Raw genomic sequence first — 57,671 nt, 5'->3', positions numbered from 1 at the left:
GAAGGTACTGCTTCTGAGGAAGTACAGGCAGAAACACCTGCTGCTGCTCCGGATGCTGAAACATTAAAAACGATTGAGCAGCCTTTACAAACTACAATTGCTGCAAACGTTGAATTCTCAGGAGATCTGTATCTGTCTCCACTTGTAAAATCAATTGCACAACAGGAAAATATTTCTGAAACTGAACTGAAATCTATCAAAGGAAGCGGTTTGGAAGGAAGAATTACCAAAGAAGATATTCTGGCGTATGTAGCCAACAGAGGAACGCAGCCGGCTCCACAAGCAGCTCCGGTACAGGCGGCCTCTACTCCACAACCGGCAGTATCTGCTCCGGCAGCTACGATCCCGGTAAGTGCAGGTGATGAGATCATTCCAATGGACAGAATGAGAAAGATCATCGCTGAAAATATGGTGAAAGCAAAACAAATTGCTCCACACGTTACTTCTTTCATTGAAACAGACGTTACCAACGTTGTAAAATGGAGAAACAAAAACAAGGCGATCTTCGAAAAACGTGAAGGTGAAAAACTTACTTTCATGCCTATTTTCGTAAAAGCTGTTGTAAAAGCAATCCAGGATTTCCCAATGATCAATGTTTCTGTAAATGGTGAAAACATCATTAAAAAGAAAAACATCAATATCGGTATGGCAACTGCTCTGCCAGACGGAAATCTTATTGTTCCTGTCATCAAAAATGCTGATCAGCTATCTCTTTCAGGTCTTGCAAAAGCCATCAACGATTTAGCTTACAGAGCAAGAAACAAGAAATTAAGACCTGAAGATACTCAGGGAGCAACTTATACTATTTCTAACGTGGGAAGCTTTGGAAACCTTATGGGAACTCCGATCATTCCTCAGCCTCAGGTTGCTATTTTAGCTATTGGAGCCATCGTTAAGAAACCTGCGGTTCTTGAAACAGCAGACGGAGATGTGATCGCCATCAGAAACCTGATGTTTATGTCTCACTCTTACGATCATAGGGTAGTAGACGGTTCTTTAGGAGGAATGATGCTGAAACATGTTCATGATTACCTTGAAAACTGGGATCTGAATACAGAAATATAACCTTTTTTTCAGGAAATATCTTAAAAAACAGAAGTTAAAAACCATCACTCAATAAAATAGACATAATATATGAAAGGCGCAACTTTACTGGCAGTAATTTCACTGAGCATTATTATCCTTGTTGATCTTATCCAGCTTATTCTGGGCTTCACAGGAACTTATTCTATGGAGTTGTACAGCGCCTTTGGTATTATCAATCTTCTTTGTTTTGTGGGAATTCTGCAGTTTTTTGTTAAATTATACAACAAGCAGAAAGAATGAATCCTGAACTTAGAGATCTTTTTGAGATCAAACAGAATGAAGAGAAAAGCAGGCAGCCTTCTCAACAAAATGTCTGGAGGCATATTATAATACGGCTTGCAGTAATTGTTCCGGGGACTATTGTATTCTTCATTATAATGAGTAAAGCCAGCGGCTGGGGAGCATTTGGTTTTGCGTTGTATATGTTGATTTTTCATGTACTGTGGTTTCTCTTTATTTTTATTGAAGCTATCGTTCTTCAGAGTAATGAAAAGTATAAACTCAGGAATGTGAATTTCATTTTCATGGCAATTCTTCTGTTACTGTATGGTATCGTATTTGCCCTCCTTGGGCTTTAAAAAATATCAACAAAAAGCTTTCCGGTTGGAAAGCTTTTTTGTTTTTATCGGAGGTCACACTCCAATTTTATTCATTTAGCTATTGCGTTTCTGTGCATCCTTTGGCTGTTTTTATTTTCGTATATTATAAATTTTATCAAATAGTTCTATCTTTAAAAAAACATTTCACCCATGGAATTAGATTTCAGAAAGCTGCTTGTCACTAAATTATTTGGTTTTTCAAAGAAAGACGAAGAATTAATTATTGAAGTTTATGACCAGTTATTTGAGCGCTATGACATTTCAGTAATAGATATTAAGGACTCTCCTTATCATGAGTTTAAAACGGATGAACCCAATCTTTTAAAAACTCCGGAAATCTGCTACTACATTACCAATAAGGAAAAAACCAACCTATTCTACCTTTTCATCACGAATGTAATCGGAACCTCTGCGAGAGGAGCCCGTATGACGGACCATAAAGACACGTTGGAAATCTGGGGATTAAAAAAACTGGATGATGATTTTGGTTTTATTTCTGTCAATAAGAAAAATTTTGCTGATAAAATTGCAGGAATCTTCAGCCGCTTCAATGTGAATTTTAAAGAAAATCAAGACTTTAAAGATTTCTATGTTCTGGGAAGTGATCCTTATAAAACAATGACATTTTTAAATCCGCACAGAAAGGAAATCATCAAAGCAATTCCCGATGAAGATTTTAAAATTGAAGTAAAAAACAATTTACTGAGTTTCGGATTGCCAAAGGTATTAAGCGTAGAGAATGCATTAACAACCGCTGATTTTATGGAGAACATATAATTAACTTCTCGGAATTTTACCGTAAATTCATCCCACAAACCAAACAAATGCTGAAAATCTTTACCTTCATACGGGATTCCCTTAAAAATTCTTTTGACAACATTCGGAATGAGCAGCTGAAACATAATCTGCTCCAGGCTATTCCGTTCTGGATCGGATCTGTGATCACCGGATTTTTTGCTGTACTCTATGCTCAGGTATTTGCATGGGGCGAAAATCTCATGAATTTTATTTTTGACTGGCATGCCTGGATGATCTTCATTATTGCACCTGTAGGCTTTGTATTATCCTGGTGGCTGGTAAAAGAATTTGCGCCCAATGCCAAAGGAAGCGGTATTCCACAGGTGATGGCCGCTGTAGAACTCGCTAATCCGAAAGAACATAAAAAGATCAGAAGCCTTTTAAGCATTAAGATTATTTTCTTCAAAATCCTTTCTTCGGTTATTCTCGTGATTGGTGGTGGTGCTGTTGGCCGTGAGGGCCCTACTATCCAGATTGCCGGCTCCGTATTCAGAAAAGTTAATGAATATCTTCCGGAATGGTGGCCTAAGATCTCCAAGAAAAACATGATCATGACAGGAGCTGCAGCCGGGCTTGCGGCAGCTTTCAATACCCCGTTGGGAGGAATTGTTTTTGCCGTGGAAGAGCTTTCGAAAACACATATCAATTATTTCAAAACAGCCCTGTTTACAGCGGTTATTATTGCAGGTTTAACAGCTCAGACCTTAGCCGGATCTTATCTGTATTTAGGATATCCCAAAACGAATGATGTTTCCTTAATGGTAATGTTTCCGATTATCCTCGTTGCTGCTGTTGCCGGCATTCTCGCAAGCCAGTTGTCCGTTATTATGCTCAGGATCAATGGATGGAAAAAGAAAACCCTGAAAACCGATCAGGCCAATGTAATATTTCTGATCATCTGTGCTCTGATTATTGCTTCCATAGCTTATTTCATCAACAGGGAAATTCTCGGTTCCGGAAAAGAGATCATGGAAAGAGTCCTTTTTACCAAAGATAAACATGAAGACTGGTATGTTCCTGTTTTAAGAATGCTTGGCCCTGCCCTTTCTTTTACTTCAGGAGGTGCAGGCGGTATTTTTGCCCCGGCCCTGACTGCAGGTGCCAGCATTGGTTCTGTAATTTCAGGAGCGATTCATCTGACGCCTAATGAAACCAATGTGGTAGTTCTTGCCGGAATGGTGGCTTTCCTTACAGGAATTACCAGAGCACCATTTACTTCAGCCATTATCGTTCTGGAAATGACAGACAGGCATTCACTGATATTCCATCTGATGCTTGCCGGGATGGTTTCTTCCATTGCCTCTATTCTTGTAAGCAGGCATTCATTGTATGATGTTTTAAAAATAAATTTCTTAACAGAAATAAGAAAATATTAAAAAAATTAATAAAAACAGTCATAATTAATTAAATATAAAACATTAAATATTTGGTTTTTAGCATAATTTTAATTATATTTGGAATACAACCAAAAAAATATTACTGTTATGCGAAAAATTTTACTATTAGCAACATTCGTTGCTGTTCCCGTATTGGGGTACAGTCAAATATTTCAAGAAGATTTTGATGGAACCGGACCCGGCATTGCCGCCTGGACGACAATTGACGCTGATGGGCTAACTCCGGCTTCCGGTGTAAGCTTTATTACCAATGGATGGAACCGTATTGACCGGGATGGTACGGACGGCAGCTTTGGAGGCCCCGCAGGTAATTATGCAGCCATGAGCACTTCATGGTATACTCCTGCAGGAACTTCAAATGACTGGCTGATCTCACCGCAGATAGCTGTATCAGGAGCTTCTCCTACATTATATTGGGATGCTAAAGCGCAGGACCCTGATTATCCGGATGGCTATAAAATAATGCTTTCTCCCACCGGAGGAAATACCGTAGCTGATTTTACGGTAGAACTATACAATACAACAGGGGAAAACTCGTGGTGGACAAGCCGTGCCTTAAGTCTTACTCCTTATATCGGACAAAATGTAAGAATTGCTTTTGTGAATAACAATAATGACAAATTCATGCTGATTGTTGATAATATAAAAGTTGATTACACTTATGTAGAACCTCCTATAACCTACTGCGGCCCTGTAAGCTTTATTGACATATTCGGTGATCCTGCCGATGAACCTATTACATTGGTAAATTTTGCAGGAATCAACAACGTAACAAACAATGCTCTTGGTACCGGAACTTCTCATGAATATTTCCTGAGCCAAACCGCTACCGTCACTCAGGGACAAACCTATGATATCACACTGAAAGGGAATACAGGCGGTAACTGGGAAAACAGCTTTGCAGTATTTATAGACTGGAATCAGAACGGAACTTTAGATGATCCCGGTGAAGTATATGAAGTGACCCAGACTATTCAAAACTCTACCGGTATAGACGCTATCCAGGCAGTACATTCTATAGCTGTTCCTGCCAATGCGTTACCGGGAAATACCAGAATGAGAGTAAAAAAACTATACGGAACCATTGATGATGATCCTAGCCTCATAGTTCCTTGTGCAGGGGGAGCGTATGGACAGGTAGAAGATTATACCGTAAATGTTCTTGCTTCTTCTCTGGCAACAAATGAAGTAACGAAGAAAGACACTTCATTCAGGGTATATCCGAATCCTGTAGCTCATACTTTAAATATTGATTCACAAAATAAAGTAAAAACAGTAAGCGTATTTGATGCTACAGGCAGAAATGTATTACACTCTGAAATCAATCAGGCGAAATTTACGGTAGATGTATCCAAACTAACTTCAGGAACATACATTGTTACTGTACAAACAGAAAACGGATCACAATCTGTAAAAGTGATTAAGAAATAATAGTATTGCAAAATAGAAGTGAAGAAGGCCTGTTCATTTACAGGTCTTCTTTGCATTAGATTCAAATCTTTAAAAGCTCCGGAATGGCAACAGGTTCTACTTTATAAGCTGGCGTTTTTTTAATCACAGGCTTGTTGTATTCCATTTGGAATTACCGTATTTTACAGATTACAATATTCAGAAATGAGATCTTCCGAGGTATATATTCACATTCAGTACTCAACTATTTCACCTCTACTCTTGCATATACAAAATATATTTTCTACTTTTGCACCTCGAAATAATTAACAAATTTATTTAACATTATGAACAATTACGAAACTGTTTTCATTTTAACTCCCGTTCTATCTGAGTCACAGGTAGAGGAAGCAGTGAACAAGTATGTAGATCTTATCAAAGAAAAGAACTGCGAAATCGTTGCTAAAGAAAACTGGGGATTAAAAAAATTAGCTTATCCGATCCAATTGAAAAAGAACGGGTTCTATACTTTAATCGAATTTAAAGGAGAGGGTTCTGTAGTAGCTGACTTAGAATTGGCATTCAAGCGTGACGAGAGAGTAATCCGTTACCTTACTACAAAACTTGACAAGCATGCTGTAGAGTACGCTGTAACTAGAAGAGCTAAAGTAAAAGCGGCTAAAGCTTAATTATTAACCCTATTTTTTAAAAAAGACAAGACATGGCAATAGATGAAATGGCTAAACAAGCCTCAGCAGGAGGAGAATCAGAAGTAAAATTCCTTACTCCGCTTGATATCAATACAAAATCTGAAAAGAAATATTGTAGATTCAAAAAATACGGAATTAAGCACGTTGATTACAAAGATGCTGATTTCTTATTACAGTTCGTGAACGAGCAAGGTAAAATTTTACCAAGAAGATACACTGGAACTTCTTTAAAATACCAAAGAAAAGTTTCTGCTGCTATCAAAAGAGCAAGACACCTTGCATTACTACCATACGTAGCTGACTTATTAAAATAAGACAAAAAATAAATAAAAGAAGAGAGCAATCTCTTCTTTTGTTGCTGAATACATCATTAATTCTAACTTGATTTTAGACTATACACTAAAATCTAAAAAAGGACAACAACAATGGAAATTATCCTAAAAAAAGACGTAGAAAACTTAGGACTTGAGTTTGATACAGTAAACGTAAAGCCAGGTTATGCTAGAAACTTCTTAATCCCTCAAGGATTTGCACTTTTAGCTACCCCTAAAAACAAAGCTGCTTTAGAAGCTACATTAGAAGCTAGAAAAGAAGAAGAAGCTAAATTGATCGCTGCTGCAAACGCTGTAGTAGAGCAATTGAAGAAAACTTCTATCACTATTCCTGCAAAAGTAGGTGCTGGTGATAAATTATTCGGATCTATCAACAATGCTGATCTATCTGCTGCTTTAGAAAAAGCTGGTGTTTCTGTAGAGAAAAAATATATCAAAATTCCTGGTAACACTATCAAGAGAACTGGTAAATTTGCTGCTCTTATCAGACTTCACAGAAATGTTGAGTACAACTACGAATTCGACATCGTTTCTGACGCTCCGGTTGAAGCTGCTCCTGCTAAAAAGGAAGAGGCTAAATCTGAAGAAGCTTAATAAGCGACTGAGAATTTCTCACCATACAAGACCACTTCATTTTTTGGAGTGGTTTTTTTGTGTAGTTCGGAAAGGATTATGTATATGACTACCCCGTCTTTTTGCTTGGCAAAAATCCACCCCTTCAGGGAAGGGGAATGTAGGAAATCTTAACAGCTATTACTCGTTAAATTAACTTTTTCACAACCTTACAGTAAGAACAAGCAAGAAAACCCTATCCCGCACTATAAAACCCGTTAACACGTAACACGCACCACAAATCTCAAACGCTCAAACGACTCCTACTCACTACTTATCCCCTCTCAATTTATGCTGATACTCCGTAGGGGCAATACCGATTACCTTTTTGAAAATATTACTGAAAGACGACAGGCTGTTGTACCCTACCATCATGGCAATTTCGTACATATTGTATTTTCCTTCCAGCATCAGCTCAAGAGAGCGGGTAATTCTCAACGCCCTTAGAAAACGAATGTAATTCATACCCAGAATCTCTTTAAATTTCCTGGAAAGGGTTCTTGTACTCATTCCAAATTCTTTTGCCGTAGATTCGATCGTAAGAGGCTTCTCAAGGTTGGCATGGATGTATCTTGCAATCTTCAGTAAAGTTTCATCTTTGGGAAATGGATGCTGTATGGGAAAAGCAAGATGTTTGTGTTTTTTCTCCTGCAAAACCCCTTTAAGTGCTTTGAGGAAAAAGTATTTAGACATATCATTTTTTGTGATTTTCCCATCCCATTCTTTAGTATACAAAATCATCTCCCGAAGTAAATTATTGACGGAATAAATGTTGATTTCATCAAAAAAGCCACTTTCATTTTCTTCTTTTTTAAAGTAAAAATTATATAAATCAACCTTTGGACTGGTAGAAAAAATATAGTGAGGAGTTCCGGCTGGAATCCACATAAAACATCTTGCAGGAAGATACCAGTGTTTCTGATCTGTAAAAACATGCACAATACCGCCTTCTGCATAAACTAACTGAGCAGAACTGTGATAATGAATCTCCGTGGTTACATTTCCGGTAAGGACATGATAAACGTAAAATTCCGTATCATCTTCTTCTACTTCTTTAAAATGGCTGTTGTTCATAGGATAAAGGTAAGAAGAATTTCTAAATTGGCGTAAATGAGCAAATCTTTTTCTGTTTTCACAAATAGGGTCTGTAGCTTCTCATCGTAAATTTGCAGTATCAAAATCATTTTAGCAAAAATCCTTTAATTAATTTATGAATATGATATTGAACGCATGCCGGTATCAGTGCATTGCGTTGTGCTTATTATTGAGCAGTTTTTTACCCGCACAGATGATAGATTACCGGTATCTCGGCTTACAGCAGGCAATAGAGATCGGCTTAAAGAACAACAAAAATATACAGATCAGCCATCTGAAACAGGAAATGTCCGCTACCAAAGAGAAAGATCTCAAAATGGAAAAACTTCCGGACATCGGATTTCATACCAGCTATACGCAGGTAACCAATCTTTATCAGCATCAGGATGGTGTTTTCAATAAAGCAACAAAATACGATGCCATCAACGGCATGTATGATTTTACCCTATCGGCCTCCATTCCTGTATATATGGGGGGAAAAATCAGAAACACAGAAAAAAAAGCAGCGATTGATACCGAAATTTCAGCATTGAGAACCCACCTGGATGAAAGACAGCTTAAAATGGAGATCATTACTGCATTTTTACAGATCCATCATTTAAAAGAGCAGCAAAACCTTATCAATGATAAAATGAAAGAGGATTCTGTAAATATCAGACAGGTGAAAACCCTTAAAGCCAATGGTGTAGTTACTGTAAATGAAGTACTGAGAACGTCATTACAGCTTTCGAATCATAAAATGAGCTGGACAGAACTTGATAATGATATACAGATTGCAGAGCATAAGCTGAAAACTATCCTTTCACTCCCTGAAAATCAGGAAATGCACGTCAATACGGAGGATCTTATCTCTGATCAGACAGCCATACCTTATATTGATGAATTAACGGAAACTGCTTTAAGTAAAAACGAATCTGTTGGAATCACCCATAAAAATCTTTCTTTAAAAGAACTGGATCAGAAAATCACAAAGGCTAATTATCTTCCTAAAATCACTGCAGGGGGCGAGTATTTTTTAAAGTACCCGAATATGATGTTCTTCCCTCCCGAGCCCTATGCTTACCGTCTTGGAATGATCGGAATGAACCTGACCTACCCCATTGAAAACCTGTACAAAAACAAATACAGAATGCAGGAAGCCAGGGAAAATATAAATCTGGCCCAGCTTCAGATCGAGGAAAATGAAGAAAAGATCAGACATAACGTATATGAAGCTTACAAAAAGTTTGAAGAAACCGATCAGAAAGTAAAAATTGCTGAAGAAGCGATAAACCAGGCCAAAGAAAACTATCGTATTGTAAAAACAAAATATGCCAATAAACTAAGCCTGATCACAGAACTGATTGACGCAGACAATACTTATCTGGAAGCAGAATCCAATCTTATCTCCGTAAAAATTAACAGACAACTTAAATATTATCAACTCCAATATACGATTGGAAACTTATAAAAACTATGGCAAAAAAACAATTGACACAAAAGGAAAAAAGAATCAACAAAAGCATCACGGTACTGGCCTGGGTTCTCATTATCAGCGGAATTACGGGGATGATCAGCTTTTATCTTTTTTCGAGAAAAAATGTCACAACGAATGATGCACAGATCGAACAATATATTACTCCTGTATCCAGCAAGGTTTCAGGGTTTATCCGAACGATAAAGTTTAACGAAAATCAGTTTGTTCACAAAGGCGATACTTTAATCATCATCGACAACAGAGAGTTTGTGAATCAGGTACAGATGGCAGAAGCCGGCCTTCATGCCAATGCAGCAACAATCACCTCTATTGAAAGCGGCGTCAGCACCAAAGAAAGTGATACCAAAATCATTGATGCCAAAATAGCTTCAGCTAAAATAGACATCTGGAAAACCGAACAGGATTTTAAAAGATATAAAAACCTTCTTGCAGAAGATGCTGCTACAGAACAGGAATTTGAGAATGTAAAAGCTTCTTATGAACAGTCAAAAGCCAATCTTTTGGCCTTGGAACAGCAGAAAAACGCTGTAAGAGCCGGAGCGAGTGAGCAACAGACAAAAGTAGCGCCTGTAAAAAGCCAGATTCAGCAAAGTTCAGCTAACCTGAATAATGCCCGGCTTTTCCTTTCCTATACTGTCATTACAGCTCCTTACGATGGCTGGGTAGGTAAAAAGACCATTCAGGAAGGACAGCTGATCAAAGAAGGACAGGCATTGGTCCAGATCGTGAGCAAAGAAAAATGGATCATTGCCAATTATAAAGAAACACAGCTTGGGCAAATAGATCAGAAGCAGGAAGTCATTATTACCGCAGATGCTTATCCGGATATTGAATTCAAGGGTAAAATCCTTTCCGTTTCCCCGGCGTCTGGATCTCAGTTCTCATTGGTAAAACCGGATAATGCTACAGGAAACTTCGTGAAAATTGAACAGAGATTTCCTGTAAAGATCATTCTCGACCATAATAAAGACAACGAAAAACTGCTTTCCGGAATGAATGTTCTGGTAAGTGCGAAGAAGATATAAGTTTGAGCCTGGAAGGGTTTGAAAGTATAAAACTATTTTCACTCAAATTCTTTCAAATTTTTACAATTAAATTATTTTTTTTGCGAAAAGGCAAAACCGCACAATAGCGAATCTGCAAATTTTTTCTTAAGCATATTTGCCATTTTACCTTTTACTCTTTTTTACACCTTTGCCCTTTTGTCTTTTCGCATTTTTTAAGTCCGAAAGGCCTGTACAATTATCATAATTAAAGAAAACATTCCGGTCTGTCCGGTTTATCAGATTGATAAGCTCTTTGTTTTCCACCTTTAAAAACATGCAACACAATACAGTTTATCATCAATGGGTACCACAATGGCTGAAACTGCCGCTTCTTACTCTGGCATTGTTTCCCCATCTGATGCTGTTGTCACTGTTACATTCCAACAGTGCCTTCACATCTTCTTTTATGGATGTAGATTCAGACGACATCCAATATTTAATGATCTTGATGTATGGAACATTTGTAGTTACCCTTTTAGTTTTACAGCGGTTTATGGCCTATTTCAGTGTGAAATATTATGTGCTGCTGATGTCTTCAGTTTCCGTGATCATTCTCTATGTACTGTCTGTCACCAATGACTATCATGTTATTTTAGTCATCCGGTTTCTGGAAGGAATTTTCGGGTTGCTTGAAGGAGCCATTTTCCTTCCTTTGATTGTCGCTGAATTGAAAACAAAACATGCCAAGGTTTTTTCCTATCTTTTAATGTATGCCATAATGCTGACAGGAGGTACTGTAACAACTTCTCTATTAAAATCAAGCATAGAAAATTACGATTTCCGGCATATGGTCCTGATGATGATTTACTTCCATGTATTTGTCCTGATCATCGGGATTGCCATCTTTAATAAAAACAGATTTTTCCCTAAAAAGCCTTTGTATCAACTGGATATCGCAAGCTGGTTCCTCCTTTGGGTCTGTTTACAGGCGGGTGGTTATGCGATTATTTACGGCAAAAGGCTGATGTGGTTTGAGTCAGATACCATTATTATGTGTCTGTTTATATTTTTAATCTCCGGAGGCCTGTTTATGCTTAAACAGCGAAATTCGAAGCGTCCTTTGTTTCATTTTGAAGTTTTCGGTTCACAAAATGTCATTGCAGGAATGATCCTTTTCTTTATTTTCTACCTGATAAGATCCGGGCTGAACAATGTATACAGCATTATGGCAACGGTATGGAAGTGGCCATGGGATTATATTGTGAATATCCAGTACTGGAATGTTGCCGGAACTCTTCTGGGAGTATTTCTGTCAGGGATCTGCCTGGTAAAAGGAATTTCTTCAAGAATTGTTTTCTTTACGGGATTTCTGTTGCTGGCCGTAGACTGTGCCTGGTTTACCTACACATTTTATCCGGACACTACCCTTTCTACCATATGCCCGCCCTTATTCCTTCAGGGAGTAGCCCAAGGATTGTTATTTACTCCTCTTGTCTTTTTCCTGATTTCAGGAATGCCCGAAGAATATGTTGCCAATGCCACGGCTTTAGGAACAACTACCCGTTTCTGGACTACTGCAATCGGGTATGCTTTAATGCAGAACCTGATGCTTTTTTTAACCTTAAAACATTCAGACACACTGAGTTTTAACCTTACAGACACGAATCCTGTCTTCTACAGCCAATGGAATCAGCTTTTCGGGGCTCATCTTTCAAAACTTCCTGTAAATGAATCTCTGTCATTGACAGCCGGAGCTTTTAAAGCCAAAATAACAGCGCAGGCAATCCTGCTTTCCAATATGGAAATTTTCACAGGCTTATTCTGGCTGGCATTCATAACGGCACTTCTTCTACTCCTTTATCATCCGGTAAAAATAGTGGTGAGGAATATAATGTAGTGGTGAAAGGAAAAAAAGAAATGTAAGAAGCTGGGAGAACTCTTTAACTGATATTTAAAATTTAATCATACATTCCGGTTTTTTACTTAAATACTCTTACTTTCTTTAAACGGCCACCAACCACTTTGGCCAACTTATTGTTGCTTGTTTTCCGTTATACTATCACATGAATACTTACGTTTAACAGAAAAGCCTTCATATGGAAATTGAAAAAATTTTACAGAGCCAGAGAGATTTTTTTGCAACACATCAGACCAAAAGTCCGGCATTCCGGAAAATGTATCTTGAAAAACTGAAAAATCTGATTGTATCCAATGAAAACATGCTGTATGAAGCTATCTACAAAGATTTTGGTAAATCCAGGTTTGATACATTCACTACAGAGCTTTCTTTTGTTCTGAAGGATATTGATTATTATCTGAAAAACTTAAAATCGCTTACCAGACCTGAAAAAGTAAGCACCAATCTTGTCAATCAGCTTGGAAACAGCAGGATTTATGCTGATCCTTTAGGCTGTATTCTCGTTATCGGAGCCTGGAACTATCCTTATCAGCTTTCATTATCTCCTGTTATTGCCGCCATGGCTGCCGGGAACTGTTGTATTCTGAAACCCAGTGAAATTGCAGAAAACACCATGAAGGCTATGGCTCAGATCATCAATGAAAATTTTCCATCGGAATATCTCTACGTATATGAAGGCGGTGTTGAAGAAACTACGGAGCTTTTAAAACTGAAATTTCATAAAATATTCTTTACCGGCAGTACAAGGGTAGGAAAAATAGTTTACAAAGCAGCTGCAGAGCACCTTACCCCGGTTGTCCTTGAGCTGGGTGGAAAATCTCCTGCCATTGTTACCAAAGAAGCCAATCTTGATATTGCAGCAAAAAGAATTGTATGGGGCAAGTTTCTGAACGCAGGACAAACCTGTGTGGCACCTGATTATTTATTGGTGGAAGAAACCGTTCAGGAACAGTTTTTGGAAATGCTGAGAAAATATATTAAAGAATTTCAGTATGGACCGGATTCGGAACAGTATACAAGAATCATCAATCTTAAAAATTTTCAAAGGCTTACCCAATTTATTGATAATGAAAAGCTCTATTTCGGAGGGAATTTTAATGAGCAGCATCTTTACATTGAACCTACGATTCTTCATCATATCAGCTGGAAAGATGAAATCATGCAGGAAGAAATTTTTGGTCCTCTGCTCCCTGTCATTGGTTTTAAAAATTATAATGCTGCTTTAAATGATATTTTAGAGCTTGAAAAACCGCTTGCTGCTTATCTGTTCACCAATAATTCAGAAGAAAAAGAAGCATTTACCCGGAAACTTTCTTTCGGTGGCGGCTGCATCAATGATACGGTGATGCATTTGAGCAATGATCATCTTCCGTTTGGCGGTGTGGGGAATTCCGGGATCGGCAGTTATCACGGGAAATTTGGTTTTAAAGCGTTTTCCCATCAGAAAGCTGTTCTCGAACGTGTAACCTGGGGTGAACCTAATATTAAATATCCACCATATTCTGAGAAAAAATTAAGCTGGATTAAAAGATTTTTATAATTCTGCAGATTTCCAGATTTTAATACAGAAAATAAAAAAGGTTGCTTCTATTTGAAACAACCTTTTATTTTTATCCTTTAGGAGACCAGGTAGTAAAGAAATCTTTTACTTTTTCTAACCCGTATCCTTTTCCTTCTTCAAGCACTGAGCTGTCTTTCAGAATATGAAGAACTTTTCCATTCTTGTCTAAAACGATGAAAAACGGATAAGCCTGTTTTTCCTTCACATCAACATATTTGGAAAAAGCCTTTTCATTTTTATTATCCGGAGAATAATTCATGTGATAGTATACATAGTTTTTGTCTACCAATTCCTTCAGTTCAGGAGTAGTCTGCACAAAGTTATTGAATCGCAGACACCAGATACACCAGTTACCGCCAGCCTGTATTATGATATTCTTGCCTTCTTTCTTAGCCTGGGCAATTGCTTTAGCGATATCTTTCTGAGCATCTGCTTTCGGATCGTAAGGCTTTGGGAGTTTTGCCTTTTCTTCTGCAGACTTTTTCTTTGCATCCAGCTCTGCATGATCAGTTTTTACCAGAAGCGTATTATCCGGTTTTTTTGTTTCCTGTGGTATATTGGTATTCTGTGAAAAAGCCAATGCACTCAATCCAAGAAAAGCTATAGTTGCTAATTTTTTCATAACATAAAAGTAAAAAAATAATATTTATCCCTCTGCAAAAATAGAACCATAATTTTATTATCACTAAATTTGCGTGTTTTATGAATTTTCTAATCAAAATATTATATCTGATCTCCAAGCTTCCGCTGAAAATATTATACATTTTTTCGGATGTTATCTTTTTCCTAAACTATTATTTTGTAGGATACAGAAAAGAGGTCATCACCCAAAACCTGAAAAAATCCTTTCCTGATAAGTCAGAGGAAGAAATTAAAGAAATCAGAAAAAAATTCTATCTCAATTTTTCCGATTATCTTGTTGAAACCATAAAGTCTTTCAGTATTTCTGAGACCGAATCCAGAGTGAGAATGCAGCACATCAACCAACACCTTTTTCACGAAGCGAAAGAGGATGGGAAAAATATCATCTTATTGGCGGGGCATGTTTTTAACTGGGAATGGATCAATGCACTGGCAAGAATTATTCCTCAGGCTCACTGTCATCCTGTCTACAGAAAGGTAAACAATGACTTCTGGGAAAACCAGATGAAAAAGGTCAGAAATAAGTTCGGGAATGAAGCACTGGAAGCCAATGAAGTAATTCTGAACATTTTCCGTTCTAAAAATAATGGTGATTCTGCTTATATGTTTGTAGCAGACCAGACACCTCATTTTGCTCATGTCACCTACGGATTGGAATTCCTGAATCAGAGAACGCCGGCTTTCATAGGATATGATAAACTGGCCACACGGATGGACCTTGTTTTCATCTATTGCGAAATGAAAAAGGTTAAACGTGGTTATTATCAGGTCAATTATCACAGAATATACCCTGACGGCGAAAAGTTTGTTGAAAATGAAGTGGTAAGAAAGTTTCATAAGCTATTGGAAAATACTTTACACAAGTACCCTGACAACTATCTGTGGTCACACAGGAAATGGAAATATCAGGATTCGATCAAAAATTTTGATTCTGAAAAAAAATAGATTGACATGCAGAAAAAACTGGCCATTGCCATCTTAAACTGGAATGGGAAAAACTGGCTTGAGAAATTTCTTCCGGGTGTAGTTCAATTTTCTCAAAATGCGGATATTTATGTTATCGACAATCTTTCTACGGATGATTCAATAGCATTTCTGAATGCTAGTTTTCCGACTGTAAAAGTGATCAGAAACAATAATAATCATGGATTTGCAGGCGGATATAACGAAGGGTTAAAAGAAATTCCCCATGAATATTACTGCCTTCTCAATTCTGATGTAGAAGTTACGGAACACTGGATAGATCCTGTTTTGGAACTTTTCGGGAAGGATATGTCAATTTCAGCAATTCAGCCCAAAATATTATCTTATAACCATAAAAATTATTTTGAATTTGCCGGAGCAGCCGGAGGACTTATTGATAATCTGGGGTATCCGTACTGTAGAGGGAGAATTTTTGATGATCTTGAAGAAGATAAGGGGCAATATGATGATGAAGCGGAAATATTCTGGGCATCAGGATGCTGCTTCTTTATCCGCTCGAAGGACTTTTGGGCGCAAAATGGTTTCGATGAGAGATTTTTTGCCCACCAGGAAGAAATTGACTTATGTTGGAGGCTCATTAATTCAGGAAAAAAGATCTTTTATACCGGAAAATCAAAGGTATATCATGTAGGCGGCGGAACGCTGAACAAACAAAGTGCTCAGAAAACCTATTTAAACATCCGGAATAATCTCTCGATGATGCTTAAAAATCTTCCTTTTCCTAAATTAATATGGCTGATCTTTTTCAGATTATGTCTGGATGGTGTTGCCGGAATTTATTTTGGTTTAAAACAGGGTTTCCCTCACCTTTGGGCAGTTGTAAGGGCTCATTTCGGCTTTTACGGGCAAGCTTCGGGAACGTGGAAACTTCGTCAGAAACATCAAAAAAGTCAGTTTTATCAATCAAAATGGCTTATTTTTAAACACTTTTTGGGAGGAAGATAACAGGTTGCAGATAATAGGTTGCAGGGATTAGTTGAAAATTATGACTTTCTTACTTATCATTCAATAGAGTAAAATTTCATAATTTCAAATAATCTTAAACTTTAAACCCAAAACTTTGAATATTAAATACAAAAGAACCAGTAACCAGCAACAAAAACAACCAAGCAACGATCAACAACTTATACTTTAAAAACAATGGATTTCTGCGCAATAGATTTTGAAACGGCAACTCACGAGAAAAGCTCTGCGTGTGAGATGGGGATTTGTGTGGTACAGGATTCTAAAATTGTAGAGACAAAAACCTGGCTGATCAAACCGCCAAGCTTCCCTTATTTCAGTAAATTTAATATTGCCGTGCATGGGATACAGCCTGAAGATGTACAGGACGCTCCCACTTTCGATGAGATCTGGTATGAAGCTCAGGATATGATGTATGGCAGCCTAATGATCGCTCACAATGCGGGATTTGATGCTTCTGTTCTGAGAGGGTGCTTTGAACATTACGGAATGTTTGCTCCTAATCTTAACTATCTGTGCAGTATACAGCTCGCAAAAAAATCATGGAATTATCTGCCCAAATATGGTCTGAAGCCCTTGGCCGACTACCATCAGATTCAGTTCAATCACCACAGGGCAGGTGCTGATGCAGAAGTTTGTGCCAAGATATCTTTACTGGCTTTTGAGAAACTTTTCATCACAAGAAATGAAGAAATAACTGATTCGGTTTTAAAGAAATACATCAAAAAACTGTAACTTTAAACAAAACTTTTACTATTGATTACCGCAATTACCGGTAGTTTTTTGCAACATTGCCTTTTACAATCAATATATTGTTTATTTTTCCAAAAAATTATTTTGATTACACTTATTTATTAACCTACCCCGGTAAAAGAAGGTTTCGTTTACCTTAAAAATGGGAGTCGGATCGAATGGATAAAAATATATAACGCAGAAGGAAAACTAATTCTTCAGGATCATTCTTCGGATTCTAAAATTAATGTCTCTAACCTGCTGAAAGGGGGCTACTTTATGGAAGTAAAATCTCAAAGTGGTATTAGCTAGACATAAATTAATTAAAGAATAATTTTAGTTACTTAAAACTTCAGACAACAGGTTGAATTTCGGGATATCAATCTCGAAGGTTTCCTGTGTTTCAAGGTTTTTAACCAGGTATTTTCCGCTCATGTTTCCTACACCGGAACGCAGCATTACATTGGAAAAATAGGCGAAATTTTCACCTGTTCCTATTTCAGGAGTCAGGCCGATTACGCCATCACCTATAATCTCTGTATATCCGAATCCTACATCGAAGATGAGCCATTTTCTTTTCAATACTTTAATAGGAAAGCTTCCGTCATTTTCTATGGTTATATTGTATTTAAAAACATAACGGTTTTCGGATGGATAACTGTTTTTACTATCATATTCAGGTATTACTGAAACTTTGATATTGGAAGTCATTTTTGAAAACATCATTGTAGTATTTTCTTAATAGATACAAAAATCTCGCCTTTTTTAAGGCGAGATTGTATATTTATATTATAATTTTATTAAAACTATAATCCAAGGCCTTTTCTTTCGTCACCTCCCATTAAGATTCCAACAGGATTGTCGATTGCTTCTTTTACCGCTACAAGGAATCCTACAGATTCTTTTCCGTCGATAATTCTGTGGTCATAAGACATGGCAACGTACATCATTGGTCTGATTACTACCTGCCCGTCAACAGCAACCGGTCTCTGGATAATGTTGTGCATTCCAAGGATTGCAGATTGCGGAGGGTTGATAATTGGTGTAGACATCATAGAACCGAAAGTACCACCGTTTGTAATTGTGAAAGTACCACCAGTCATTTCGTCAACAGTAATTTTACCGTCTCTTACTTTTGTAGCAAGATCTTTGATGTTTGCTTCAACACTTGCAAAAGACATGTTTTCTGCATTTCTCAATACAGGAACCATTAATCCTTTAGGACCTGAAACGGCAATTGAAATATCACAGAAGTCATAGTTTACTTTGAAGTCTCCGTCGATAGATGCATTTACATCCGGATACATTTGTAATGCTCTTGTTACAGCTTTTGTAAAGAAAGACATGAAACCAAGTCCTACTCCGTGCTTTTGAGCAAATTCTTCTTTATATAGCTTTCTTAATCTGAAGATTTCAGACATGTCAACTTCGTTGAACGTTGTTAACATTGCTGTTTCATTCTTCACAGAAACTAATCTCTGAGCGATTTTTCTTCTTAAAACTGAAAGTTTCGTTGTTGTTGTAGATCTTGAACCTGTAGCGCTAAGAGGGCTTCCTCCTAAAGCTGGAACTGCAGCTAATTCAGCATCAGTCTTCGTGATTCTTCCATCTCTTCCTGTTCCTGAAACCTGAGCAGCATCCATCCCTTTTTCGTCAAGGATTTTCTTAGCAGCCGGAGACGGAGCTCCTGTAGCGTACGTTTGTGGAGCAGCAGCCGGAGCAGCTGGTTTTGGAGCTTCTTGTTTAGCAGGTTCAGCAGCTTTCGGAGCTTCTTCCTGTTTTGGAGCTTCAGCAGCAGGTGCAGCACCTTCTGGTTTTGCAGCATCCATATCAATTAAACAAACTACCTGACCTACTTGTACCACATCACCTTCTTCTGCTTTCAAAGTGATCACACCACTTTGTTCTGCCGGCAATTCAAGAGTTGCTTTGTCTGAGTCTACTTCAGCGATAGGTTGATCTTTTTCTACATAATCACCATCTTTTACAAGCCAAGTTGCAATTTCAACTTCTGTAATTGATTCGCCCGGTGAAGGAACTTTCATTTCTAAAACTGACATATCGAGTATTTTTTATTTTTTAATTGATTATTATTTAAATTAAGCTGTTACGGGTCTTTTTGCAGGAGCATCATCTCTGTCGAAAACTCTGTTGATCACTGCATTCTGGTTTTTCTCAAACATTTTGTGGCTACCTGGAGCCGGTGCACCGCTTGGTACCGGAGCTACCACCTGGATTCCTGTATCTCTGAAGTTTCTCAGGATATAAGACCAGGCTCCCATGTTTTCAGGTTCTTCCTGAGCCCACACTAATTGTTTTCTGTTTTCATATTTGTTGAAGATGGCTTCAATAGCATCTGTCTGAAGCGGATATAACTGCTCGAATCTTACTAAAGCAATATTTTCACAGTTCAGTTCTTCTTTCTTCGCCAATAATTCAAAGTACAGTTTACCTGAACAAAGAACTACTTTTTCTACTTTTTTAGGATCTGCAGTAGGATCGTCTAAGATTGGCTGGAATGAACCTGTTGCAAAATCTTCAAGTGGAGAAACTACTTTAGGGTGTCTCAATAAAGATTTAGGGCTCATTACGATCAATGGTTTTCTGAACGCCCATTTCAACTGTCTTCTCAATAAGTGGAAGTAGTTGGCAGGTGAAGTAATATTGGCTACTACCATATTTTCGTTAGCACAAAGAGTAAGGAATCTCTCCAATCTTGCTGAAGAGTGCTCTGCTCCCTGTCCTTCTGAACCGTGAGGCAATAACATTACCAATCCGTCCTGAATTTTCCATTTTTCTTCTGCAGCAGCTAGATATTGGTCAACGATGATTTGAGCACCGTTCACGAAATCTCCGAACTGAGCTTCCCAGATGGTTAATGTATTCGGAGAAGCCATTGCATATCCGTAGTCAAAACCTAACACCCCATATTCTGAAAGGTGAGAGTTGTATACATCAAATCTATTTTCAGAAACGTGTCTTAACGGGATGTATTCTTCTTCTGTATCTTCAGTTTTTACCACAGCATGTCTATGAGAGAACGTACCTCTTTCCACATCTTCTCCGGAAATTCTTACGTTATGTCCTTCTACAAGAAGTGTTGCATAAGCTAACCACTCTCCTAACGCCCAGTCTAATGAATTGGCTTCAATAGCTTTGATACGGTTGTCGAAAAGTCTTGTAATTTTATTGATAAACTTTTTGTCTGCCGGAAGTGTTGACATTTTAAGCGCCAGCTCTTTCAGTTTCGCTAAGTCATATTTTGTATCTACCGGTAACTGAACTGCTCCTCTCTTACCAATTGGATAGTTTACCCAATCTTCAGCCATGAACACATCCATTACGTTTTTCTCGATTTCTTTTGAAGCATCAAAGTCTTTATCTAAAAGTGCTTTGAATTCCGTTTCCATCTTAGCAATTACGTCATTTGAAGTAACGCTGTCTTTAAGCAATTTATCTTTATAAATTTCTCTTGGATTCGGGTGTTTTGAAATAGTCTTATAAAGGTTAGGCTGAGTAAATCTTGGCTCATCCCCTTCGTTGTGACCATATTTTCTGTATCCTAGAAGGTCGATATAAACATCTTTTCCGAATTTTGCTCTGAAGTCAGCAGCAAAGTGGATAGCATGAACTACCGCTTCAGCATCGTCAGCATTTACGTGCATTACAGGAGATTCTGTAACTTTTGCAATGTCTGTACAGTATGTTGAAGATCTTGCATCCATATAGTTCGTTGTAAATGAAACCTGGTTATTCACAACGATATGAACTGTACCTCCTGTTCTGTATCCTTCCAAAGTCATCATCTGAGCAACCTCGTAAGCAATACCCTGTCCGGCAATAGCTCCGTCACCGTGGATAATGATTGGCAATACTTTAGAATAATCTTTGTATTTGTCGTCTACTTTTGCACGGCAGATCCCTTCTACCAAAGCAGCAACTGTTTCAAGGTGAGATGGGTTTGGCGTAAGATTGATACAAACTTCTTCTCCTGAAGCCGTTTTGATCTTTTTAGATGATCCCAAGTGATATTTAACGTCACCGGAGAATACATCTTCTTCAAATTCTTTTCCTTCAAATTCTGAGAAGATCTGCTTGTAAGATTTTCCGAAAATGTTGGTAAGAACATTCAGTCTACCTCTGTGAGCCATTCCTAATACTACTTCATCTACTCCTAACTGAGAAGATCTTGAGATCAATTGATCTAAAGCAGGGATTAATGTTTCACCACCTTCTAACGAGAATCTTTTTTGCCCTACAAATTTTGTGTGAAGATAGTTTTCAAAAGCAACTGCCTGGTTTAATTTTAATAAGATTTCTGTTTTTTCGTTCGCAGAAAGGCTTGGGTGGTTTTCGTTTACCTGAAGCCATCTTTTGATGAAATCTTTTTCTTCAACGTTGTTGATGTGCATGTATTCTACCCCGATAGAATCACAGTAGATGTTTTCAAGGTGCTTGATAAGGTCTGCCAAAGTAGCAGGCTCCTTCATTCCTGTTTCAACCGCACAGTTGAACTTTGTATTTAAATCTTCTTTAGAAAGACCGAAGTTTTCGATATCTAAAGTAGGGGTATAGTGTCTTCTTTCTCTAACCGGGTTAGTCTTTGTAAAAAGATGCCCTCTTGTTCTGTAAGCCTCAATAAGGTTTACTACCTTAAATTCTTTTTTGATATGCTCAGGAACTTCTCCGTTTGATACTGCCTGAGAAATCTGTTGTTGAACTGCCGGGGCAGCGCTGGCCGAAGCCTGAATAAATTGAATGTTATCGTCATCTCCGTAGTTCTCCAAAGCAAAATCGAAGCCTTGAAAGAAAGCTTTCCATGATGGTTCTAAGGAATCCGGGAATTTTAAGTACTGTTGGTATAAATCCTCAATTAACTGAGAATGAGCTGCGTTTAGGAATGAAAATCTGTCCATTATTACAGTTTATCTATTTATTAAAATTTATTTGTAGAATTAATCTTCAAATTTAATAAAAAAAACCGAGTTAGAACAGTCTGAAACCGTTAAAAAAAATTAAGAAAAAAATTCCTGAAAAAAAATCACTTATACACTGATAATGAGAGCTTCATGTTCACCATCTGCCCTTCCATCGGACGTTCTATAAAGGTCTGGCGGATGTCTCCGAAGCGCATCTCGTCTTTTTTGGCTTTCTGAATCAGCTGCTGAATGGCCTTAATTCTGCCTTCATAGCTTCCTTTGTAGTACATCACGTAGTTTTGAGACGGGTTTACGGACCTGAAATTGAAATTATTGTCAGACACCCCAATTTTCTTGGAAAGCGGAATTCCGAGGAAGTAAGAAACCTCTTTGTCTTTGTAATTGTCGGCATCGGTCATCAGCATCGGATATCCGAATTCATCATCTCTTTTTCCAAGGTCCATCGTAACGAAATTATACACTTTGTTATAGTTCATCACAATATTTTTATAAAGAGCATCTTTCTTATTGGAAGTACTTACATTGATTCCCAGCAGGAGTTTGTCTTCTTCATTTTCTACCATCAGGCTGTCATATTTGATGGCTGCCATCTGATTGTCTTTTTCAACCTTATTTCCCAGTGAATTTTTAAGATTGACCATACTTTTGTTGATATTCTCGGCAAAACGGTCCTCTGTCCAGAAATTTTCCACTCTTCTCCACACCGAAAGTTTCGGAGTATGCACATACCACGTTATTTTGGTTTTTTCTGCGGAAAGCGGTTTAAATTTAACATCAACCAGGGTCGGATTTTCATTCTCATCTTCGAAAAGCTGGTATTTCAACGTCTTATTAGGGTTCTCATACCTGATGAACATTTCCCCGTCGGTATCATTTTTAGGATCTACATAGCTTATCGAACTTCCCTGTCCTTCATAAGGTGTATAATAATCGATATCTATAGATTGCGAACTGGTAAAAAAGTTATTCCATCTTGTAAAATTCTGCAGGTTATTAAACTGGGCAAAAACTTTATCCACGGGATAGTCAATCTCTTTTTCGATCGTAAAGTTCTTGCTTTCATCTACAAGATAATACATGGAAGCAGCATAAACTCCTCCCAACAGAATAATAATTACCGTTAATATTTTAAAAATCCGCATCGCACAAAAGTAATACAAATAAAAAAAGTGACCAATATGCTGATCACTCTTGTTGTATGTTTAACAATAATTAACCTGATTGAGGGCGGGAAGCTAGATGCTGGATGCTGGAAGATACTGTTAGGTCGAAATCATTCGTGAACTTCTGATTGAAAATTATTAAAATAATTGCATGAACCGGAATTTTTATATAAAATTTTTTATCTCTACTCCGGCTTTCACAACCTCTATCTTCCAGCATCCATCTTCCTTTCTCTTACCCAATATGTGTTCCCGGTGCCAGTACAGCTCCTTTCTTCACTACTACAATTCCATCCTGTACAGAATAGGTTCCGTAGTCACCATCCGGAATATGTTTACCGCCGATAATTTTTACGTTATCCCCGATATAGCAGTTCTTATCAAGGATCGCTTTTTCAATGTAACAGTATTTCCCGATGCCCATGTTGGGACGTCCAGCCCTGTCATTCATTACGATTTCTGTAGTATTCTGGTAAAAGTCAGCACCCATTACATAGGAATTGACAATGGTACTTCCCTTATCGATTCTCGTTCTGTTTCCGATCACTGAATTTTCAATTTTATCTGCCATGATGATACATCCATCCCCGAAAACGGCTTTGCTTACATATGAACCGTTGATTTTGGACGGGGGCAGCATCCTTGCTCTTGTATAGATAGGTGAAGAAGAGAACAGGTTGAACTGCGGAAGATCCAGACAAAGATCAAGATTGGCTTCGTAGAAAGATTCTATAGTCCCTATATCCGTCCAATAGCCTTCATACTGATAACTTAATATGTTGTATTTTCCGATCGAACTCGGAATGATATCTTTTCCAAAATCGTCTCCGGCTCCCTCATCAAACATCTTTTTAAGAATCGTCTTCGTGAAGATGTAGATTCCCATAGAAGCCAGATATTCTTTTCCTTTACGTTTATTTTCGTCTGAAACTTCAGATTGCAGGCCATCCAGCATATCATAATCCGGTTTTTCGTAGAAAGACGTGATGTTTCCTTCATCATCAGATTTCAGGATTCCAAAGCCGGTTGCATCTTTGGCATTTACGGGAATGGTTGCAATGGTAAGATCTCCGCCATTTTCGATGTGAAAATCAAGCATTTCCCTGAAATCCATCTGATAGAGCTGATCTCCGGAAAGAATTAAGATATAGTCATAATCGTATTTTTCAAGGTGCTTCATCGATTGGCGCACGGCATCTGCAGTCCCCTGATACCAGCTGTCATTTTCTACGTTTTGTTCAGCAGCCAGAATATCAACAAAGCCTTTGCTGAAAATATCAAAGTGATAGGAATTCTTAATATGAGAATTCAGGGATGCAGAATTAAACTGCGTTAAAACCAAGATCTTATTCAGTCCTGAATTCAGGCAGTTTGAAATAGGAATATCTACCAGTCTGTATTTTCCTGCGATAGGTACAGCCGGTTTCGACCTTGAATACGTTAACGGGAATAATCTTGTTCCTCTGCCTCCTCCCAATACAATAGAGATTACATTTCTATTCATAAATATCTTGCGTTTTTATTTTATTATGTTTACAATTTTATTCTTAGTATCAGCTATTATATAAAGCTATGTATTTTTCTGCAGATTTCTCCCATGCAAAATCAAAATTCATATTTGCATGGATAAGATCTTCCATTACTCCTTTCTGGTTATAGATTCCCAATGCCCTGTTCATCGCATGTACAACATCATCCACTCCTGCATAGGTAAAGTTGACCCCTGCTCCTCCGGTCGAAATATCTTCCACGGTATCTCTGAGGCCTCCGGTATATCTCACTATCGGAACCGTTCCGTATCTCATGGAATACATTTGGTTCAGCCCGCATGGCTCTACCCTGGACGGCATCAGAAGAAAATCTGCCGATGCATAGATCTTATGGGAAAGATGTTCTTTATAACCCAGGTCCAGCGCAAAATTGGAGTAGGTATAATCATATTCCTTGAGTTTGTTCTCAATATAGGTATTTCCGGATCCTAAAATCATAATATTCAAAGCGCCGTAGCTCTGCTTGATACTTCGCCATACAACGTCCGGAAGCAGATCTGCTCCTTTTTCCGTTGCAAATCTTCCAATGAAGGCAAATAACGGCAATTCTGGTTTCAGACCATATTCTTTACAGAGTTTTTCTTTGTTCTTTTTCTTTTGGGCAACGGCATTTTTAATCGTAAAGTTAAAATCCAGCATCGGATCGGTTTCCGGGTTCCAGACTTCCGTATCAATCCCGTTGATAATTCCATACGCTTTCCCGAACTCCTGACGCACCAGACTTTCAAGCCCACGGAAACTTATAAACAGTTCTTCCAGATATCCTTCGGAAACGGTGGTAAATGCATGGGAACATTTAATCATGCTGGCCAGTGGATTCATCAAACCGTTCCAGTCCATCAGTCCCCATTTGTAAGCATCGAAAGAAGGCATATAATTCGCCATATTCCAGCTCATCATTCCCTGATATTCTCCGTTATGGATGGTTCCTATCGTTTTCACTCCTTTCAGGAACTCAAATTCAGGGCAGTGTTCTACCATAAAAGGTACTAATCCTGTGTGATAATCGTGACAGTGCAGAACATCCGGACGAATCTCCATAGCACACATCCAATGCAGAATCCCCTGCTGAAAGGCAAGAAACTGGAAACTTTCATCCTGATAACCGTAAGGATTATCCCTGTCCAGCAATCCGGGAATCTTCACCATATACAGCTCAAAGCCCAGAACATCTGATTTTTCTTTTATAACCTGAACCTGAAGCATATTCGGGCCCTGATGGATAAATCCGTCAAAAACCAGATCAAATTCATGATCATAAACAAAGGATTTATTGTACCAGGGCATAACTACCTTAGCGTCTATTCCTTTTATTTTGTTCTGATATTTGGGCAATGCCCCGACTACATCTGCCAGTCCTCCTACTTTTGCAATAGGATAACATTCTGTACTTAAATGATATATCGTCATAATTTCTCTTCTGGATTGATTACATCTTATTCAGAGCTGATATGCTATGATTTAAATTTTATTCTGTGTAATTTATATTTTTTATCTTTCTTCTGTCTTAAAATAATCCCTGCCAGCGGCGGAAGTTTCACTGTCATAGATTTATGATGCCCTCTCCATTCTTCATGTGTTTCTTCCAGGATTTCAGAGGCGACACCACTACCGCTGTACTGCTCATCATCCGAATTGAAAATAACCTCCCAATGGGTACCTGCCGGAATTCCGATCTTATAATCCAGTACGTTTGGAGCGAGATTCAGGATAACCATCAAAATATCATCCCTTTTTTTTCCTTTCCTCAGGTATACATATACTGAGTTTTCCAGGTCATCCGCTTCCACCCATTCGAAACCGCTTTTATCAAACTGGTTTTCGTAAAAGGCAGGCTCTTCTCTGTAAAAGTGATTCAGTTTCTTTACAAGCTGCTGCAATCCTTTATGGACCGGATATTTCAGTAAATGCCAGTCAAGACTTTGTTTAAAATTCCACTCTCCGGTCTGCCCGAATTCATCACCCATAAAAAGCAGCTTAGCTCCCGGATGGGTATACATATATACATACAAGGCACGAAGGTTGGCGAATTTCTGCCATTCATCGCCTTTCATTTTATAGATCAGACTTGCTTTTCCATGTACAACCTCATCATGGGACAAAGGCATCATATAATTTTCATTATACATATACATGGAAGCAAACGTAAGTTTATGATGATGGAATTTTCTGTTGACAAAATCTTCTTTAAAATAATCAAGGGTATCATGCATCCAGCCCATCATCCATTTCATTCCAAAGCCTACTCCTCCTTCATGAACAGGTTTGGTAAGCATAGGAAAGTCTGAACTTTCTTCTGCAATGGTCATAATATTGTCTCCAAACTCTTTATAAACAGCGGTATTGAATTCCTGCAGAAAAGTTTTGGCTTCGAGGTTTACATTTCCTCCATATATATTAGGCTCCCACTCTCCTTCATTCCTTGAATAATCCAGATGAAGCATTGAAGTTACCGCATCCACCCGAAGTCCGTCAGCATGGTAACGGTCCAGCCAGAACATAGCATTGGAAATCAGGAAAGACTTCACTTCATTTCTTCCATAATTGAAAATATATGATTTCCAGTCGGGATGAAAGCCTTTCCGTGGATCTTCATGCTCATAAAGGTATGATCCGTCAAAACGGTGAAGTCCGTTGGCATCTCCCGGAAAATGGGAAGGTACCCAATCCAGGATCACTCCAATTCCGTTTTTATGAAGTTCATCAATAAGATACATCAGATCCTGCGGTGAACCGAATCGTGATGTTGCTGCATAAAATCCAGTGATCTGATATCCCCAGCTTGGATCATAGGGATATTCCATTACAGGCATGAATTCTACATGAGTAAAACCCATTTCTATGATATAAGGTATAAGCTTTTCCGCAATATCACGGTAATTCAGAAACCTGTCGGGAGTACTGCCTTCTCTTACCCATGACCCCAGATGCATTTCATAGACGGAGATAGGCGCATTCAGGCTGTTCTTTTTCCAGCGGTTATCCATCCATTCCCTGTCATTCCATTCGTACCATGTTGTGGAGACCAATGAGGCAGCTTGTTTATTCTGTTCCCAGCTCAGTGCGTAAGGGTCGCTTTTTTCAAGAATCTCACCTCTTGCGGTTTCAATGGCATATTTATATAAAGTACCCCAGGTAAGCCCTTCAATGAAGCCTTCCCAGATCCCGGATTCATCCCATCTTGGAAACAGGATATGATCTTTATGATTCCAGTTATTGAAATTTCCTATTACAGAAACCTTTTTGGCATGGGGTGCCCAGACTGAAAAATAAATTCCTTTCACGCCTTCTTTCTCTACAGAATGTGCCCCAAATTTCCCATACAGCTTATAATGCCTACCTTCTTTAAAGAGATACACATCATGATCGGTGAAAAGCGTATAGGTTTTAACAGAATTCATCAAGATCAGTTTGAGTTTATATTTTCCCTGAAACTACGAAAAATACTGACATCAAGCGATTAATTATTCATCAAATAATTATCAAGTTAGTTTTCTTCTTTCGTCTATCTATCAAATATATCATTTTTTAGGTCAAATTTTTATGATTTCAAAACAATCTTTTTTATAAATTTAGCAGCATAATTTTATTAAACACTATGATGAGGTTTGAACTTTACACGGAAGAAAAAGACGACAGACCGGTATTTGTCACCGGAAATTTCAACAGCTGGAACCCCAAAGACTACAATTATCAACTTCAACAAAAGGACCCCTGTAATTATTTTATAGAAATCGATGATCAGGTTCTCCCGGACAATATTGAATATAAATTTACAAAAGGCGGCTGGGAAAATGTGGAGCTGGATAAATATGGAAATATCACCCCCAACAGGAAAGTAAAAAAATCTGTAGGAACAGTCTCAGACAGTATAGAAAAATGGAGATTAAACTGGGGGCCGTTCAAAGAGGAATATTTCCCCATAGCAGAGGTGATTTCCGAAAAATTTTATATTCCGCAGCTTGACCGCTACCGGAAAGTATGGGCACTGCTTCCCCATGATTATCATACATCAGAAAAAAGCTACCCGGTTTTGTATCTTCAGGATGCCCAGAATCTGTTCAATGAAGGAAGTGGCTTCGGCAACTGGGAGATTGACAAAAAGCTGTCTATCCTTGCAGAGTACGGCCGTGGAGATATCATTATCATTGCCATAGAACATGGAAGTGAAGACAGGATCAAAGAATATATCTTCGATAATGATAATGTAGCCAATGGTTCCGAAGGAAAAAAGTATATTCGTTTTATTACAGATACCCTTAAACCTTTTGTGGATGAAAAATACCGTACCAAAAAAGACCGTGACAATACGGGAATCGGGGGAAGCTCATTGGGCGCTCTTATCAGCATCTACAGCGGCTTTCTTTATCCTGAGGTCTATTCCAAATTATTGATCTTCTCCCCTTCTTTATGGGTAGAACCGAACAATAATTTCCCGATGATGAGCTTCAGAGTTCCTTTCAAAACCAAAATCTACCTGTATGGCGGTGGCCAGGAAGGCTCTAAAATGGTCAAAAGAATTCATGTTTTCGAGGAATATCTGAAAAGGTGGGAAAAGAAAAACCTTTTTGATTTCGAGTTCAGAACCAATATCAATCCTGAAGGTACACATAATGAATTCTACTGGTCCCAGGAATTCCCGAGAGCTATTGAATGGCTGTATTACGACAATACAGAAAACCCACTTGAAGTAAAGCCCCAACAACAAAGCATTAAGAATTAAACTGTATGAAATTAATCAATAAAAAAAATAAAAACTACACCCAGATTTTCCATGTATTCACTGAAGAAGAATGGACCAGGACAGGTAAAAATTTCAACAAAAATATCGCTAATTTTTTCACAGGAAAAAAACATGAAGTTTTTGTGAACGCTCATGAAGAGGGGATTACTTATTTTATCGGGCTCGGAAAATCAACTTTACAGAATTTCGAAATCCAGCAGGTTGCTGTAAAATTTACACAGACTCAAAAGGAAAAACTACAGGCGGTACCAACGCTGCTACTGGCAGATTTCATGAATGAAAAACAATTTGAAGAATTTGTCAAAGGCCTGCTTATCGGAACTTACAAGTATCCTTTTGAAAAAAATCATGCTTTCTGGAACACAAAATTCGAACTTCATTTTGAAAATTTAAGCCAGAAAAAATTAGATCATATCATTCAGAAAGCTGAGGCATTAAGTCAAGGGCAGATCGCCTGCCAGGAATGGCTGAATAAACCTGCGAATCTTAAGAAGCCTGATATTTTTAATTTATATCTTAAAAATTTAGCAAAAAAATATGAATTAAAATATACTGTATTCAACAGAAAGAAATGTGAAGAGCTTGGCCTTGGAGCTTATCTTGCCGTTAATCAGGGAAGTGCTTATGATGCAGCTTTTACGATCTTAGAATATAAAACCAGCGTTAAAAATGCTAAAACTTACGGCCTGGTCGGAAAATGTGTGTTATTTGATACCGGAGGAATCTCATTAAAGAATTCTGCCAATCTGCATTATATGAAATCTGATATGGGTGGGGCTACAGCAGTACTTGGAACCCTGGTCTATGCTGCAGAAATGAAACTTCCGGTGAATATCGTTGTCATCCTTCCGATTACCGATAATGCTATTTCTGAAAAAGCACTGCTTCCAAGTGATGTTATCACCGCATATAACGGAAAAACCATTGAAGTGCTTGACACCGATGCTGAAGGAAGGCTGATTCTTGCTGACGGACTTTCCTATCTTTCCAGAAATTACAAAACAGATTACCTTATTGATCTTGCCACGTTAACGGGAAGTTCGGTCCGAATGTTCGGGGATACCTGCGGTGCCATGTTTTCCAATAATGAAGAACTTAAAAATATTCTGATAAAAACAGGTGATCAAACCAATCAAAGACTTTGGAATCTTCCTTTGTGGGATATCTGGAAAGAAGATATACAGTCTGATGTTGCCGATATGAAAAACATTTCAATGAAGCCCATCGGCGACTGTATCATTGCAGCCAAATTCCTGGAGCAATTCATTGAAAACCATCCTAAATGGGCTCATCTCGACATAGCCGGAGTGGCTTTCGGAAATGTAGGATATGCCAAAGAAAAAGCTGCAACAGGATATGGTGTACAATTACTCGTGGATTTAATTGAAAATTATCACTAAAAATTAGTTTTTTACAAAAAATCTCTGTATACTTGATTAGTGAATTTTCAAAAACGCATGATATTTCATTTTTTATCATTAATAAAACAATAAATATTTGCTTTTATTTTTGAAAATTCACTAAATTATAAAAAACATTATATGGAGAAGAAAACAATTGTATGTATTTCCTGCTACTACAAGGGCTATGACTTTATGGACGAAATGAAGCAGCTTGGGAATAACATCATTTTGGTAACATCAGAAAACCTTAAAGAAAAAAACTGGCCATGGCATGCCATTGATGAGGTATTTTATATGCCGGAGCTCAAACCGTCCGTATGGAATCTGGAACATCTGATCCAGGGATTTTCACACCTCATGAAAAGCAGAAAAGTTGACGCCGTAGTAGCGCTCGATGATTATGATGTAGAAAAAGCCGCACTGATCAGGGAAACGTTTCGTATCCCGGGAATGGGCCAGACTACCCATCGTTATTTCAGGGATAAACTGGCCATGCGTCAGAAAGCCAAAGACTCAGGGATTAATGTGCCGGAATTTACAGCAGTATTCAATGATGATGAGGTGAACAGTTTTGCAGACAGAGTACCGGCTCCATGGGTGCTGAAACCACGATCAGAAGCATCAGCATCAGGAATTAAAAAAATTACTTCCAAGGAACAGCTTCATGAGGCGCTGGATATTCTTGGCGAAGAACGTCATCTATTTTTACTGGAAAGCTTTAAACCAGGAGATGTATACCATGTAGACAGTCTTACTTTTAATAAAGAAATTATATTCACTTCCGCTTCCAAATATCTGGCACCTCCTATGCAGGTTTCTCATGAAGGCGGTGTTTTCCGGTCTAAAACACTGGGAAGATATTCCGAAGAATTCAAAGCTCTGGAAGAGATCAATGCTAAAGTGCTGTCAAGCTTCGGATTGATCAACGGGGCTACCCATACAGAATTTATCCGTGGAAAAGAAGACGGAAAATGGTATTTCCTTGAAACATCATCACGGGTTGGCGGTGCCCACATTCCTGATCTGGTGGAAGCCTCAAGCGGCGTTAATATCTGGAGAGAATGGGCCAGAATTGAAGATGCCCTGCTGAAAGGAAACAACTACAGTGTTTCACCTCCCACAGGATATTACGCAGGATTAATTGTTGCCCTGATCAAGGAAAAAGAACCGGATTACAGCAGTTTTGCATCTGAAGAGGTAGTAAAATTTCTTCCCATAGATTATCATGTCGGGATTGTTTACAAATCAAATGATGCCGCTATTGTACAGGAAAAACTGGACAGTGCCGCTGAAAAAATACAGACTGATATGCTAAATATCTTACCTCCCAAAAGCAGCAAACTAAGCAGTTAATATCAACACAATTATTAAAGTAAAAAAAATTTAAATGCCTCACATAGAACATACAGATTATTATTCAAATATATTGGGAACAAGTCTCAAGGTAGAGGTAACCGGACATTACGGCTATCCTATCATCATGTTTCCAACCTCTCAGGGACAATATACCCAAAACCATGATTTTCACCTTAACGGAAGTATCAACTGGTTTGTAGAACAGGGAAAGGTAAAACTTTATAACATTCAGACCATTGACTCATGGAGCTTTTATGATGAAAAGATATCTCCCCAGCAGCGTATCAGAAACTACGAGCGGTACGTACAGTTTCTGATTCAGGAATTTGTACCTTATATTCAGAAGCTTCATAAAACGCATCGTGTTGCAGTTGCCGGAGCCAGTTTCGGAGGGTATCATGCGGCCAATTTTGCTTTCAGGTTTCCGGATGTTGTTTCCCATGTGATCTGTATGTCAGGAGCATTCAGTATCAGGAATTTTATGAACGGATATTCTGATGAGCTGGTGTACTTTAACTGTCCAAGAGAATTTGTAAGAAACGATGAAGCCTGGAAATACAAACATATGCATATCGTATTGAGTACCTCCGATCAGGATATCTGTAAAGATAAAAACATTGAAATGGCAGAAATCTTACGGTTAAAAGGAATTGATTTCTGGTATGATGAAAGAAAATGGATCGGGCACGACTGGCCTTTGTGGAGAATGGTATTCCCAACATTTATAGGAGCTTACTTCTCTTAAACCCAATAAGTAACATTTAACACAGAAGATACTTTGTACTTAAATTATTTTTAAATACTACTAACTGTTTGAAAAGTTCATTTAAGTTTTAAAAAAAATCAAAACCTTTTATTTCCCGGGTATCACAACTGAAGACTTGATATTTCCTTCTTTTGGAGGGGTGTCAAATCAAGGATTTGACGGGATGGTTTCCCGGACTGAATTTCATTTTCATCCACAGTAAAAAAGATAAAACAGAAAAAAAATATACACCAATTTAAAAACAGAAATTATGGCAAAAAAAGTAGGAATTCTATTCGGTATGGAAGATACATTTCCCTGGGCATTTATAGACAAAGTAAATGAACTGGGAGGCGGAGATATCATCGCTGAGCCGGTAATGATTGATAAACTGGAGCAGGGTGCAGATTATGGATATGCAGTAATCATCGACAGAATTTCACAGGATGTTCCCTTTTACAGAGCTTATCTGAAAAATGCAGCACTTAACGGTACTTATGTGATCAATAATCCTTTCTGGTGGAGTGCTGACGAAAAGTTTTTCAACAATGCCCTGATGTCTAAGCTTGGAATTCCTCTTCCCAAGACCGTTTTGCTTCCGTCTCACGAAAGACCGGACAGCACTTCAGAAACCTCATTCAGGAATCTTAAATTCCCTCACGACTGGGAATACATTTTCAATTATGTAGGCTTCCCGGCCTATATGAAACCTCATGACGGCGGAGGATGGAAAAATGTTTACAGAGTAGAAAATCCGGATGATCTTTGGAATAAACTGAGTGAAACCGAACAGCTTGTGATGATGGTACAGGAAGAGATCATTTTTGATGATTATTACAGAGTTTACTGCCTGGGCAGAAAATACGTTCATATTATGCCATATGAGCCTAGAAATCCACATCATTTAAGATATGCAACAACCCATCAGACTCAAGGGGAAGAACTTGAGAAATTATTGAAGACCATTCATGATTATACCATCAAAATGAACGAAGCTCTGGGCTATGATTTTAATACGGTAGAATTTGCAGTAAGAGACGGTATTCCTTATGCAATCGACTTCTGTAATCCTGCACCGGATGCAGACCGGAATTCTGTAGGAGAGGAAAACTTCGCATGGATCATAGAACATGCTGCAAAACTGGCGATTGAAAAAGCTAAAGAATATGTTCCCGGAAAACCTAATATCACCTGGGGAACCTTTGTAAAAGATTCGATCAAATAAACTTTTGAAGAAATAAAAAAAACACAGAAAAAATGCATCAGTTTACTATTGGAATTGAAGAAGAGTATCAGATCATCGACGTTGAAAGCCGGGATCTGGTTTCTCACGTTTCTAAAATCATTGAAGGAGGCAAAGCGGTTTTAAGTGAGAACTTAAAGCACGAAATGCACGAATCTATGATTGAGATGGAAACGGGTATCTGCCAGAATATTCAGGAAGCCAGGGCAGAATTAACAAATTTAAGAAGGCATCTTATCAATACAGCCCATGAACAGGGACTTCGTGTTTCCGGAGGTGGGACGCACCCTTTTTCGCATTGGTCGGAAAATAATATTACCCAGGGAGAAAGATACATCAAAATTGTGGATGACATGGGAGATGTAGCCCGTGAAAACCTTATTTTCGGGCTCCACGTACATATTGGAATTCCCAACCGTGAAGAAGGCGTAAGAATTCAGAATGTGATGCGTTACTTTCTGCCTCACGTCTATGCCCTGTCTACCAATTCACCTTTCTGGATCGGAAGATATACGGGATTTAAGTCTTACCGTCAGGAGATTTTCGTGAAATTCCCAAGAACAGGAATTCCAAGTTATTTCAATTCTCTGGCGGAATTTGACAGCTATGTAGACCTTCTTGTAAAAACAGGAACGATTGACAATGCCAAGAAAATCTGGTGGGATCTGCGTGTTCACCCGTTCTACCCTACCATTGAATTCAGAATCTGCGATATGCCTTTAAGAATTGATGAAACCGTCTGCCTTGCAGCAATCATGCAAAGCCTGGTGGCTAAAATTTATAAGCTTCATCAGCAGAACCTGAGTTTCAGAAGCTATAGAAGGCTGCTGTTGAATGAAAATAAATGGCGTGCTTCCAAAAGCGGTATTGAAGCCCATCTGATCGACTTTGGTAAAGAAGAATCTGTACCTTATCCTCACCTTTTAAAAGAACTTTTAGAATTTATTGATGATGTGGTAGACGATCTTGGCTGCCGTCATGAGGTGGAATATGCCTGGAAAATTCTTGAGAACGGAACCGGTGCCGACAGGCAGCTTCAAATCTTTAAGGAAACAGGTGATCTGACGAAAGTGGTAGATTATATGATCTCAGAAACTGAGTATGGCATAACACATGGAGAGCACGCTTCATAATATTTTTGGTAACTTTACAAAAAATATGATGTAATGAAAGATATTCGAATTGCTCTGCTGGACATGAACAACAACCATGTGAATCAAGGCTTTAGAAACATTAAAGAGATTTCCGAAGCTTTTCAGCAGAAGTCTGAAGAAAATGTGATCATCAAAACATTTGATGTGAGGTTCAAAGATGAAATGCCGGAGATTGATGATTTTGATATTTTTATTTCTTCAGGCGGACCTGGTAATCCTCACAGAGAAGGTTTTGCATGGGAAGACAGATTTGCCGGTTTTTTAGATTCTGTTTTTGAACACAATAAATACAGCGAGGATAAAAAATACCTTTTCCTGATCTGCCATTCATTCCAGCTGGCAAGCATTCACTGGAAACTGGGTAATATCTGCAAAAGGAAATCCTATTCTTTTGGAGTAATGCCTGTGCATAAAACCAAAGAAGGCCGTGAAGAGTTTTTATTCAAAAACCTCCAGGATCCATTCTATGCAGTAGATTCCAGAGCATACCAGTTTATTGAGCCTGATCAGGACCGTTTTGAGGAACTGGGAATGACTGTTATGGCCATTGAAAAATTCCGCCCTCATATCAATCTGGAAAGAGCTGTAATGGCAGTCCGTTTTTCAGATGAAATATTCGGAACCCAGTTTCACCCGGAAGCCAGCCCTCAAGCATTGATTGAAAATCTGAAAGATGAAAAAAACAGGGAAGCGATGATCGAAAACTTCGGTATGGAAAAATATCTTGAGACCATGGACAGAATAGATGATGAAGACAAAATCATCCTGACCAGAAACCAGATCCTTCCGAGGTTCCTTCAGTTTGCAAAAAAAAACATTTTGAAAGAGATTGAGTCTTTGGCTTAAAGCATTGATATCAACCACAAAGTCACAAAAGTTTTTTAGCACTTTGGTTATTTTAAGGTACTGCTAATTATTTGAAAAGTACATTTAAGTTTTTTTGAAAATCTTTGATTTTCACCTTGAATTTATTCATCCTTTATGACTTTTGACTTTGTCAAATCTTTGATTTGTGGTTAAACTCATTTAAAATATCAAATCGGGCATTATTGCTCGATTTTTTTAACATCACAAAAGAAAAAATATGATCCCAAAATACAGAAAACAGTTCAATCAGGAGCTTTCACAGGAAAAATATCAACAGCTGAAAGATATTTTAAAACAAAAAGGAGGTATAGAACCTACCTTTAGAATTTCTGAGAGCCCCTTATTTCTTACCAAAGCATTCGAAGGTAAGCTTCTTGATGCCAGCGAAAGCATCATCACCCAGATCAAAGCACTTCCGGCTGAAACTCTGCAGAAAGCTATTCCCGATAATTGCCGGGTTCCTAATGATACGGACCAGCCTCACTTTTTCACCATAGATTTCGGGATCTGCAAAAGTGAAAACGGAGACATTGAACCTCAATTGATAGAATTGCAGGCCTTCCCTTCATTATATGCCTTCCAGAAGGTCTTTGAAGAGACATTTTGTGAAGTCTACCCTTTCCTTTCCGATATCCGGAATCCAATGCCTCATGAAACGTTTAAAAACTATTTGAAGGAGCTGATTGTAGGTGATGAAAATCCGGAAAATGTAGTTCTTCTCGAAATCTTCCCTGAAAAACAGAAAACAGCGATTGATTTTGCTTTGACGGAGCAATTATTGGGAATAAAAACGATCTGTCTGACCAAAGTAAAAAAAGAAGGTAAAAAACTGTATTATGAGCATGAAGGCCAACTAATTCAGATCAAAAGAATCTACAACAGAGTCATTTTTGATGAACTGGACAGAATTCCGGATCTCAAAACTGAATTCGATTTCCGTGAAGAAGCGGAGGTAGAATGGGTTACTCATCCTAACTGGTTCTTTAAAATTTCAAAGTTCCTTTTGCCATTATTAAAACATCAATTCGTTCCGAAAAGTTATTTTTTACATGAATTTCCGGAAAATGAAAATCTTGAAAATTTTGTATTGAAACCTTTATTTTCATTCGCAGGAAGCGGTATAAATCTTAACCCCACTAAAGAAATAACGGATGCTATTGAGGATAAAGAAAATTATATCCTGCAGAGAAAAGTAACCTACGAACCGATTTTCGAAGATATTAACGGAGAATTTTCAAAAGCGGAGATCCGTCTGTTGTATATCTGGAAGCAAGGCGATGAGCGTCCTGTACTTTTGGAAAATTTGGGAAGAATGACGAAAGCAGCAATGGTAAATGTTGATTTCAATAAAAAGGATGCGATATGGATCGGAAGTTCCAATGCTTTTTTTGCAGAGGGATAATTTTTTTAATCATTAAAAAAATTATCAATAAGACTCGGCTGAACCTTTGGTTCAGCCGAGTCTCTTATAAACAGTAAATATTATACGTTTTTATCGTCTTCCAGCAATTCCCTTGCCTGGTATTCCTGCACCAGATCGATTGCATTAGAGATCACATCACTTAAAGCAGTAATAAAAGTACCTTCTTCCGCCATTCCTATGGCATGTTTCAGGGCTTCGATTTCTTTAGGGATAATCTCGTAACTTACGTCTCTGCCTGCTTCATTTATTCCGTCAATAATCAATCCGTTGATTTCTTCTTCTGTTCTTCCACGAAGGTGTTTTTCATTACGGATAATAATATAATCGAACATTCTGCCGGCAATTTTCCCGCATTCTTTGATATCATTATCTCTTCTGTCTCCTACACCGGAAATAATACCGATCTTCTTGGTAGATTCAACGTTTTTTAGATAATCTTCAATCGCTTCATAACCGGAAGGGTTATGAGCAAAGTCGATCAGCACTTTAAAGTTTTTGAATTTGAAGACATTCAGCCTTCCCGGAGTAAGCTGAGCACTTGGAATAAACGTTCTTAAGGAATTGGAGATATCTTCGATTCCAAAACCGTAAAGATAACTTGCCAGACTGGCTGCTAAGACGTTTTCAATCATGAATCTGGCTTTCCCTTCCATTGTGATCGGAAAATCCTTAGCTTTTCCTATTCTGATCTTCCAGTCTCCTTTTTTAATGGTTACGAAACCTTCTTCATATACACAGGTGATCTTTCCTTCTTTCGCAAATTTTACGATATGAGGGTTATTTTCATCCATACTGAAGATCGCTACATTCGAATCAAGATCATTTATAATTTTCATCGAATATTCGTTGTCTGCATTCAGAACGCTCCAGCCGCTTTTCTTTACACTATCCAATACGACCCTTTTCACTTTGGTAAGATCTCTTAAGTTATTGATATCATTCATTCCCAGGTGATCTTCCTCAATATTGGTCAAAACTCCGATATCACACTGAGAGAAACCAAGTCCGGAACGTAAGATTCCCCCTCTTGCCGTTTCAAGCACCGCAAATTCTACGGTAGGATCTTTCAGGATGAATTCTGCCGAAATCGGTCCTGTTGTATCTCCTTTTGAAAGCATTGTATTCTGGATATAAATTCCGTCCGAAGTGGTGAATCCTACTCTATATCCGTTACTTTTTACAATATGGGAAATAAGTCTTGTCGTAGTTGTTTTTCCGTTTGTGCCGGTTACTGCAATAATAGGAATGGTAAAAGGTTTCCCCTGAGGATAAAGCATATCTACAACAGGTGCAGCCACATTTCTGGGCAGTCCTTCACTTGGTGCCAGGTGCATTCTGAAGCCAGGAGCAGCGTTAACTTCTATAATAGCGCCGCCACTTTCCTTTAAAGGTTGGGTCAAATTCTCAGCCATGATATCAATACCACAGACATCCAGCCCGATAATCTTGGAAATTCGCTCTGCCATCGTGATATTTTCCGGGTGTATCATATCCGTAACATCAATGGAAGTTCCACCGGTTGAAAGATTTGCTGTTGATTTTAAATATACCACTTCTCCTCTCTGAGGAATTGTTTCTAAAGTATACTGAAGCTTTTCCAGCAGCTCCATAGTATCTTTATCCACTTCAATTTCAGTCAGGACATTTTCATGACCGTACCCCCTTCTCGGATCTTTATTTTCCTTATCAATAAGCTGCTGAAGATTCAGTTCTCCGTCCCCTACAACGTGAGCAGGAACTCTTCTTGCTGCAGCAACCATTTTATTATTAATCACCAATACCCGGAAATCATATCCGGTAATGTATTTTTCAACGATAACTTTTCGTGAATATTTTTGGGCATGCTCCAGGCCTGTTTTTGCAGATTCCCAGTCATTGACATTAATGGAAGAGCCTTTCCCATGATTTCCATCCAGAGGTTTTAAAACAATAGGATATCCTATTTTCCTGATAACAGTATTTAAGTCTTCTTCATCCACCACCAGATCACCGATCGGGACCGGAATGGCTGCATCGTGAAGCATTCTTTTGGTTAATTCCTTATTACAGGCAATATCTACAGCAATAGAACTTGTTTTTCCAGTAATAGTCGCCTGAAAGCGCTGTTGATTGACTCCATAACCAAGCTGTACCAAAGAATTGGTTCCCAACCTGATCCATGGAATTCTTCTGGAAGCAGCTTCCTCAACAATACTTCCTGTAGACGGGCCCAGACGGACCCTTTCCCTGATCTCTTTTAATTTATGAATGCAGGCATTTAAATCATAGTCTTTTCCTTCCACCAGGGCTTCTGCAATCTTTACAGCTTCTTCTGCAGCATAAATCCCTGCATTTTCTTCAAGATAATTGAATACCACGTTGTACACTCCCGGAGTTTTTGTTTCACGGGTTCTTCCAAACCCTACATCCATCCCGGCAAGGGTCTGAATCTCTAAAGCAATATGCTCAATGACATGCCCCATCCAGGTCCCTGTCTCCACCCTGTGGAAAAAGCCTCCTTCCACTCCTTCGGAGCAGCGGTGGGTAATCAGTGAAGGTATTAATTTTTCAATCCTCTCCCTGAATCCGTCGATCTTATTGGTAGGATAATTTTCCATTTCTTCAAGGTCCAACCTCATCTGTATCAGCTTCTTTCTTCTTATGCTCCAGATATTAGGACCACGTAGTGCCTGAATCTTTTCGATTTTCATAGTCTATTGGCATTTTAACAGTTAACAATAACTCCTTTTATAACCAAAGATAATGTAAAACCCTAAACAAAACCATACCTCATTTAAAGATTTATTAAAAAAATATTAATTTTTATTAACATTTTTAAATCATTAAAAATCAGCGAAAGATGGCATGAATTTCGCCAAATAATGTTATTTATTTTTTAATTTTGTACCATGACGAAACCTGTTGGAAAATTAATAGTTATCGGAGGGGCTGTAAACAAAGGAAGTTTTGCAGAAACCGATTATGATCAGAATATCGAAAAGAATCTTAACTTTTTTGAACGTGGAATCCTACGGAAGATTATCAACGAATCAAAACACAAGGAAAATTCTGTCATTGAAATCGTAACAACAGCCTCCCAGATTCCTCAGATCGTAGGTTCAGAATACAAAAAAGCATTTGAGTTCTTAGGAGCTAAAAATGTAAATGTTCTTGATATCCATAACCGTGAAGAAGCCAATTCTGATGCTATGGTAGCCAGAGCCAATGCTGCAGACGTCATGATGTTTACCGGGGGAGACCAGCTGAGACTGACTTCTATTCTTGGCGGGACAAGATTTCACGATACCATTTTACTGAAATACCAGGAGCAGGATTTTATTTACTCAGGAACTTCCGCAGGTGCCGCCGCCGCTTCAGAAAATATGATCTATCAGGGAAGCAGCTCAGAAGCACTTTTAAAAGGAGAAATAAAAACTACACAGGGGTTAGGTCTTATAGATAATGTGATCATTGATACGCATTTTGTACAAAGAGGCCGAATCGGGCGTCTTTTCCAGGCTGTGGTAAATAACCCGAGAACACTGGGAATAGGTCTTGGAGAAGATACGGGACTTTTCATTCATAATGATGTAATGACGGCTGTAGGTTCAGGACTTGTTATTCTTGTAGATGGAAGGTTCATCAAAGATACCAATCTTACCAACATTAATCTTGGCGAACCGATCTCTATTGATAATTTAACGGTTCATGTGATGTCTATGAATGATCATTACGATCTTACGACAAAAACGCTGACGATTGAGAATTCGCAGTTTAATCCTATTCCTCAGGATAAATAATACAACTCACCTACTTTATATAAACGGAACTTTGTTTCCGTTTTTTTTTGTTTATCACCTCCTCAAATCTTTGACAGCCCTACGATGGAAAATAATGACGGAAGACACTAATATGAATCAGATAATTATATATTTCTTATTCTTTACATGAAATTTCAAAATATTGGAATTAATTAAAATTTATCAGTTACCTTCGTAAGACTATCAATCATTATTTATCAATTATCATCTATATTTATGAAAATCATCATCCACGGCGGTTTTTTCTCAGAGAGTGATCAAAGCCATGAAGTAAAAACAGCTAAACAAAATTCATTAAAAAGTATTGCTCAAAAGGCTTTCGAATATCTTCAAAACCATTCTGCGTTCGATACTGTTGCTTATGCCGTTTCTTTATTGGAAGACGACCCTTTGTACAATGCCGGGATCGGGTCACAGATTCAAAGTGACGGGGTTATCCGTATGAGTGCGGCCATTATGAATGGTGAAACCCAAAAGCTGAGTGGTGTGATCAATATCCAGGATGTAAAAAATCCCGTTTTTGTAGCCAAAGACCTGATTGGTGAAGATGACAGGGTTTTAGGCGGTCAAGGTGCCAAAAAATATGCTTCAGAACACGGATTTGAAAATTTCTCCACTGAAATTCCACAGCGAAGAAAGGAGTATGAAGCTAAGCTGGCTACCGGAGGAAAAGGAACTGTAGGCTGTGTAGCAATAGATAAAGACGGAAAACTGGCTGTTGCCACTTCTACAGGCGGAAAAGGTTTTGAAATTCCGGGAAGGATCTCAGATTCTGCCACAGTAGCTGGAAATTATGCCAATGTTTACTGTGCGGTGAGCTGTACAGGCGTAGGAGAGGATATTGTAAGTAATGCCACAGCAGCCAAAATCGTGACAAGAGTAACAGACGGAATGAGCCTTGAAAATGCATTCAACAAAACGTTTGATGAACTTAAGACTATTGACGGATTTGCCGGAGCCATCGCTATAGATAAAGAAGGAAATGTATATCATCAGGACTCCTATCCTACTATGGTTTTCGCCAGTTTTGACGGGAAAAACTTTGAAGTCTTTTCTTAAATTTAACATTTTTTTATCATTCGGTTGAATTTTTTGGCACGTATTTTACATAAGTATTAATAACAAATTTTAATATTAACACCTTAAAAAAATAGAAATCATGGGAAACAAAACAAAAGGCTTATTAGCTTTATTAGGTTTAGGTGCTTTAGCGTATTGGAAATATAAAAATTCAAGCCCTGAAGACCAACAGGCTGTGAAAGATAAAATCAATACAGCGAAAGACAACTTTAATAAATGGGGAAATGATCTTAAGAACAAAGCCAATGATGTTGCTTCTCAGGTTCAGAATAAAGTGGACGAAGTGAAGACTAAGGCTGAAGATTCTTTAAGCTAAAAAACAGATAGTTTTTTTAACATTCATATATTGAAAAAAGTCATCGCAGATTATTGCGATGACTTTTTTTATATTTTCAGTGATTAATGTGAAATACAATTCCTGTGGATAGAATAATTTTCCCTTTATTCGTGCATTAGTAGCTATAAAAGCTAAACTTACCTAAATGTTTATACGTTTAGCTCTCAGTTATTTCTTTGTTGCCATTAAAGCAAATACGATCGGGATTTTTTTTCCAAACTGTGGAATTCTCCATTTTCCTTTTTCAAATTCCTCCACATGCCTGAAACACGGATAAGGTGACCAGTCAAACTCCCGGAAGGTCTCCAGCTGCATCTCTTTTTTAACCAGATTATCCAGAACTTCTGCTAAAGAATGGTTCCACATGACGTATTCCTGTACAATAGGAGCAGACTGATCTGCATAGGTTCCTTCATAGGTTTCCACAATCGGCTTTTCATTGAAGTAATTGTAAGCTACTTTTGTAAAGTCATCGTCAAACATCCAGACAACCGGATGAAATTCTGCCATGATAAACTGACCGCCAGGCTTCAGAAAATGACTGATCACACCGGCCCATTTTTCAAGATCAGGAAGCCAGCCTATAGTTCCGTAACTTGTATAAACGATGTCAAATTTCTGATTCAGGACATTGGGCAAATTGTATACATCAGAACAGATAAATTCAGTATCGGTACCGCATTGCAGTGCCAGATCTATTGCAGTTTCTATAGCTTTATCTGAAAGATCAATTCCGGTAACTTTTGCTCCCATTCTCGATAATGAAATGGAATCCTGCCCGAAATGGCATTGCAGATGCAGAATTGTTTTTCCTTTTATATCTCCCAGGAGATCCAGTTCTATAGAATTCAGAGAGTTCCTTCCTTTTAAAAATTCATCTACAAAATAGAAATCCGACTTCAGGTGCGGTTCTACTTTGGCATTCCATGAGGTTTTATTTATTTCTAAGTAATTTTCCATGAGTTTTGTTTTTTATCAGAATTAAGATTTGCTTCAGGAGTCTATTGATCAAGCAGTTTTTTCTTCTGATTATTAAATTCTTCTTCACTTAAAACACCATTCTCTTTCAACCGTCCCAACTGCTCCAGCTGATCTAAAATGGTGGGTTCAGGTTTAGCCTGAAAATATTCTTTGGGGCGGGCCATGAAATCTCTTACCTTTTCGCAGAATAATTCAGCGTAATATTTGCCTACACCGTCAATTTCCACAATATTATCAGAAGCATGAATATCTATAGATGCCAGTAAGAGTGAGGTTTCATATTGTATTGAGCTTATTTTGTCGTAAGAAAAGTCCTCTACTTTCAGCCCGTACATCAATTCTTTATCTACGAAAATCAGTCGTCTGTCCGTCGCTACCAAAATGATATGATGTTTGGTAATTTTATTTCTGCCTTCAACCAGATAGACAATTTTCTCTTCTGTTGAAAGGATATCCGGAAGTTCACGTATTTCTTTTCTGGCAAAAAAAGTAGGATTGATATCCAGCTTTTCAAGCTCGTCTTTGATTTCATCAAGTCTTGATCTACCCATAGTAAATAGTTTATGCACCTAAATTACTATTTCTTGACAAGAAAATAATTGAATCCGGTAAAAATCTTATTCCTGCCCCGGAATGACAACAGAAGTATGCAGACTGTACACTTTCCAGCCTAAATTTTCATAAAGTAATTTCCCTTCTTCTGTGGCGACCAAAAAATTGTTGGTATATCCTTTTGATAAAGCTATTTTCTCAAGTTCTTTAAGCAGAAAGGAAGCAAGACCTTTTCTCTGATGATTTTTTTCGGTAACAATCCTGTCATAAACCGCCAGATCATCGCTCAGTGCAACATAGCCTATTGAAGCCTGTTCTCCGTTTTCAGCAATGATTTTAACCATAAAGGTCGAATTATGCTGTCCATATTCCACCTGATATCCGTCAGCCAGCATAATTTCAGGGAAGTTCATCGGTTGAAAACAGGTCATCATATAGCCCTGAGACTGAAGTTTCCATCTTTCAGGGATCTTTTCTATGAATTGATTGGGAGAAGCACATACTTTCAGGTATACCCAAGGTTCAGCAATGGAATCAGCAAGCTGAAAGAAATCTTCGTTAAGTTCAGGAAACACATACCTTTCCTTTTGATTTTCATATCCTACGATCACCTTAAATCCAGATTTATATTGTGTCGGAAAAGGTAATTCTCTTGATAAGGACCAGCCTTTGAGCCAGTTTTCCACTATTTCTGCAGATACTTTGTTCATGATCAACCTTTTAAAGTGTTATCCCAACTGTTCCAGCAGCTTCTTTTTCTGTTCTGTAAATTCTGCATCTGTCAGAATTCCGTTTTCTCTCAGCCGACCAAGCTTTTCAAGCTGCTCAAAAATGGCTTCAGAAGATTTGCTTTTTGCTGTAGTGTTGCCAATTTGTTTTTGAGACTGTTCCACAGGAGAATTATAGATGGTTTTGATTTTGTCATAGAACTTTTCTGCATCCTCTTTATCCATATAGCATTCAAACTCCACTACTCTTTCCTCTAAATGTAATTTGATAATCGGCGACCTCGGATCGGTTACAAAGCTTACAGATCTGATCGTCTCATTGGGATATATATTGATCTTTGCAGATCCAAACATCGATTTTGATACGGAAAGCAGTCTTAAAGGCGTGGCTACCAAAACCCCTGCATCCAGTGTATTAATGAATTGAGCATCTGTTATTGCAATGATTTTTTCATCTTCTGAAATCAGGTAAGGAAGCTCCTTGATCTCCCCTTTGGTAAAGACTGAAAGATTGGCATTCAGTTTTTCCAACTCGTATTTTATCTTTCTCTTTCTGAGTTTGTATACTTCACCTGATATATTCTGTAGTTCAGGTTCTGTAGGTGCAGGAAGTTTTTTTTCTGTCTGTACCATTTCCCGGCTCGGTTCTGTCTTCCCTTTCTGCAGCAGACTGTTGATATCACCAATACTGAACATATTCAGATTGTACAGCAGCTCCTGATTGATATTACTTATTTTATCTAAACATTTATTGCATAAAATACCGCCATCCGAAAGTTTATTCGCTCCCAGAAGCGTATCCATAGAGGTTAACTCTGAATTACACAATGAACAATTATTACTCATTTTTTTTATTTTTATAATTTATCCAACAGCTTTTTTTTCTGTTCTGCAAATTCTTCTTCTGTTAAAATACCATTTTCCCTAAGCTTGCCCAATTTTTCAAGCTTTTCAAATATGACTGCAGCATCTTCTTTTTTAATCGTTCCTTGCTGAGGTTTTTCAGACTGCTGGACAGATTGTTGTTGTTGTTGTTGTTGTTGTTGTGCCGATTGGTTTCCGGAATTATACACATAGCCATGAATAGCATCATAAAATATTTTGGCTGAATTTCTGTTATAAAGCTTAAATTCTGCTTTAAAGCTGTCTGTAAAGATTTTCAGTTCAGATGACATCAACCCTGTGCTATGTTGCATTGAAGTGATTTTATAATGTAGAAATTCATTTTCAAATACACCACCAAAGAACTTTTTATCAACAAAAATCACTCTGCTTTCTGTTGAAACTAAAATTCCTTCGAGATTATTATACAGGTATTTTCCTTCTGCAATGGCGATGATCTTCTCATTTTTATCGAGAACATTGACCAGTTCCTTTACTTCACTGTTGACAAAAATGCTGAGTCTGGCATTCAATGCTGCAATCTGATCTTTGATTTCGTCAAGCCTGGTGGGTGATGTTCCGCCTGTAGTAAAGGTAAACTGAAATGAATGAGAAGTCTCCGTGATTACCTGAGCCTGAGGGACTGCAATTTCCACTTCAATTTGTTCCTCATCCTCCTCTACACTTTCCTTCAGTACAATGTCCCTGATCTGTACCAAGCTGTAGCTGGCAAGGTCAGATACAAGATCTTTATTGATATTGGTTGCTTTATTAAGGCATTTATTGCATAAGGTACCTCCGTCCAAGAGTTTATTTTCTCCCAAGAGAGTGTCCATTGATGTTAATGGCAATCCACATAGAGCACAATCCGTGTTCATTTTAATTTTTATGTTTACAAGTTTTTCAAGTAAGATCAGAATGCAAAGTTTATTCCAGCTTTTTCTGTGATTTAAAGCAAATAATTAAAGTTTATCTAATAACTTTTTCTTTTGTTCTGCAAATTCAGAATCAGTCAGTACACCCATTTCTTTCAGTTTACCCAATTTTTCCAACTGTTCAAAAACGGTTCCGGAAGATGGCTGAGGATTGGTGCTATATACATTTTCCTGAGCAAAATCAAGAATAGATTGAGAAAACGCCTGTAAAGGTCTGGAATTCTGTTTTACAGGTTCAGAGTATCTGAAATTTCTGTTAATACCGGTAAATGATCTGCCGTCATTTTTATTATGCAGCTTAAATTTTGCTGCTCCTGCATTGGTATTGATCTTCAGAATCGAATACAAAAGATTTTCAGCATGATCAATGGAAGAAATGCTATGAAGAGGAAATTCATTCTTTACCACTCCACCTAAGAATTTCTTATCGATAAAAGCTACTCTTTTTTGGGTCGAAAAAATAATTCCTTCCCGCTTACTCTGAAGATCAATTCCTTCGGCTATGGCTAAGAGTTTTTCATCTCTGTCCAGAATATTAGCCAATTCGTTGACTTCTTCATTTGCTAAAACACTGAGCCTTGCATTCAGCGCTACAATCTGATCTTTGATTTCGTCAAGCCTGGTGGGAGCATCGTAAGCATAAGTACTTCCACCGGCATATTGGGATTCGCCTGGGTTCTGGCTGGCATCAATTTTACTTTTAAGGAGCATTCCTGTAATTTCTGCAAAGTAAAACTGATCAAGATTATTGAGAAGATCGGGATTGACACGAACTGCTTTTGTAAAGCATTCAACACACAAGTAACCGCCGTCTGCAAGTTTATTTTTCCCTACAATCATATCTGTAGCCGTCAGTGGTGTTCCACATAATGCGCAAATCATATTCATCTGGTTTTTATGTTTAAGAGTTTTATTTGAAAACAGGCTGGTCATTCTTTCCTGCTTTTGTTATATCGATCCAAATTACAAATTCTGATCGATTTTTCAGTCTAAAAATATTAAATCTTGTGACTTTTCAAAAAGGTTTTTCTTTTGAATGTCAATTTTAAAGTATTTTTGTAATTGCTTGTAAAAATTTCTGCGATACAATCTCTAAAATACCTTCTTTATGATCTTTGTTGAAAATGAATTTGCTCCTTTGAAAACAGTTGTCCTTGCTCAATCAGAATTTGGATATCCCAAAGAACCACGCCCTGAAGATCTTCGTTTTTTGAATCCCGCAGCAGTAGACGAAAACTTTGAAAACAAAGGGAAAGATTACGCTGAAGCATTTCCTGAACTTCAGAAACAATGGGAAAAAGAAAGGGAGAATTTAAAAGAAACCCTTGAGAAATACGGTGTAAATGTTGTTCGGCCCCGTAAACTTACTCATACTGAAAAGGAATCGGTAGGAACAGCAGGCTATTCCAATTTCTTTGTAAGAGATCCGTTTTTTACCGTGGGAAATTTTGTAGTAGAAGCTTCACTTCGTTTTTTACACAGGAGAAATGAAGTTTTTCCGGTTCGTGATTTGTTCTTACAGTCCGTCTACCCCCAGGACTGCTTTTATGTGGCAGTACCACAACCTGAAATTGCTGATCCTGAAGATCAAACATTAGGAAAAGGTCCTTTTCTGGAAGGTGGAGATGTTCTGGTTTTAGGAAAACATGTTTTTGTCGGAAATTCTGGCTTAGCATCCAATGATTTAGGAATTCAATGGTTACAAAAACTTGTAAAACCTCAAGGCTATGTTGTGGAGAAGGTAAAACTTCATCCTGATATATTACATCTTGATTGTGCTCTTGGGTTTGTAAAAGAAGGATTAATGATTGTTTGCGAAGAAGCGTTTCCTGATGGCATTCCTGCCTCTTTACAAGAATGGAAAAAGATTCCTGTAACCATAGATGAAGCTATGAATCTTGCGACCAATGGCCTTCCTGTATCTCCGGAAGTTTATATTACAGACCCGGCTTTTAAACGGATAGGTGAACAGATAGAGAAAGAAGGTATCAAAGTAGAATATATTGATTTTTCAATAAGCAGAAGCTTCGGAGGTTCTTTCCGATGCAGTACGCAACCGTTATTAAGACATTAGATAAAGTGATTCCTAATAATAAAAAAGACTTAGATTCTGGAGTAATTCAAATATTATCTCTTCCAAACCTAAGTCTTTTTTGCTTTATATTGTTATCCTAAAAACTCTTCTAAAGAAACAGTCTTCTGTTCTCCAGCCTCAAGATTTTTAAAGGTAACCGTATGATTTTTAATTTCTTCTTCGCCTAAGAAAACAAGATTTTTAATTCCTTTTTTCTCAGCGTAAGTAAACTGTTTGTTGATTTTTGCATTTTCAGGATATAACTCTGCTGAAATTCCTTTGGCCCTCAACTGCAGGATCAGTTTTAAAGCTTCCGTAGTTTCTTCACCTCCAAAATTGGCAAACAGATATTCTATCTTAGAAGATGCCTCTTCAGGGAAAAGATTTAATTCTTCCATCACGAGATAAATTCTGTCTAATCCGAATGAAATACCAATTCCCGGAATATTTTTTACTCCAAACACTTCTGTAAGGTTATCGTATCTTCCACCACCACCGATAGATCCCATGGCAACCTCATCTGCTTTTACTTCAAAAATAGCTCCTGTATAATAATCCAGTCCTCTTGCTAAAGTAATATTGAACACAAGATTCTGAATATCAATACCAAGGTTTAAGGATTGTGTAAGTACAAATTCCAACTCTTCTACTCCTTTCAGCCCAATCTCATTTCCTGCAAATTTTTGTTTTAACTGCAGGAGGTTTTCCAAAGCATCATCTGACTGGCTGAACAAGAAGTCCAGTTTATCAATAGATTCCTGAGAGATTTCTCTTTCAAGCAGTTCTTTTATAACCCCTTCTTTACCGATCTTATCCAGTTTATCCAAAGCTACAGTGAAATCGATAAGCTTGTCTGTGATCCCTGCATATTCAGCTAATCCGGAAAGGATCTTTCTGTTGTTCATATGGATGGTAACAGGCACTTTCAGATCTGCAAATGATTTTAAATACAGCTGAACGAAATCTACTTCCTGCAATAAGCTTTCGCTTCCCACAACATCCGCATCACACTGATAAAATTCTCTGTATCTCCCCTTCTGAGGACGGTCTGCTCTCCATACCGGCTGAATCTGGAAGCGCTTGAACGGAAATGTCAGTTTCCCGTGATTCATTGCTACAAATCTTGCAAAAGGTACGGTAAGGTCATAACGAAGGGCTTTATCTGAAATCTGTGAAGTAAGCTTCTGATGACTTTTATTGTCCCAATCTTCCTGATTTACTTTTGAAGTATAATCTCCTGAATTTAATATTTTAAAAATCAAACGGTCTCCTTCTTCTCCGTATTTTCCTGTCAAAGTGGAAAGATTTTCAAAGCTTGGTGTTTCCAATGGCTGAAATCCGAATAATTCAAAATTATTCTGAAGAATATTGATAATATATTTTCTTCTGGAAACTTCCTGTGCTGTAAAATCTCTCGTTCCTTTTGCTAAACTTGGCTTCATTTTATAATGGATCAATGATATTAATTAAACTTGTTGCTTATCCATATGTGAATAAAACCTTAAACACCTAAGGGAAAGACTTTTTCTCTGCTTTATAATTTAAAAATTTAAATTATTTAAACGGATAAGTCCTGCAAAAATAAGGAATTGCAGGGACTTTACATAGTATAAAATAGGTTGAAAAGAAAGAACCGGATCTGATCTGCATATGGTTTTGAACTGGAAAGCCTATCAAAGCTGCTCATGCTATAATAAATTCAAAAGCTGAAGATTTTTTCTTCAGCTTTTACTTTCATTGATTTTCACTTTCAAAATCAGACACTTTCAAGAATTTCAAGGATTTCTTCGCCATAATTTTCAATTTTATGTTTTCCAAATCCTTTAATTTCAAGCAGCTCTTCTTTTTTAGCGGGCTTATACTTCGCAACAGACATCAGTTCTTTATTACTTGCTATAAAGTAAGTCGGTAGATTCTGCTCTCTTGCCTTCTCTGATCTCCAGAGTTTCAAAGCATTCAGAATTTCTTCTTCGTCAGAACTCAGCGAGTCATTTTCTGCAGAGTATTTGGCCATCTTTGGTTCTTTGACTGTATTCTTAAGCTGTTTTAACTCGTCAAAATACAATATAACAGACCAATATCGTTCTTCACTCACGAAAGCTGTTTCTACTTTCATGATCTCGTTGGCTTCCAGGAAATCATCCAGCATTTTCTGATCTTTGTAGAGAAATTCTTCAGGAAGTCTTATTTTAAAAACTTTTACTTTCATCATTTGCGTTTTTAGAATTATTTGCCTCCCAATAACAGAATTTCATCTACACGAATCTCTGTGATATACCTTTTTGCACCGTCTTTGTCATCGTACGATCTGTACGTAAGCTTCCCTTCAATGGCAATTTCTTTTCCTTTTGAAACATATTTTTCAAAAATTTCAGCTGTTCTTCCGAACGCAATCAGATTGTGCCATTGTGTTTCTTCTACTTTTTCGCCTTTAGCATTGGTGTAATGATCGCTGGTAGCTAAAGACACACTTGCTTTTACATTTCCATTCTCGAAGTTTACCATTTCAACTTCTTTTCCTGTGTAACCAATTAATGTTACTTTGTTTCTTAGTGACATAACGTTTAAATTTTAAAGATTAATAAATTCAGATAAGAGACGTTCACTGTTTTCTCAAATCTCTGTTGCAAAGTTGCCGATGCCACCACACAATAGTCGGTTATAAACTATTTAAATTCATTTGTAGTCGTTTGTAACCGGATAAACCCAATTGACCACTTTATAATTTCTCTTATGGCATAGTATTTTTTACTTTCAGACAGATATGAATCATAAGATTATATTCTCTAAATTACTTTCTCAATAATTATTTTAAGCTTATTTAATTTCTTTTTAAAAATGGCTTTATACCCTCAAACTTATCCATTTACAAACGGATAATTCCTTATCTTTGTGAAAATTCATTTATGAAAAGGGAGATCAATATTTTTGAGTTTCCTCTCAATTTGGGACTTACAAAGAAAGAGCATGAGATAGAGCCCGGCGTTAGAAAGCTTCCGGACTGGCTCAGAAAGTTCGGTTTCCATAAAAGAATTGATCCTGAAAACATTTTCAGAATTAATGCCCCGGAATATGCAATGGATTTTGATGAAGAATCGAAAGTCAGAAATGCAGATCAGATTGTTGAATATGCTAAAAAACAGGCCGAGATTATTCTGGCTCATCACCATAAAAATTCCTTTAACATCTTTCTTGGCGGCGATTGCAGTATTCTGATAGGCAATGCACTTGCTTTAAAAAAACTGGGAAATTTCGGACTTTTCTATCTTGACGGGCATACTGATTTTATTCCGCCTGAACTTTCAGAGACCGGAGGTGCGGCAGGAATGGATCTTGCAATTATTTCAGGAACGGGGCATGATAAATTAACGAATATTGATGGTCTGAAGCCCTACTTCAGGGAAGAGAACATCTTTTGCTGTGGAAATGCAGAGACAGATGACGAAGAATATGTCAGTCAGATCATTAACTCCAAAGTGCATTATTTCGATATTGAGGCATTAAGGAAAAACGGGTTCAGCAAAACGGCAGAAGATTTTCTGAAAATGATCAATGAAAAAAAACTGGACGGCTTTATGATCCATCTCGATGTGGATGTCCTGAAAGACGAGCTGATGCCTGCCGTTGACAGCAGAATGGAAGACGGAATCAGTTATACTGATCTCCAAGACATGCTGAAACCACTCATTAAAAATTCCGGATGTTTTGGTATTGAAATAACCATTCTGGATCCTTATTATGATGAAAACGGGATATATACCCAAGCTTTTATAGAAAATCTAATTCAAATTATAAAAAGTAAAGAAGATTAAATGAAGAAGACAATAAAAAGAACGTTCAGAGTCTCAAAATATGTGATCTATAAGGAAACGCTGGTTGATTATAAGGAACATTTCTGGTCTTTTTTAGGAGCATTTTTCGGAATCGGAATTATCGCATTCATTCAATCCCATTCTCTGACTGAGACTGAAAATATATTTCTGATCGGTTCTTTCGGTGCATCCAGTGTATTGATTTATGGAGCAATACAGAGTCCTCTGGCACAACCCAGAAATCTGGTGGGAGGTCATGTTCTTTCAGCTTTGGTAGGCGTTACCGTCTATAAGATCGTCCCTGACATCATCTGGCTCTCGGCACCATTGGCTGTTGCCTTTTCTATTGTGCTGATGCAATATACAAAAACCCTGCATCCTCCGGGAGGTGCTACAGCATTGATTGCGGTAAGTTCAACGGGAAAAATTCCGGAATTAGGGTATTGGTACGTTATCTCTCCGGTTCTTTCGGGGTGTATTATCCTGCTGCTTGTGGCCTTGTTTTTCAACAATATTACGCCTAACAGAAGTTATCCTTCCCACAGCAGGTTTAAAAGACTGTTAAAGAAAAGACATACCCATCACTCCAAATAAATAAAAATGAACTGTCTGGAATGCGGCGAAAAGATCATCGGAAGGTCTGATAAAAAGTTTTGCAATGATGCCTGCCGGAACGCCTACAACAATAAACAGAATAAAGATTCTACGAATCTGATGCGGAATATCAATAACAAGCTTCGCAAAAATTACAGAATTCTTGTAGAAACCAACATTGAAGGCAAAACTAAAACAGCCCGGTCTAAACTGGAAGGCCTAGGTTTTGATTTCGATTATTTTACCAGTATTAAGATTTATAAAAATGGTTCTGAATACAGATTTATTTATAATTATGGCTATAAACTCCTTGAAGATGATTTTGTGCTGATTGTAAAAAATCAACCATAGTCTTCTGTATCACACTAAAACTATTATTATGAAAGAAGTTGTTCTGATTACCGGTGCCAGTGGCATGATTGCCCGGGAGCTGGCCGGGAAAATTGAAAATGAATATGAACTGAGATTCCTGACCCGGAAAAAGAAATATGCCAACGAATATGAATGGGATGTAAAGAAAGGAACTCTTGAGGAATCTGCTTTGGAAAATGTTTCTCACATTATTCATCTTGCCGGCGCCAATATTTCTGAGAAACGCTGGACAGCAGAACGGAAGAAAGAATTAATTTCCAGCAGAACAGATTCTGCAGCATTATTACGAAATGCATTGAGCAGGAAAGAAATTAAACTTAAGTCTTTTATTTCAGCTTCAGGAATTAATTTTTATGGCACAGAGACTACAGAAAAGATATATTCTGAAAACGATCTACCCGGCCATGATTTCCTGAGTGAAGTGGTGGTACTCTGGGAAAGGGCTGCTGATCATTTTAAGGAACAAAATCTTGCAGAAAGAGTCGTTAAGATAAGAACTGCGGTTGTTCTTTCTGAAAAAGACGGTGCATTAAAGAAAATGCTCCCTCCTGTTCAATATTACATAGGTTCTCCATTAGGAAGCGGAAACCAATATATGCCATGGATCCACATTGAAGATATTTGCTATATGTATGAATTTGCTTTAAAGAATGTTGATCTCCATGGTGCTTACAATGCTGTTGCACCTCAGCATACTACCAATGCTGATTTCACAAAGAAAATAGCAGAAGTTTTGAATAAACCTTTATTGATGCCCAATGTTCCCGCTTTTATTCTAAAAATGCTGTTTGGAGAGCTTGCCAATGCCATACTGGAAGGCTCACGGGCATCTTCACAGAAAATTCAGGATGCGGGATTTCATTTTAAATTCCCGGATCTGAAAAATGCTTTAAAAAATCTGTTAAAGAATCAATAATTATTAAAAATAAAGAAGTTAAACAACACTATGCAGAATCCTGACATTGATATTGTAAAAACAGAGATCTTATCAGACAACTGGTATACCTTAAATAAAGTTACTTTCACAGTTCACAAAAAAGACGGAACCACAGAAACCCAAAGCAGAGAAGCTTATGACCGGGGAAACGGTGCGGTTATCCTGCTTTACAATACAGTTTCCGGTACCATTATTCTGACCAGACAATTCAGACTTCCTACCTACATCAACGGAAATAAAACCGGGATGCTGATTGAAGCCTGTGCTGGACTTTTGGATCAGGATAATCCCGAAGACTGTATCAGAAGAGAGACTGAAGAAGAAACAGGCTATAAGATCTCTAAGATTGAAAAGATATTTGAAGCGTATATGTCTCCCGGCTCTGTAACGGAAATTCTTCATTTTTTTATCGCAGAATATTCCAGTGAGATGAAAATTACTGATGGCGGCGGCCTTGAAGAGGAAGGAGAAAATATTGAGGTACTGGAGCTGTCCTTCAATAACGCACTTTCAATGATTGACACCGGAGAAATTAAAGATGCGAAAACGATTATGCTGTTACAGCATTTACGGATTAAAGGAATATTATAGTAAACTGATAAATTTATTTTAACAATGAATAACGAAGAGATTATAGCGCATATAAAACTCGCCATTAATCCGAAATTTCAGGATTGGGTACTCTTTAAAAATGGCACTTATATTATTTTTGATGATATCACAACCGTTAAGGATGTAAAAGATGAAGCCTTGAAACTTATGAAGGAATTTGGGCCGGTATTTGCGGGGAGTTCTGCAGGAGACTTCAATACGATCCATTTACATCTGACTGAAGGCTGGCTGGTTTCCGGGCACGGATATGGTATGTATACTTATGTACACCCGTCAGAACTGGATAATGAAATGCCTGATGATCTCGAAATAGGTTTATACGGAAGATCAAAAAGGAATCTGGACGGGCAAAATCCGGAGATTATTCATATTAACAGTCAATATTCTGTATAAAAAAACGAATTAACAAGAGATTAAATCTGTGACTGTAAAAATTATTAAAGTAATTGCCCTATTTTCAGTTGTTATTTTCAGTATTCTGATGCTGAAAACAATTTCCCAATATACTTCTTTTGAAAAAAACATAGGATTTCTGGCTTTTAAACAGCAGGTTATCAACAATCCATACTGGATGGCTTTCTTCTACATCCACATTTTTTCGATAACACTTTGCCTTCTGGCCGGCTTAACACAGTTTTCGAATCAGTTTCTGAAAGAGAACAGAAATCTGCACAGAATCATTGGTAAAGCGTATGTTTATAATATTCTCATCATCAATGTTCCCGCCTGTTTTGTTCTTGGATTATTTTCCAATGGAGGATTTATCGGCATTGCAGGGTTTCTGATACAGGATATTCTCTGGGCTTATTTTACTATTGTTGCAGTACTTTCAATCAAACAGGGTAATATTGGCAGGCATAAGAATTATATGATCTTAAGTTATGCCGTAACCACTACAGCCATTACTTTCCGGCTCATTAAAAATTTGTTCTATAATGAAAAGTATCACGATTATGAGCTTTTCTATGGCATCAATGTCTGGCTGGCCCTTGTGATCAATCTATTGATTGCTTATCTTATTCTCAGAAAAAACCCGGTTTCTATCGCTCAAAAGAGAGATTCATAATAAAAATATAGAAGGTAATACATGCTATAACTAAAAAGGACCCAATGAATATTAATGTATTAAACAGTGCTCTATATTGGCTGTCTTTCGTCCATCGATTAAAGAAATTCATAATCAGATAGGAAATTCCGGCAAAAACTACCACAAAAAAGATCGTTAAAATAGTTAATGAGTCCATTTGGTTAATTTATGTAAAACTATTATTTTAAAATTAAAAAACTACATAAGAAACACAAAATATTTTCCATCAATGGTTTCAAATCTCTAATGTATATCTCAATTTTTCTTATGAATCAGGCCAAACTTATTTACCGCTCAAAGGAAACATTTGCAGCAAAAATATAAATACTGGCAGACGATACCAGTAGAAATGCCACAATGAATATCACGGTATTAAACAGCACTTCATATTTATGATTTTGGGTCCATTGGTTACAAAAGCGCATAATGATATAAGAAATTGCTCCAAAAACTCCAATTATAAGGAAAAAACACACGAATAGAAAAAGGTAGATCCAGTCAAAATACATAGATTATTTTTTTATTAAAAACGATTATACCAAGATTAAAACACAATACAGCAAACACTCTCCACAATTGTAATGATGGCATGAGTATTCAAGAAACAAATCATTGAGAACTCCTTAATGGTTAGAAAGTTTTCCCTATACCTCCATATCGTTTTCCTCGCCAAAAGACTTCCAGTAGTTATATTTTGCAGGGTCCGCAAACTCAGGATCTTCCTTATAGTAATACAGCAGCCTTTCCAATGCGTAAGAATAGGTGAAATATTCCAGGGCTTTTTCGTAATGTTTTATGGCCTTTTTAGAACTTTGTTTCACGCCTAATCCTTCATCATATAAAATTCCATAATAAATATGAGAGTAAGAATCTTCCTGATCTCTTTTTAAATACCGCTGAAGGTTAGCATAATCGTTTTTCCGGTAGTAGATTTCAGACATATTCTGTGAGTTGGGATAGAGTTTTTTTTCTGCCTGTTTATAATATTCCAGAGCAGTATCATAGTCTTGCAGCAGATA

General features: G+C 37.7%; 55 protein-coding genes and 1 pseudogene (2 of these 56 running past the window's edge). 36 read left to right on the top strand and 20 right to left on the bottom strand.

Annotated elements, in window-relative coordinates; genetic code table 11:
* From ACTJJF_RS04090 to rplI, 9 genes are all read left to right on the top strand, one after another.
* Positions 1 to 1,065, top strand: the 3' portion of a protein-coding gene (locus tag ACTJJF_RS04090; protein WP_312302993.1) for a dihydrolipoamide acetyltransferase family protein. It extends 243 nt beyond the left edge of the window; 1,065 of the gene's 1,308 nt are visible here — the last part of the coding sequence; its start codon lies off the left edge, out of view; the stop codon is at positions 1,063 to 1,065.
* Positions 1,066 to 1,134: 69 nt separating this feature from the next.
* Positions 1,135 to 1,326, top strand: coding sequence for a hypothetical protein (locus tag ACTJJF_RS04085; RefSeq protein WP_312302991.1), 192 nt, complete (start codon positions 1,135 to 1,137; stop codon positions 1,324 to 1,326).
* Entirely contained in the window at positions 1,323 to 1,664 is a 342-nt protein-coding gene (locus ACTJJF_RS04080; RefSeq protein ID WP_312302988.1) for a hypothetical protein, read from the top strand. Before ACTJJF_RS04085 ends, ACTJJF_RS04080 begins: the two co-directional genes overlap by 4 nt.
* A gap of 171 nt (positions 1,665 to 1,835) precedes the next feature.
* Positions 1,836 to 2,462 carry a hypothetical protein gene (locus ACTJJF_RS04075; RefSeq protein WP_440698786.1) on the top strand — a complete coding sequence of 209 codons (627 nt, stop codon included), beginning with the start codon at positions 1,836 to 1,838 and terminating at the stop codon, positions 2,460 to 2,462.
* A 47-nt stretch (positions 2,463 to 2,509) separates the two neighbouring features.
* Entirely contained in the window at positions 2,510 to 3,859 is a 1,350-nt protein-coding gene (locus ACTJJF_RS04070) for a chloride channel protein (RefSeq protein WP_440698785.1), read from the top strand.
* A 108-nt stretch (positions 3,860 to 3,967) separates the two neighbouring features.
* Positions 3,968 to 5,311 carry a choice-of-anchor J domain-containing protein gene (locus ACTJJF_RS04065; protein ID WP_440698784.1) on the top strand — a complete coding sequence of 448 codons (1,344 nt, stop codon included), beginning with the start codon at positions 3,968 to 3,970 and terminating at the stop codon, positions 5,309 to 5,311.
* Between the two features lie 305 nt (positions 5,312 to 5,616).
* Positions 5,617 to 5,958 carry a 30S ribosomal protein S6 gene (rpsF, locus tag ACTJJF_RS04060; RefSeq protein WP_047095723.1) on the top strand — a complete coding sequence of 114 codons (342 nt, stop codon included), beginning with the start codon at positions 5,617 to 5,619 and terminating at the stop codon, positions 5,956 to 5,958.
* Positions 5,959 to 5,990: 32 nt separating this feature from the next.
* Positions 5,991 to 6,293: a 30S ribosomal protein S18 gene (gene rpsR / locus ACTJJF_RS04055; RefSeq protein WP_002979091.1), complete on the top strand. Its 303-nt coding sequence runs from the start codon at positions 5,991 to 5,993 to the stop codon at positions 6,291 to 6,293.
* Positions 6,294 to 6,404: 111 nt separating this feature from the next.
* The gene (gene rplI / locus ACTJJF_RS04050) at positions 6,405 to 6,905 is read left to right on the top strand and encodes a 50S ribosomal protein L9 (RefSeq protein ID WP_123871478.1); all 501 of its coding nucleotides are present in this window, start codon (positions 6,405 to 6,407) and stop codon (positions 6,903 to 6,905) included.
* Between the two features lie 288 nt (positions 6,906 to 7,193).
* Here rplI and ACTJJF_RS04045 read toward each other — a convergent pair whose 3' ends face one another.
* Complete coding sequence (locus ACTJJF_RS04045) at positions 7,194 to 7,997, bottom strand: helix-turn-helix domain-containing protein (RefSeq protein ID WP_440698783.1); 804 nt, start codon at positions 7,995 to 7,997, stop codon at positions 7,194 to 7,196.
* Between the two features lie 136 nt (positions 7,998 to 8,133).
* Here ACTJJF_RS04045 and ACTJJF_RS04040 point away from each other — a divergent pair, with 136 nt between their 5' ends.
* The 4 genes from ACTJJF_RS04040 to ACTJJF_RS04025 all read left to right on the top strand — a co-directional run bounded on the left by ACTJJF_RS04040 (position 8,134) and on the right by ACTJJF_RS04025 (position 13,939).
* Entirely contained in the window at positions 8,134 to 9,468 is a 1,335-nt protein-coding gene (locus tag ACTJJF_RS04040; RefSeq protein ID WP_440698782.1) for a TolC family protein, read from the top strand.
* 5 nt (positions 9,469 to 9,473) lie between these two features.
* Complete coding sequence (locus tag ACTJJF_RS04035; protein ID WP_312302958.1) at positions 9,474 to 10,520, top strand: HlyD family secretion protein; 1,047 nt, start codon at positions 9,474 to 9,476, stop codon at positions 10,518 to 10,520.
* 295 nt (positions 10,521 to 10,815) lie between these two features.
* Positions 10,816 to 12,378, top strand: coding sequence for a hypothetical protein (locus tag ACTJJF_RS04030; protein ID WP_312302955.1), 1,563 nt, complete (start codon positions 10,816 to 10,818; stop codon positions 12,376 to 12,378).
* A 199-nt stretch (positions 12,379 to 12,577) separates the two neighbouring features.
* A complete protein-coding gene (locus ACTJJF_RS04025; RefSeq protein WP_440698781.1) occupies positions 12,578 to 13,939 on the top strand; it encodes an aldehyde dehydrogenase in 1,362 nt (453 codons plus the stop codon).
* Between the two features lie 70 nt (positions 13,940 to 14,009).
* On the opposite strand, the gene ACTJJF_RS04020 is transcribed toward ACTJJF_RS04025, so the two are convergent.
* The gene (locus ACTJJF_RS04020; RefSeq protein ID WP_312302950.1) at positions 14,010 to 14,582 is read right to left on the bottom strand and encodes a thioredoxin family protein; all 573 of its coding nucleotides are present in this window, start codon (positions 14,580 to 14,582) and stop codon (positions 14,010 to 14,012) included.
* An 80-nt stretch (positions 14,583 to 14,662) separates the two neighbouring features.
* Between ACTJJF_RS04020 and ACTJJF_RS04015 the strand changes: the two genes are divergently transcribed.
* From ACTJJF_RS04015 to ACTJJF_RS04000, 4 genes and pseudogenes are all read left to right on the top strand, one after another.
* Positions 14,663 to 15,547 carry a lysophospholipid acyltransferase family protein gene (locus ACTJJF_RS04015; RefSeq protein ID WP_440698780.1) on the top strand — a complete coding sequence of 295 codons (885 nt, stop codon included), beginning with the start codon at positions 14,663 to 14,665 and terminating at the stop codon, positions 15,545 to 15,547.
* 6 nt (positions 15,548 to 15,553) lie between these two features.
* Entirely contained in the window at positions 15,554 to 16,531 is a 978-nt protein-coding gene (locus ACTJJF_RS04010) for a glycosyltransferase family 2 protein (RefSeq protein WP_440698779.1), read from the top strand.
* A 195-nt stretch (positions 16,532 to 16,726) separates the two neighbouring features.
* A complete protein-coding gene (locus ACTJJF_RS04005) occupies positions 16,727 to 17,284 on the top strand; it encodes a 3'-5' exonuclease (protein WP_312302941.1) in 558 nt (185 codons plus the stop codon).
* A 135-nt stretch (positions 17,285 to 17,419) separates the two neighbouring features.
* A pseudogene (locus tag ACTJJF_RS04000) lies at positions 17,420 to 17,593 on the top strand (T9SS type A sorting domain-containing protein); the annotation flags it as partial.
* A 24-nt stretch (positions 17,594 to 17,617) separates the two neighbouring features.
* Here ACTJJF_RS04000 and apaG read toward each other — a convergent pair.
* The 7 genes from apaG to glgB form a co-directional block, all read right to left on the bottom strand.
* Positions 17,618 to 18,007, bottom strand: a complete 390-nt coding sequence (gene apaG / locus ACTJJF_RS03995; RefSeq protein ID WP_065398091.1) for a Co2+/Mg2+ efflux protein ApaG — start codon at positions 18,005 to 18,007, stop codon at positions 17,618 to 17,620.
* A gap of 80 nt (positions 18,008 to 18,087) precedes the next feature.
* Positions 18,088 to 19,341 carry a 2-oxoglutarate dehydrogenase complex dihydrolipoyllysine-residue succinyltransferase gene (gene odhB / locus ACTJJF_RS03990; RefSeq protein WP_312302936.1) on the bottom strand — a complete coding sequence of 418 codons (1,254 nt, stop codon included), beginning with the start codon at positions 19,339 to 19,341 and terminating at the stop codon, positions 18,088 to 18,090.
* Positions 19,342 to 19,380: 39 nt separating this feature from the next.
* A complete protein-coding gene (locus tag ACTJJF_RS03985) occupies positions 19,381 to 22,197 on the bottom strand; it encodes a 2-oxoglutarate dehydrogenase E1 component (RefSeq protein ID WP_440698778.1) in 2,817 nt (938 codons plus the stop codon).
* 125 nt (positions 22,198 to 22,322) lie between these two features.
* The gene (locus tag ACTJJF_RS03980; RefSeq protein WP_440698777.1) at positions 22,323 to 23,363 is read right to left on the bottom strand and encodes an SRPBCC domain-containing protein; all 1,041 of its coding nucleotides are present in this window, start codon (positions 23,361 to 23,363) and stop codon (positions 22,323 to 22,325) included.
* A gap of 256 nt (positions 23,364 to 23,619) precedes the next feature.
* Positions 23,620 to 24,888 carry a glucose-1-phosphate adenylyltransferase gene (locus ACTJJF_RS03975; RefSeq protein ID WP_212651685.1) on the bottom strand — a complete coding sequence of 423 codons (1,269 nt, stop codon included), beginning with the start codon at positions 24,886 to 24,888 and terminating at the stop codon, positions 23,620 to 23,622.
* 49 nt (positions 24,889 to 24,937) lie between these two features.
* Complete coding sequence (locus ACTJJF_RS03970; RefSeq protein ID WP_440698776.1) at positions 24,938 to 26,344, bottom strand: glycogen synthase; 1,407 nt, start codon at positions 26,342 to 26,344, stop codon at positions 24,938 to 24,940.
* A gap of 44 nt (positions 26,345 to 26,388) precedes the next feature.
* Positions 26,389 to 28,335 (bottom strand): 1,4-alpha-glucan branching protein GlgB, encoded by a 1,947-nt coding sequence (glgB, locus tag ACTJJF_RS03965; RefSeq protein ID WP_440698775.1) that lies wholly within the window; start codon positions 28,333 to 28,335, stop codon positions 26,389 to 26,391.
* A gap of 200 nt (positions 28,336 to 28,535) precedes the next feature.
* Between glgB and ACTJJF_RS03960 the strand changes: the two genes are divergently transcribed.
* From ACTJJF_RS03960 to ACTJJF_RS03925, 8 genes are all read left to right on the top strand, one after another.
* Positions 28,536 to 29,657, top strand: coding sequence for an alpha/beta hydrolase (locus tag ACTJJF_RS03960; protein WP_440699228.1), 1,122 nt, complete (start codon positions 28,536 to 28,538; stop codon positions 29,655 to 29,657).
* A gap of 5 nt (positions 29,658 to 29,662) precedes the next feature.
* A complete protein-coding gene (locus tag ACTJJF_RS03955; RefSeq protein WP_440698774.1) occupies positions 29,663 to 31,078 on the top strand; it encodes a leucyl aminopeptidase family protein in 1,416 nt (471 codons plus the stop codon).
* A gap of 141 nt (positions 31,079 to 31,219) precedes the next feature.
* Positions 31,220 to 32,434, top strand: a complete 1,215-nt coding sequence (locus tag ACTJJF_RS03950; protein WP_440698773.1) for an ATP-grasp domain-containing protein — start codon at positions 31,220 to 31,222, stop codon at positions 32,432 to 32,434.
* A 34-nt stretch (positions 32,435 to 32,468) separates the two neighbouring features.
* A complete protein-coding gene (locus ACTJJF_RS03945; protein ID WP_440698772.1) occupies positions 32,469 to 33,182 on the top strand; it encodes an alpha/beta hydrolase-fold protein in 714 nt (237 codons plus the stop codon).
* Positions 33,183 to 33,453: 271 nt separating this feature from the next.
* Positions 33,454 to 34,407, top strand: a complete 954-nt coding sequence (locus ACTJJF_RS03940; protein ID WP_440698771.1) for an ATP-grasp domain-containing protein — start codon at positions 33,454 to 33,456, stop codon at positions 34,405 to 34,407.
* Positions 34,408 to 34,439: 32 nt separating this feature from the next.
* A complete protein-coding gene (locus ACTJJF_RS03935; RefSeq protein WP_065398103.1) occupies positions 34,440 to 35,558 on the top strand; it encodes a carboxylate-amine ligase in 1,119 nt (372 codons plus the stop codon).
* Positions 35,559 to 35,591: 33 nt separating this feature from the next.
* Entirely contained in the window at positions 35,592 to 36,425 is an 834-nt protein-coding gene (locus ACTJJF_RS03930; RefSeq protein WP_312302906.1) for a type 1 glutamine amidotransferase, read from the top strand.
* 238 nt (positions 36,426 to 36,663) lie between these two features.
* A complete protein-coding gene (locus tag ACTJJF_RS03925) occupies positions 36,664 to 37,848 on the top strand; it encodes a hypothetical protein (RefSeq protein ID WP_440698770.1) in 1,185 nt (394 codons plus the stop codon).
* A gap of 80 nt (positions 37,849 to 37,928) precedes the next feature.
* Here the strand turns inward: ACTJJF_RS03925 and cphA are convergent, their stop codons facing one another.
* Positions 37,929 to 40,559, bottom strand: coding sequence for a cyanophycin synthetase (cphA, locus tag ACTJJF_RS03920; protein ID WP_440698769.1), 2,631 nt, complete (start codon positions 40,557 to 40,559; stop codon positions 37,929 to 37,931).
* A gap of 198 nt (positions 40,560 to 40,757) precedes the next feature.
* Here cphA and ACTJJF_RS03915 point away from each other — a divergent pair, with 198 nt between their 5' ends.
* The 3 genes from ACTJJF_RS03915 to ACTJJF_RS03905 all read left to right on the top strand — a co-directional run bounded on the left by ACTJJF_RS03915 (position 40,758) and on the right by ACTJJF_RS03905 (position 43,065).
* Positions 40,758 to 41,648 carry a cyanophycinase gene (locus tag ACTJJF_RS03915; protein ID WP_065398106.1) on the top strand — a complete coding sequence of 297 codons (891 nt, stop codon included), beginning with the start codon at positions 40,758 to 40,760 and terminating at the stop codon, positions 41,646 to 41,648.
* Positions 41,649 to 41,885: 237 nt separating this feature from the next.
* Entirely contained in the window at positions 41,886 to 42,728 is an 843-nt protein-coding gene (locus tag ACTJJF_RS03910; protein ID WP_440698768.1) for an isoaspartyl peptidase/L-asparaginase, read from the top strand.
* Between the two features lie 100 nt (positions 42,729 to 42,828).
* A complete protein-coding gene (locus ACTJJF_RS03905; RefSeq protein ID WP_065398108.1) occupies positions 42,829 to 43,065 on the top strand; it encodes a YtxH domain-containing protein in 237 nt (78 codons plus the stop codon).
* A 189-nt stretch (positions 43,066 to 43,254) separates the two neighbouring features.
* Here the strand turns inward: ACTJJF_RS03905 and ACTJJF_RS03900 are convergent, their stop codons facing one another.
* From ACTJJF_RS03900 to ACTJJF_RS03875, 6 genes are all read right to left on the bottom strand, one after another.
* On the bottom strand, positions 43,255 to 44,046 hold the full coding sequence (locus ACTJJF_RS03900) for a class I SAM-dependent methyltransferase (RefSeq protein WP_440698767.1): 792 nt from the start codon (positions 44,044 to 44,046) through the stop codon (positions 43,255 to 43,257).
* 41 nt (positions 44,047 to 44,087) lie between these two features.
* On the bottom strand, positions 44,088 to 44,618 hold the full coding sequence (locus ACTJJF_RS03895) for a PH domain-containing protein (RefSeq protein ID WP_312302884.1): 531 nt from the start codon (positions 44,616 to 44,618) through the stop codon (positions 44,088 to 44,090).
* A 66-nt stretch (positions 44,619 to 44,684) separates the two neighbouring features.
* Positions 44,685 to 45,329, bottom strand: coding sequence for a GNAT family N-acetyltransferase (locus ACTJJF_RS03890; protein ID WP_440698766.1), 645 nt, complete (start codon positions 45,327 to 45,329; stop codon positions 44,685 to 44,687).
* A gap of 18 nt (positions 45,330 to 45,347) precedes the next feature.
* Positions 45,348 to 46,193, bottom strand: coding sequence for a PH domain-containing protein (locus ACTJJF_RS03885; protein WP_440698765.1), 846 nt, complete (start codon positions 46,191 to 46,193; stop codon positions 45,348 to 45,350).
* An 11-nt stretch (positions 46,194 to 46,204) separates the two neighbouring features.
* Positions 46,205 to 47,065, bottom strand: a complete 861-nt coding sequence (locus tag ACTJJF_RS03880; protein ID WP_440698764.1) for a PH domain-containing protein — start codon at positions 47,063 to 47,065, stop codon at positions 46,205 to 46,207.
* A 126-nt stretch (positions 47,066 to 47,191) separates the two neighbouring features.
* Positions 47,192 to 48,046: a PH domain-containing protein gene (locus tag ACTJJF_RS03875; protein ID WP_440698763.1), complete on the bottom strand. Its 855-nt coding sequence runs from the start codon at positions 48,044 to 48,046 to the stop codon at positions 47,192 to 47,194.
* 226 nt (positions 48,047 to 48,272) lie between these two features.
* Between ACTJJF_RS03875 and ACTJJF_RS03870 the strand changes: the two genes are divergently transcribed.
* Positions 48,273 to 49,238, top strand: a complete 966-nt coding sequence (locus tag ACTJJF_RS03870; protein ID WP_440698762.1) for a dimethylarginine dimethylaminohydrolase family protein — start codon at positions 48,273 to 48,275, stop codon at positions 49,236 to 49,238.
* Positions 49,239 to 49,330: 92 nt separating this feature from the next.
* On the opposite strand, the gene hisS is transcribed toward ACTJJF_RS03870, so the two are convergent.
* The 3 genes from hisS to ACTJJF_RS03855 form a co-directional block, all read right to left on the bottom strand.
* Positions 49,331 to 50,680 carry a histidine--tRNA ligase gene (gene hisS, locus ACTJJF_RS03865; protein WP_440698761.1) on the bottom strand — a complete coding sequence of 450 codons (1,350 nt, stop codon included), beginning with the start codon at positions 50,678 to 50,680 and terminating at the stop codon, positions 49,331 to 49,333.
* Positions 50,681 to 50,994: 314 nt separating this feature from the next.
* Positions 50,995 to 51,450, bottom strand: a complete 456-nt coding sequence (locus ACTJJF_RS03860; RefSeq protein WP_440698760.1) for an HRDC domain-containing protein — start codon at positions 51,448 to 51,450, stop codon at positions 50,995 to 50,997.
* Positions 51,451 to 51,464: 14 nt separating this feature from the next.
* Positions 51,465 to 51,797, bottom strand: coding sequence for a single-stranded DNA-binding protein (locus ACTJJF_RS03855; RefSeq protein WP_312302864.1), 333 nt, complete (start codon positions 51,795 to 51,797; stop codon positions 51,465 to 51,467).
* Between the two features lie 347 nt (positions 51,798 to 52,144).
* Between ACTJJF_RS03855 and ACTJJF_RS03850 the strand changes: the two genes are divergently transcribed.
* Genes ACTJJF_RS03850 through ACTJJF_RS03820 form a run of 7 tightly spaced genes read left to right on the top strand, consistent with a single transcriptional unit; the run spans position 52,145 to position 56,631 of the window.
* A complete protein-coding gene (locus ACTJJF_RS03850) occupies positions 52,145 to 53,050 on the top strand; it encodes an arginase family protein (RefSeq protein WP_440698759.1) in 906 nt (301 codons plus the stop codon).
* Entirely contained in the window at positions 53,051 to 53,644 is a 594-nt protein-coding gene (locus ACTJJF_RS03845) for an HPP family protein (RefSeq protein WP_440698758.1), read from the top strand.
* Positions 53,645 to 53,650: 6 nt separating this feature from the next.
* Positions 53,651 to 53,995, top strand: coding sequence for a hypothetical protein (locus tag ACTJJF_RS03840; RefSeq protein ID WP_440698757.1), 345 nt, complete (start codon positions 53,651 to 53,653; stop codon positions 53,993 to 53,995).
* Positions 53,996 to 54,023: 28 nt separating this feature from the next.
* The gene (locus ACTJJF_RS03835; protein WP_440698756.1) at positions 54,024 to 54,932 is read left to right on the top strand and encodes a TIGR01777 family oxidoreductase; all 909 of its coding nucleotides are present in this window, start codon (positions 54,024 to 54,026) and stop codon (positions 54,930 to 54,932) included.
* Between the two features lie 30 nt (positions 54,933 to 54,962).
* Positions 54,963 to 55,544: a GDP-mannose pyrophosphatase NudK gene (gene nudK / locus ACTJJF_RS03830; RefSeq protein WP_440698755.1), complete on the top strand. Its 582-nt coding sequence runs from the start codon at positions 54,963 to 54,965 to the stop codon at positions 55,542 to 55,544.
* A gap of 24 nt (positions 55,545 to 55,568) precedes the next feature.
* Entirely contained in the window at positions 55,569 to 55,958 is a 390-nt protein-coding gene (locus ACTJJF_RS03825) for a hypothetical protein (protein ID WP_440698754.1), read from the top strand.
* Between the two features lie 28 nt (positions 55,959 to 55,986).
* A complete protein-coding gene (locus ACTJJF_RS03820; protein ID WP_440698753.1) occupies positions 55,987 to 56,631 on the top strand; it encodes a DUF2306 domain-containing protein in 645 nt (214 codons plus the stop codon).
* Between the two features lie 665 nt (positions 56,632 to 57,296).
* Here the strand turns inward: ACTJJF_RS03820 and ACTJJF_RS03815 are convergent.
* A protein-coding gene (locus tag ACTJJF_RS03815; RefSeq protein ID WP_440698752.1) for an SEL1-like repeat protein crosses the window boundary here: on the bottom strand, positions 57,297 to 57,671 show its 3' portion. 2,085 nt of this gene lie beyond the right edge of the window; the window shows 375 of its 2,460 coding nt (coding positions 2,086-2,460); its start codon lies beyond the right edge, outside the window — the gene reads right to left on this strand; it ends in the stop codon at positions 57,297 to 57,299.

It is taken from the genome of Chryseobacterium sp. 22458 (assembly GCF_052044975.1).
Classification (GTDB): domain Bacteria; phylum Bacteroidota; class Bacteroidia; order Flavobacteriales; family Weeksellaceae; genus Chryseobacterium.
This window is presented reverse-complemented; position numbering and strand designations above follow the sequence as displayed.

What these genes read in the sequence shown, in the direction of transcription:
- ACTJJF_RS04085 (WP_312302991.1), top strand. Translation starts at nt 1,135, where the DNA reads ATGAAAGGCGCAACTTTACTGGCAGTAATTTCACTGAGCATTATTATC.
- ACTJJF_RS04080 (WP_312302988.1), top strand. Translation starts at nt 1,323, where the DNA reads ATGAATCCTGAACTTAGAGATCTTTTTGAGATCAAACAGAATGAAGAG.
- ACTJJF_RS04075 (WP_440698786.1), top strand. Translation starts at nt 1,836, where the DNA reads ATGGAATTAGATTTCAGAAAGCTGCTTGTCACTAAATTATTTGGTTTT.
- ACTJJF_RS04070 (WP_440698785.1), top strand. Translation starts at nt 2,510, where the DNA reads ATGCTGAAAATCTTTACCTTCATACGGGATTCCCTTAAAAATTCTTTT.
- ACTJJF_RS04065 (WP_440698784.1), top strand. Translation starts at nt 3,968, where the DNA reads ATGCGAAAAATTTTACTATTAGCAACATTCGTTGCTGTTCCCGTATTG.
- rpsF (WP_047095723.1), top strand. Translation starts at nt 5,617, where the DNA reads ATGAACAATTACGAAACTGTTTTCATTTTAACTCCCGTTCTATCTGAG.
- rpsR (WP_002979091.1), top strand. Translation starts at nt 5,991, where the DNA reads ATGGCAATAGATGAAATGGCTAAACAAGCCTCAGCAGGAGGAGAATCA.
- rplI (WP_123871478.1), top strand. Translation starts at nt 6,405, where the DNA reads ATGGAAATTATCCTAAAAAAAGACGTAGAAAACTTAGGACTTGAGTTT.
- ACTJJF_RS04045 (WP_440698783.1), bottom strand. Translation starts at nt 7,997, where the DNA reads ATGAACAACAGCCATTTTAAAGAAGTAGAAGAAGATGATACGGAATTT.
- ACTJJF_RS04040 (WP_440698782.1), top strand. Translation starts at nt 8,134, where the DNA reads ATGAATATGATATTGAACGCATGCCGGTATCAGTGCATTGCGTTGTGC.
- ACTJJF_RS04035 (WP_312302958.1), top strand. Translation starts at nt 9,474, where the DNA reads ATGGCAAAAAAACAATTGACACAAAAGGAAAAAAGAATCAACAAAAGC.
- ACTJJF_RS04030 (WP_312302955.1), top strand. Translation starts at nt 10,816, where the DNA reads ATGCAACACAATACAGTTTATCATCAATGGGTACCACAATGGCTGAAA.
- ACTJJF_RS04025 (WP_440698781.1), top strand. Translation starts at nt 12,578, where the DNA reads ATGGAAATTGAAAAAATTTTACAGAGCCAGAGAGATTTTTTTGCAACA.
- ACTJJF_RS04020 (WP_312302950.1), bottom strand. Translation starts at nt 14,582, where the DNA reads ATGAAAAAATTAGCAACTATAGCTTTTCTTGGATTGAGTGCATTGGCT.
- ACTJJF_RS04015 (WP_440698780.1), top strand. Translation starts at nt 14,663, where the DNA reads ATGAATTTTCTAATCAAAATATTATATCTGATCTCCAAGCTTCCGCTG.
- ACTJJF_RS04010 (WP_440698779.1), top strand. Translation starts at nt 15,554, where the DNA reads ATGCAGAAAAAACTGGCCATTGCCATCTTAAACTGGAATGGGAAAAAC.
- ACTJJF_RS04005 (WP_312302941.1), top strand. Translation starts at nt 16,727, where the DNA reads ATGGATTTCTGCGCAATAGATTTTGAAACGGCAACTCACGAGAAAAGC.
- apaG (WP_065398091.1), bottom strand. Translation starts at nt 18,007, where the DNA reads ATGATGTTTTCAAAAATGACTTCCAATATCAAAGTTTCAGTAATACCT.
- odhB (WP_312302936.1), bottom strand. Translation starts at nt 19,341, where the DNA reads ATGTCAGTTTTAGAAATGAAAGTTCCTTCACCGGGCGAATCAATTACA.
- ACTJJF_RS03985 (WP_440698778.1), bottom strand. Translation starts at nt 22,197, where the DNA reads ATGGACAGATTTTCATTCCTAAACGCAGCTCATTCTCAGTTAATTGAG.
- ACTJJF_RS03980 (WP_440698777.1), bottom strand. Translation starts at nt 23,363, where the DNA reads ATGCGGATTTTTAAAATATTAACGGTAATTATTATTCTGTTGGGAGGA.
- ACTJJF_RS03975 (WP_212651685.1), bottom strand. Translation starts at nt 24,888, where the DNA reads ATGAATAGAAATGTAATCTCTATTGTATTGGGAGGAGGCAGAGGAACA.
- ACTJJF_RS03970 (WP_440698776.1), bottom strand. Translation starts at nt 26,344, where the DNA reads ATGACGATATATCATTTAAGTACAGAATGTTATCCTATTGCAAAAGTA.
- glgB (WP_440698775.1), bottom strand. Translation starts at nt 28,335, where the DNA reads ATGAATTCTGTTAAAACCTATACGCTTTTCACCGATCATGATGTGTAT.
- ACTJJF_RS03960 (WP_440699228.1), top strand. Translation starts at nt 28,536, where the DNA reads ATGAGGTTTGAACTTTACACGGAAGAAAAAGACGACAGACCGGTATTT.
- ACTJJF_RS03955 (WP_440698774.1), top strand. Translation starts at nt 29,663, where the DNA reads ATGAAATTAATCAATAAAAAAAATAAAAACTACACCCAGATTTTCCAT.
- ACTJJF_RS03950 (WP_440698773.1), top strand. Translation starts at nt 31,220, where the DNA reads ATGGAGAAGAAAACAATTGTATGTATTTCCTGCTACTACAAGGGCTAT.
- ACTJJF_RS03945 (WP_440698772.1), top strand. Translation starts at nt 32,469, where the DNA reads ATGCCTCACATAGAACATACAGATTATTATTCAAATATATTGGGAACA.
- ACTJJF_RS03940 (WP_440698771.1), top strand. Translation starts at nt 33,454, where the DNA reads ATGGCAAAAAAAGTAGGAATTCTATTCGGTATGGAAGATACATTTCCC.
- ACTJJF_RS03935 (WP_065398103.1), top strand. Translation starts at nt 34,440, where the DNA reads ATGCATCAGTTTACTATTGGAATTGAAGAAGAGTATCAGATCATCGAC.
- ACTJJF_RS03930 (WP_312302906.1), top strand. Translation starts at nt 35,592, where the DNA reads ATGAAAGATATTCGAATTGCTCTGCTGGACATGAACAACAACCATGTG.
- ACTJJF_RS03925 (WP_440698770.1), top strand. Translation starts at nt 36,664, where the DNA reads ATGATCCCAAAATACAGAAAACAGTTCAATCAGGAGCTTTCACAGGAA.
- cphA (WP_440698769.1), bottom strand. Translation starts at nt 40,559, where the DNA reads ATGAAAATCGAAAAGATTCAGGCACTACGTGGTCCTAATATCTGGAGC.
- ACTJJF_RS03915 (WP_065398106.1), top strand. Translation starts at nt 40,758, where the DNA reads ATGACGAAACCTGTTGGAAAATTAATAGTTATCGGAGGGGCTGTAAAC.
- ACTJJF_RS03910 (WP_440698768.1), top strand. Translation starts at nt 41,886, where the DNA reads ATGAAAATCATCATCCACGGCGGTTTTTTCTCAGAGAGTGATCAAAGC.
- ACTJJF_RS03905 (WP_065398108.1), top strand. Translation starts at nt 42,829, where the DNA reads ATGGGAAACAAAACAAAAGGCTTATTAGCTTTATTAGGTTTAGGTGCT.
- ACTJJF_RS03900 (WP_440698767.1), bottom strand. Translation starts at nt 44,046, where the DNA reads ATGGAAAATTACTTAGAAATAAATAAAACCTCATGGAATGCCAAAGTA.
- ACTJJF_RS03895 (WP_312302884.1), bottom strand. Translation starts at nt 44,618, where the DNA reads ATGGGTAGATCAAGACTTGATGAAATCAAAGACGAGCTTGAAAAGCTG.
- ACTJJF_RS03890 (WP_440698766.1), bottom strand. Translation starts at nt 45,329, where the DNA reads ATGAACAAAGTATCTGCAGAAATAGTGGAAAACTGGCTCAAAGGCTGG.
- ACTJJF_RS03885 (WP_440698765.1), bottom strand. Translation starts at nt 46,193, where the DNA reads ATGAGTAATAATTGTTCATTGTGTAATTCAGAGTTAACCTCTATGGAT.
- ACTJJF_RS03880 (WP_440698764.1), bottom strand. Translation starts at nt 47,065, where the DNA reads ATGGACACTCTCTTGGGAGAAAATAAACTCTTGGACGGAGGTACCTTA.
- ACTJJF_RS03875 (WP_440698763.1), bottom strand. Translation starts at nt 48,046, where the DNA reads ATGATTTGCGCATTATGTGGAACACCACTGACGGCTACAGATATGATT.
- ACTJJF_RS03870 (WP_440698762.1), top strand. Translation starts at nt 48,273, where the DNA reads ATGATCTTTGTTGAAAATGAATTTGCTCCTTTGAAAACAGTTGTCCTT.
- hisS (WP_440698761.1), bottom strand. Translation starts at nt 50,680, where the DNA reads ATGAAGCCAAGTTTAGCAAAAGGAACGAGAGATTTTACAGCACAGGAA.
- ACTJJF_RS03860 (WP_440698760.1), bottom strand. Translation starts at nt 51,450, where the DNA reads ATGATGAAAGTAAAAGTTTTTAAAATAAGACTTCCTGAAGAATTTCTC.
- ACTJJF_RS03855 (WP_312302864.1), bottom strand. Translation starts at nt 51,797, where the DNA reads ATGTCACTAAGAAACAAAGTAACATTAATTGGTTACACAGGAAAAGAA.
- ACTJJF_RS03850 (WP_440698759.1), top strand. Translation starts at nt 52,145, where the DNA reads ATGAAAAGGGAGATCAATATTTTTGAGTTTCCTCTCAATTTGGGACTT.
- ACTJJF_RS03845 (WP_440698758.1), top strand. Translation starts at nt 53,051, where the DNA reads ATGAAGAAGACAATAAAAAGAACGTTCAGAGTCTCAAAATATGTGATC.
- ACTJJF_RS03840 (WP_440698757.1), top strand. Translation starts at nt 53,651, where the DNA reads ATGAACTGTCTGGAATGCGGCGAAAAGATCATCGGAAGGTCTGATAAA.
- ACTJJF_RS03835 (WP_440698756.1), top strand. Translation starts at nt 54,024, where the DNA reads ATGAAAGAAGTTGTTCTGATTACCGGTGCCAGTGGCATGATTGCCCGG.
- nudK (WP_440698755.1), top strand. Translation starts at nt 54,963, where the DNA reads ATGCAGAATCCTGACATTGATATTGTAAAAACAGAGATCTTATCAGAC.
- ACTJJF_RS03825 (WP_440698754.1), top strand. Translation starts at nt 55,569, where the DNA reads ATGAATAACGAAGAGATTATAGCGCATATAAAACTCGCCATTAATCCG.